The following is a 56,915-nucleotide window of genomic DNA, read 5'->3' on the forward strand; positions in this document are numbered from 1 at the left end:
AAACCCCCACCGCCGCCGACTTTACCCGGGGGCCCCCCCGTGGGCGGGGGTATCTCGGGCCCCCTACAGCCGGGGGGGGGGCCCGGGGCGGGGGGCGGGGGCCCCCCCGCCGCGGGGGGGCCCCGCCTGTGGGAACCCGTCCGGGCCCCTGCGGTGTCAGCGCCGGCCGGCCGGCTCCGGCACGCCGTGGGTGCCGGCGTGCGGGGACTGGCCGTGGCCGGGGCGGGCGTCGCCGCCGTGGCCGGGCCACCACGCCTTGTTGCCGATCAGCGCGGTGATCGCCGGGGTGAAGAACATCGCCATCACGAAGGAGGCCAGCACGATGCCGAAGGCCATGGCGAAGCCGAACTCCAGCATGAACGTGTTGCCCGCGGCCATGAAGGTCGCGAACGAGGCCGCCAGGATGAAGCCGGCCGCGGCGACGGTCGGGCCGCCGTGGCGCACCGCCTCGCGGGCCGCCTCGCGCGGGCTCTTGCCCTCGCGGGCCTCCTCGCGCAGACGGGCGATGATCAGGATGTTGTAGTCGGTCCCGATGGCCACCACGAAGAGGTAGATCAGGATCGGCATCATGAACATCAGACCGGGCTCGCCCTTGAGGTTCTGGAAGAGCAGCACGGTGGAGCCGAGGGTGGCGCCGAAGCCCAGGCCGACGGAGGCCATCAGGTACCAGGGCGCGACCACGCTGCGCAGCTGGAGCGCCAGGATGATCAGGATGAGCAGGCCGGCGAGCGGGAACACGAGCTGGTAGTCGTGGACCATCGCCAGGTTGATGTCCTTGTACACCGAGGAAACACCGGCGACCTTGGCCTCGGTGCCCGCCGGGGCGTTCTTGTGGGCGACCTCGCGCAGCTCGGTGACGGCGTCGACCGCCTCGTTGCTGGTCGGGTTGTCCTTGAGCATCACGGTGAACTGCGCCGTGGTGCCGTCCTCGCTGATGCTGTGGCTCTCCTTGTCGGCCACGGGCAGGTGGACCTCGGCGACGCCGGGGGCCCCCTTGAGCTTGTCCCCGTACGCCTTGAAGGTGGACTGGTCGAGCTTCTTGCCGTCCTTGCTGCTCAGGTAGACCTGGCTCGGGTCGGCCGCGCCCTTGGAGAAGGCGTTGGACATCTTGTCCTGGACGACCATCGACTCCTTCTCCTTCGGCATCGAGCTACCGGCCATGTCGAACAGGCCGTTGTAGTTCAGGGCGCCGAGGGTGAGGGCGACGAGCGCGCCGCCGGAGGCGAGGGCGATGATGCCCGGGCGCTTCTCGACCGAGCGGCCGAGGGCGGCGAAGCGGGCGTTGTTGGGCTCCCGCATCCACTTCTTGCCGGGCCAGAAGACGGCGCGGGCCGGGATGACGGCGAGCAGCGCCGGGGCCAGGGTGATGGAGGCCAGTGCGGTGACGACCACACCGATGGCCAGTGCCGGGCCGAGGGCCTGGAACATGCCGAGGCTGGAGAGGATCAGGACGGCGAAGGCGACGGCGACGGCGCCGGCGGCGGAGGCGATGGCCTCACCGACCCGGGCGACGCCGTTGGCGACGGCGGCCTTGCGGTCGTCCCCGGCCCGCAGCCTCTCGCGGTAGCGGAAGGCGAGGAAGAGGAAGTAGTCGGTGCCGACGCCGAGCACCACGACGATGAGGATGACGTCCGTCATGGGTGTGGTCTTGAGGTCGAACGCCTTGATGGCGTCGTTGATCAGACCCATCGAGGCGGGCAGGGCCACGAGCAGCGAGACCAGGATCGGCAGGAAGCCGGCCAGGACGCTGCGGAAGATGATGCCGACGATCAGGATGACCAGCACCAGCGTGAGCATGGTGATGAGGCCCTGCGTGTCGCCCGAGGACTCCTTCTGGTCCAGGGCCTGTCCGGCGGGGCCGCCGAGCTGGAACTTGACGCTGGTGCCGGAGGACAGCTGCTTGCCGTCGTCGCGCAGGGCCTTGGCGGTGTTGATGCCCTTGTCCGGGTCGCCCTCGTGGTCCTTGTCGAAGGCGACCATGGCCATGCCGAACTTGCTGTCCTGCGAGTAGCCCTGCTGCTCGTTCGGCGCGACGATCTTGTCGATGCCGTCGATCTTCTTGGCCGTCAGGTCGTCGACCAGCTTGCCGATCGCCTTCTTGTCGGCGTCGGTCAGCGCGCCGCCGTCGTTGCGCTCGAACAGCACGAGGGCGGCGGGGGTGAACGCGGCCGGGAACGCCTTGGCCTGGACCTGCGCGGCCTGGATGGACTCGTAGTGCTTGGGCAGGAACGAAGACTCGTCGGTCTCGGCGGTGATCTTCGGCGCGGTCGCGAAGATGGCGACCATGGCGACGATCCACGCCACGATCACCCACCAGGCGCGGCGGACGACGAAGTGTCCTAGTCGGTGGAACATGCTCGTGATGCCTCCTGGGCATGGTTCACCGCCAGCCCTTGGGGGACGGGACGCCGGGCGACGGCAGGACCGGCGGAGCGCACGCAGGCAGCTCCCTTACCGGTCGGCAGGTAAGTAGGTCTGGGCATCATCCTACGAGCACTGACTTGCCGCCCGGCAAGGAGCCCCCGTATTCCAATCCCCCGTTTCGGGGCCGCCCCGAAATCGGCCCCGACCCAGTTTGCCCTGGACACAACCCCGTTGACCTCGTACTCCGGGTGGAGATGACTCCCCCTCAGGGTGGAGTCCGCCCCCTACCCCGGGGAGGAGACCTCAGGGTCGGGGGGTGGGGATAACCCCACCCCCACCCCGATGCTCGCACCAGGGAGCACTCACCCGCCAGCCGGATTACCGCCCAACCGCCGCTTCCCTAGGGTCGTTTACGACGCCGGACGCACCCGGCGCACCCGCGGCGACCTGGGCGAACGGGCCGCCGACGAACCGTCAGGCGACGACCGCCGCTCTCCCAGGGGGACCTTCCGTGAAGACCAGACTCGGCATGGCTGCGGCCATGGGCGCGTGGAGCGCCCGCAACCGCAAGACGGCCGTCTTCGGCTGGCTGCTCTTCGTCATCCTCGCCGCCGTCCTCGGCGGCATGCACGGCAGCACCCAGGTGACCGAGTCCGAGGCGATGCCCGGACAGGTCTCCCGCGCCGCCAGGATCCTCGACGACGCCGGGCTCAAGAGCCCCGCGAGCGAGACCGTCCTGGTCCAGAGCACCTCCCGCAGCGCCGACGACCCGCAGTTCAAGGCCGCCGTCGGCCAGGTCGTCGCCGCCGTCGACGGCACCGGGCACGTCTCCGAGGCCCGCTCCCCGTACGACACCAAGGCCGTCTCCGCGGACGGGCACTCCGCGCTCGTCCTGCTCACCCTCAAGGGCGACCACGACGAGGCGCAGAAGAACGTCCAGTCCGTGATGGACGCGGTGGCCGGCGTGCAGAGGCAGCACCCCGACCTCACCGTCGTCGAACTCGGCGACGCCAGCTCCGGCAAGTGGATACAGGACCAGTTCAAGGACGACTTCGCCCGCGCCGAGTGGACGGCCGTGCCGCTGGCCCTGGGCATCCTGCTGATCGCCTTCGGCGCACTGGTCGCCGCCGTGCTGCCCGTCGTCCTCGCGCTGACCGCCTTCATCGCCGCCGGCGGGCTGGTCGCCCTCTCCAGCGGACTGCTGCACACCAGCAACGACGCCAGCTCCGTGATGCTGCTGGTCGGCCTCGCCGTCGGCGTCGACTACTGCCTCTTCTACCTGCGCCGCGAACGCGAGGAACGGGCCGCCGGGCGCGACGCCGCCACCGCGCTGAGCATCGCCGCCGCCACCAGCGGCCGGGCCGTCCTCGTCTCCGGCGTCACCGTCGTGGTCGCCATGGCGGGCATGTTCCTCACCGGGATCGCCGACTTCCAGGCCATGGCCTACGCCACCATCGTCGTCGTCGTCACCGCCGTGCTCGGCTCGCTCACCGTGCTGCCCGCGCTGCTGTCCATGCTCGGCGACCGCGTCGACAAGGGCCGGGTGCCGCTGATCTCCAAGCTGCGCCGCCCCGAGGCCGCGCAGAACGGCGGCCGCTTCTGGAACGCCGTACTGACGCCGGTGCTGCGCCGCCCGCTGGCCGCCACCGTCCTCGCCGGGGCCGTCCTGCTGGGCCTGGCCGCGCCGCTGCTCACCATGCACACCGCCAACCTGACCTTCCAGCAGCAACTGCCCGCCGGCAACCAGCTGGTGGCCGCCTCACAGAAGATCGAGGCCGCCTTCCCCGGCAGCCCCGCCCCCGCCACCGTGGTCATCAAGGCCACCGACGTCTCCTCCCCCGCGATGACCGCCGCCATCGCCGACCTCAAGGCCAAGGCCCTGGCCAGCGGCCGGATGCACGGCCCGATCGACGTCGTCGTCCACGCCGAGAAGAACATCGCCCTGGTCGAGATCCCGCTCAACGGCACCGGCAACGACTCCGTCAGCAACGAGGCGCTGCGCACCCTGCGCGAGGACCTGGTGCCCGCCACCGTCCTCAAGGTGCCCGGCACCGAGGCGCCCGTCACCGGACGCACCGCCGGCTCCCACGACTTCAACGAGCAGATGACCGGCTCGATGCCGCTGGTCTTCGCCTTCGTGGTCGCCTTCGCCTTCGTGCTGATGCTCACCTCCTTCCGCTCCCTGGCCGTCGCCGTCACCGCCGTCGCGCTCAACCTGCTCTCGGTGGGCGCCGCGTACGGGGTGCTGACCCTGGTCTTCCAGCACGGGGTGGGCGCCTCGCTGCTGGGCACCTCGGGGGTCGGCGCGATCGAGTCCTGGGTGCCGCTGTTCCTCTTCGTGATCCTCTTCGGCCTCTCGATGGACTACCACGTCTTCGTGGTCTCCCGGATCAAGGAGGGCCGCGACCGCGGGATGGCCACCGGCGCCGCCATCGCCCACGGCATCCGCTCCACGGCCGGCGTGGTCACCAGCGCCGCGGTGATCATGGTCGCGGTGTTCGCGGTCTTCGGCACCCTGTCCATGCAGGCGATGAAGCAGATGGGCGTCGGCCTGGCCGTCGCGGTGCTGATCGACGCCACCGTGATCCGCGCGGTGCTGCTGCCCTCGGTGATGAGCCTGCTGGGCGAGCGCAACTGGTACCTGCCGCGCTGGCTGAACTGGCTGCCGAACCTCGAGCACGGCGAGCCCGCCCCGGCCGCCGCCGCTCCCCTCGGGACCGTCCTCGGGACGGCCCTCGGGACGGCCGAGGCTCCCGAGGCCGGACGGCACCGCAAGGTCGGGGTCTGATCACCTTCGACGGTTCCGGACGCCGGGTCCCGCAGCGCGCGGGGCCCGGCGTCCGTGCGTCATGATGATCACCGTCCGGGGCCCTCCGGATGAACGCCCGCGGAACGGAGCCAGCCATGATCCCCTTCGACGAAGGGCGCGCCCGGCTGCTGCTCGCCCACGCCTGCGAGAGCGCGGGCCTGCCCGGCCCCGGCGACGCCCGGCTGCTCGCGCTCGGCGAGAACGCCGTCTTCGACCTCGGCGACCCGGCCGTGGTCGCCAAGGTCGGCCGCGGCCCCGAACTGTACGACCGGGCGCACCGCGAACTGACCGTCGCCCACTGGCTCGCCGCCCAGGGCGTCCCCGTCGTGCGCCCGTACGACGCCGTGGCGCCCGAACCCCAGCTCGCCCACGGGCACCCCGTCACCTTCTGGCACCGCCTGGCCCCCGCCGTCCGCCCGGCCCGGCCGGTGGACCTCGCGCCGCTGCTGCGCGCCCTGCACCGGCTGCCGCTGCCGCCCGTCCCGCTCGGCCGGCGCGACCTGCTCGCCCCCGTCGAACGCTGGCTGGCCTCCGCCGAGGGCCACGTCGACCCGGCGGACGTCGCCTTCCTGCGCCACCGCCGCGCCGCCTTCGAGGCCGCGCTGGAGGACCTCGCCCCCCGGCTGCACCCCGGCGTCATCCACGGGGACGCCCTGCCGCGCAACGTCCACGTCGGCCCGGAGGGGCCCGTCCTGCTCGACCTGGAGTTCGTCGCGGACGACCTGCGCGAGCACGACCTCGTCGTCCTCGCACTCGCCCACGACCGGTACGGGGTGCCCGGGGAGGAGTACGCGGAGTTCACCGCGGCGTACGGCTGGGACGTGCGGGAGTGGCCCGGCTTCACCGTGCTGCGCGGGGCCCGCGAGACGGCCAGCGCCTCCTGGGTCGCCCAGCAGGCGGCGAGCAACCCGGCCGCCCTCGCGGAGTTCCGGCGCCGGGTCGACTCGCTGCGGGACGGGGCCACCGGGGTGCGCTGGTACCCGTTCTGACGGGGAGGGGCGAGCCGGGCGGGTGTGAGAAGGCTCCTACGTCGCTTCGGTCCGGGAGGCAACCGGGGAACGTACGATCGGCGTCCTGTCACACAACCATCCTGACCAAGGGATCGGCACCCGCCCTCGCACCTCAGGAGCCGCCGCCATGTACAGGACCTCCTCCGCCTCTCCGTCTCCCGCGCGCGGCCGGGCCCGCCGCCGGCTGGTCGCCGGGTGCGTCGCGGTGGCGGCGACCCTGGGCCTGGCCGCCTGCGGCACCGCCAGCGGGGCCCTCCAGCCGACGGGCACCGGCGGAAGCACGGGTGCCGCACAGTCCCCGAGCGGCGGCCCGGTCGCGACCATCGCGCCCTCCCCGGGAGCGGACGGCGCGCCGCCGGCGGCCCCGTCCTCCGCCTCCGCCGCCGCGACCACCCCGGCTCCCCGGGCCTCCGCGACCCACAACACCCCGAGCGCCCCGGCCTCCTCCGCGACCGGCTCCGCGACCTCCTCCCCGGCCTCCTCCGCGACCGGCTCCCCCACCGGGGAGCACGCGCCGCCGCCCGGGCACGGCGGGGCCGCCACCGTGATCGGTTCCACCGCCTCCGGGGGCCGCACCGTCGCCCTCACCTTCGACGACGGCCCCGGACCGGCCACCGGCCAGATCCTCGACCTGCTCGCCCAGTACGGCGCCAAGGCCACCTTCTGCCAGATCGGGCAGAACGCCGCCGCCAACCCCGCCCTGGTCAAGCGCGTCCTGGCCGAGGGGCACCGGCTCTGCGACCACAGCGTCCACCACCCGCAGCCCTTCGCGAAGCTCCCCCACGACAAGGCCGCCTACGAGATCACCGCCGCCCGCGACATGATCGTCCAGGCGGGCGGGCCCGGCACCAGGGTCGGCTGGTTCCGCGCCCCCGGCGGCGGCTTCAACGCCGACAACGAGCAGATCACCGCGAGCCTGGGCATGTCCTCCCTCGGCTGGTCCGTCGACCCGCGCGACTGGTCCCGCCCCGGGGTCGCCGCGATCGTCTCCACCGTGCAGCACCAGCTCAAGCCCGGCGGCGTGATCCTCATGCACGACGGCGGCGGCGACCGCAGCCAGAGCGTGGCCGCGCTCAAGCAGCTGCTGCCCTGGCTCGTCGCCCAGGGGTACACCTTCGACTTCCCGGCGTCCTAGGCAGGTTGAGTGTTAACCCCCCGTTCCCGCGATGGACGGCCGCAGGACGCTGCGGCGTCCCCGACCGCCGAGGGGGTCACGGTTAGCATCCGAGGCATGACCGCAATGAGCCTGCCCGAGGACCAAGTCCCCTACGGCGGACCGCGATTGAGTGCTGGTCGTATCGTCGGCCTGGTGGGCTGCGCGGCCATGTGCCTGGGCGGCGGACTGCTGCTCGAGCCCATGACCAGCAGTTTCCTCGGACCCGCCACCTGCGAGCCCACCACCGGCTGCCAGGACTGGCTCGGCACCCTGGGCTACGGCGCGGGCTCCCTCCTCCTCTGGGTGCTCGGCCTGACCACGGCCGCGAACCTCGCCGCCGGCCTCGGCCGCAACACCCCGAACCGGCTGCCGACCACCGCGATCATCCTCGGCGCCGTGCTGCTCGGCTTCCTCGGCGCCTCCCTCGGCACCGGCATGCCGCCCGAGGTGCTCCCCGCCCTCGGCGTCCTCCTCGTGATCACCCTGCTCACCACCGCCCTCGGCGAACGCCGGCTGCGGCGGGAACGGCGGGAGTTCGTCGCCGCCCGCGCGCTCGGCCTGACGATCGCCGCGCGCGGGGCCAGCAGCACCGGCGTCGTCACCGTGGCCGAACCCACCGAGCGCACCCACCGCGGGGACCCGGAACTGCTGATCACCGTCCGCTACCCCGCCCTCGACGGCGCCGAACACCTCTGCTCCCAGATCCGCTTCTACCCCGCCCTCGCCCAGCCCCGCATCGGCGACCGGATGGCCGTCCGCTACGACCCCGCCGAACCCGGCGCCGCCCAGATCGGCGAACCCCTGCCCCCGGCGCCGGTCCCGGTACGGGACGCCGGCCCCTCGCTGGCGGTGCGGCTGGACAGGCTCAGCCAGCAGCACCGGGACGGGGAGCTGGACGCCACGGAGTTCGAGCAGGCCCGGCGTCGGCTGCTGTCCGGGGCTTAGACGGGTTGCACTACGGATGTAGTGTCACTACATCCGTAGTGCGCTCGGGGCGGCCGGTGACGGTCACCGGGCCGGCCAGCGCGCGTCGACCTCCGCCTCGGGGTCCTTGCCGCGGCGCAGCCACGCCTGCAGGCTCTCCGCCCACTCCCGGTACCAGCCGATCTGGCGCCGGTGCAGCTGCTCCAGGCTGAGCCCGCCCACCTCGGCCGGGTAGCGCTCGGCGAGCGCCACGGCGACGCGGACGGCGGCCAGCGCGTCGCTGCCCGCCTCGTGGGCGTCCGTCAGCTCGACGCCGTACACCTCGCAGACGCGCTGCAGGGTGCGGGAGCCCTTGCGGTACTTGTCCACGGCCCGGTCGATGACCAGCGCGTCGAGCACCGGCCCGACCGGCCCGCCGAGGCGCTGCGCGAGCGAGGGCAGCCCGTGGCGGCGCAGCTCGGCGTCGAGCAGCGACAGGTCGAACGGCGCGTTGAACGCCACCACCGGCCGCCCGGCCGCCACCCGCTCGCACAGCGCGGCGGCTATCTCCTCCACGGCCTCCTTGGCCGGCCGGCCCTTGCGGCGCGCGACGTCGTCCCCGATCCCGTGGATCGCCTCGGCCTCGGCGGGGATCGGCACGCCCGGGTCGAGCAGCCAGTTGGCGCCGCCCACCCGGACGGCCCCGACCGTGTCCACGAGCGCGGCCGAGACGATGCGGTCCACGGCCGGGTCGGTGCCCGTGGTCTCAAGGTCGAAGCCGACCAGTGGCTGCTGCCACCAGCTCATAAGGGTGTGTCCTTCCGTCCGGCTCCACGAAACAGCCCCTATCATCGCCCGCCCCACCGACAACCCGACCCCCGGGGCAGTCGGGTGGCCCTAGGCTGGTCCTCGGACCCGAGTCAAGGAGCCGAGCGTGGACGCCCGTTCTCCCCGCCGGTTGCGGACGATCCGGGAGATCCGTGGGTCGTTGCCCGAGAACCAGGTCGAGCACTTCGATGCCGAACTCGCCGACACCGACCTCGACGCGCTGCCGGCGATGCTGCACCGCTGGGCGGTCCTGGGGACCGACGGGTTCCTGATCTTCCTTCTGTCGACGCCCTTCGAGGGGGTCGAGTTCGGCGCCCGCTCGTACGACGAGCAGGCGCCGAACTGAGACGCCCCGGTGCCCGCTCGCACGCCGAGCGGGCACCAGGAGGTGAGGGCCTGCCAGGGCGTGGGGGCGAGGGTGGTGCGGGGTGGGAACCGCCAGGGGCGGGTGTGCGGCTCGTCCTCGATCCCCGGGGATTCTGAGGCTCCGCCACTTCGTCCGCCCGCCCCGGGCGGTGTGCGGGTCAGCGGGCGGGGGTGGGGCGGGTGAGGGTGAGGTGGGTGGGGAGGAGGGCGGCGAGGAGGGCGAGGGTGAGGCAGGTGGCGGCGGTGAGGGTGAGGGCGGGCCAGGGGAGGTGGAGGGGGATGGTGGCCTGGCCGGTGAGGATGCGGTGGTTGAGGAGGGTGGTGGTGGCCCACTGGGTGAGGGTGGTGACGGCCAGGGCGAGGACCGCGGCGGTGGCGACGACGAGGGCGGACTCGAGGGCGACGGTGGCGAGCACCTGGCGGCGGACCGTTCCGGCGAGGCGCAGGACGTCGAAGTCGCGGCGGCGGTCGGCGACGCTCATGACCATGGTGTTGACGATGGCGATGAGCGCGTACAGCAGGGCCGGGCCGAGGATGGTGCTGGTGGCGATCCAGGCGTAGTGGGCGCCGGGGTCGGGGCCGGGGGCGCGGGAGTCGGTGAGGGTGCCGCCGAGGAGGTCGGCGGGCCGGTCGCCGAGGTGGACGGCGGTGGGGCGGGCGCCGGCGAGGTGGGGGGTGAGGGTGTCGCCGCCGAGGAGGATCTCGTCGAGGCCGAGCTGGGTGCGGTAGACGAGGGCGAGGCGCAGGTGGGTGACGGTGCCGTCGGGGAGGCGGAGGCCGACCTGGTCGCCGAGGTGCCAGCCGTGGCCGCGGGCCTGGTCGGTGGAGGCGGCGAAGGCTGCGCCGTGCAGTTCGGCGGAGGAGCCCTGGTCGACGGGCAGGTGCCAGGCGCCGGCGAGGTCGCCGTCGACGACGGTGGCGGCGGTGGGGACGGTGGCGGGCGAGTCCTCGCCGTGGTCGTCGAAGGCGGCGGGTTCGGCGCCGAGGCCCGTGACGACGACGGGGGTGGTGGCGGTGGCGGCGAGGCCGGGCCGGGCGGCGGTGAGCCGGTGGAGGGCGTCGGCGGGCAGCGGCTGTTCGCCGGGGCGCAGCACGTACCGGGCGGCGGTGGTGGCGCGGTTCTGGGCGGTCATGGCGTCGGCGAAGGCGGCGGTGGAGCCGACGGCGGTGCCGGTGAGCGCGATGGCGAGGAAGGCGGGGGTGGCGGTGGAGACGGTGCGGCGGACGGCGGTGAGCGCGTTCTGCCGGGCGAGCAGGGGGGCGGCGGCTACGGCGCGGGTGAGGGGTGCGGTGAGCAGCCGCACGAGCGGGGGGACGAGGACGGGGGCGAGGAGGGCGAGGGCGGTGATGGTGAGCAGGTCGGCGCCCATGACCCACTGGGAGGCGAGTTGGGGGTCGCCGGCCTGGTCGCCGGGGGTGGGGGCCATGGTGGGCGCGGCGAGGTAGTAGCCGACGGCGCCGGCGAGGGCGATCAGGTGGCCGATGGCGGCGGCCCAGCGCAGCGGGGTCATGACGGTGCGGTCGACGGCCGCGTCGGCGAGGGCTTCGGCGGCGCGTACCCGTCCGGCCCGTACGGCGGCGGTGACGGCTCCGAGGAGGGCGACGGCGAGTCCGGTGGCGGCGGCGAGCAGCATCGGGCCGACGGCCGGGTGGGCGGTGAACCCTTCGGGGGCGGCGCCGCGGTCGACGAGCCAGGCGGCGAGGGCGGGGGCGCCGGGCAGGGAGAGCAGGCAGCCGGTGAGGGCGGCGGCGAGGGCGACGACGGACGCCTCGCCGGTGATCAGCCAGACGATCTGGCGCGGGGTGGCGCCGACGGCGCGCAGCATCGCGATCTCCTGGCGGCGCTGGGCGACGGCGAAGGCGAAGGTCCCGGCGACGACGAAGACGGCGACGAAGGCGGCCATCGCGGAGGTGAAGAGCAGCACCTTGTGGAGGGAGGGCGCGCCGAGCGGGGAGTCGTCGCCGGCGGTGTCGGCGAGGAGGCTGCCGGTGGTGGCGACGAGGGTGACGCCGAAGGTCAGGGCGACGTAGGAGCCGGCGAAGGCGGTCTTGCGGCGGCGCAGTCCGGCGGCGGCGACGGGCAGCAGGGTGGTGAAGGAGCTCATGCCGCGCTCTCCGCCGTCGCCGCGGTCCCGGAGGTCTCCAGGGCGGTCATCCGCTCGGCGACCTGCTGGGCGCTGGGGCGTTCGAGGTCGCCGACGACGGTGCCGTCGGCGAGGAAGAGGACGCGGTCGGCGTAGGAGGCGGCGACGGGGTCGTGGGTGACCATGACGGTGCTCTGGCCGTCCCGGTCGACGAGGTCGCGCAGCAGGGTGAGCACCTCGCGGCTGCTGGTGCTGTCGAGGGCGCCGGTGGGTTCGTCGGCGAAGAGCATCCTGGGGCGGGTGATGAGGGCGCGGGCGATGGCGACGCGCTGCTGCTGGCCGCCGGAGAGCTGGGAGGGCAGGTGGGCGGCGCGGGCCTCGAGGCCGACGGAGGCGAGGGCGCGGCGGACCTCGTCGCGGTCGGGCCGGCGTCCGGCCAGGCGCAGCGGCAGGCCGACGTTCTGTTCGGCGGTGAGCGAGCCGACGAGGTTGAACGCCTGGAAGACGAAGCCGAGTCTCTGCCGCCGCAGGACGGTGAGCGCGGTCTCGCCGAGCCCGGAGAGGTCGGTGCCGTCGAGGAGGACGCGCCCCCGGTCGGGCCGGTCGAGGCCGGCGGCGCACTGGAGCAGGGTGCTCTTGCCGGAGCCGGAGGGGCCCATGACGGCGGTGAAGGTCCCCCGGTCGAAGGTGACGTCCACCCCCCTGAGCGCCCGGACGGCCTCCGGGCCGGTGCCGTAGGTACGGTGCACGTCTTCGAGGCGCAGTGCGGCGCCGTCATCCCCCATGATCGTCACGGAGGGCATGTCTACCATCCGGACGTCATCGCTGGCCAGTTTCCTTGGGGGAATCGTTATCGCAGGTCAGCCGGGGTGGCGGCGGGCACGGGCCGCAGGAGGTGGACGTCGACCGGGTCCTGGTGTTCGACGGCGAAGCCGTGGCGCTCGTACAGCCGCTGGGCGGCGCTGCCCCGCAGGACGGTGAGGCGGACGGGCTCGGCGGCGGCGTCGGCCTCGGCGAGGAGGTGGCGCAGGACGGCGCCGCCCAGGCCCCGGCCCTGGAGGTGCGGGGAGAGGTAGAACATCTCCAGGTGGCGCCCGCCGTGGTCGTCGGGGCTGACGGTGACGGTGCCGGCGAAGGCGCCGTCGACCAGGATCACCGAGGTGTGGCCGACGGAGAAGGAGCCGCGGACGCGGCGGCGGGAGCGGTCCGGGTCCCAGCGGCCGAGGCGTTCCAGGTCGGCGCGCATGACCTGGTCCTTGAGGTCGGCGATGGGGTCGAGGTCCTTGGGGCCGGCGGGTTCCAGGCTCCAGGCGGGGTGGCTGTTCTCCCTGTTCACGGCCCGCAGTGTTCCAGGGGCGGGCCGGGGCCGGCCAGCGGGTTTCAGGAGACGGGACGGGAGTCGTCCCAGGCGCCCTCGAACTCCTCGCGGTAGACCTCCAGCAGGCCCGGTTCGGTGCCGCCGGTCTGCTGGCCCGCGCCGCCGCGCAGGACGAGCGCCGGGGACTCCATGCCCCGGGCGCGGCGCAGGTAGTGCTGGATGACGCCGAGGTCGCGGCTCTGGCGGCGCCCGGCGACGGGGCCGGTGGGGCGGGGGCCCTCGACGAGGTAGGCGGTGAAGCGCGGGGTCTCGTCGAAGACGCGGATCTCGAAGCCGCCCTGGTCGCGCAGCCGGGCCCGCACCCGGCGCACGTGCATGATGTTCATCTCGATGGAGCGCGACAACTCGCCCCGCCCGAGGCCGAGTTCGCGCTCGCGGCGGCGGACGGCGCTGCTGGCGGGGTTGAGGAAGAGCAGCCGGACGCGGCAGCCGTCCCCGGCCAGGCGGACGAGGCGCTTGCCGGTGTAGTTCTGGCAGAGCATGCCGAGGCCGATGCCGAGGGCGTCCAGGCGGCGGGCGCCGTCGAGGAGATCCTCGACGGGAAGGTCGCGCTGGAGCCGTACGCGGTCGGCGTGGACGGCGACGACGTCCGCGTAGCGCCCGGCGACGAGGGACTCCACGACGTCGGCGGGCACGCCCCCGGCGCCGCCGTCGAGGACGGCGAGCAGGCGGGCGGCGGCGCGTTCGGTCTGGGCGAGGACGGTGCCGGTCAGGACGCGGTTGCGGGAGACGACGTGGCGGGCCACCTCCAGTTCGTCCAGGGCGAGTTCGATCTCGCGCCGGTCGGCGAGGAACGGCTCGAAGCAGGGCCAGTGCTGGACCATCAGTTCGCGCAGCTGCGGCAGGGTGAGGAAGACCAGCGGGTCGTCGTCGGCCGGGTCGAGCAGGTAGCCCTTGCGGCGGCTGACCTCCCGTACGGCGCCGGCGCGGTGGGCCCACTCCTCGCCGGCGGGGCCGGCGGCGGCGGTGACCCAGTCCTCGCCGTGGGCGGGGGCGTAGATGGGGTGCAGCACCTCGTCGACGAGGGAGCGCAGCCGCTGTTCGACGAGGTTGAGCCAGACGTAGGCGCGGCCGGAGAGGCGTACGCGCTGGTAGGCGTCCTCCCATTCGGCGGCGGACCAGGCGAGGGCGGGTATCTCGACGGGCCCGCCCTGGGCGGGCACCAGCGGGCGGCCGGTCAGGGTGGGGCGCATGACCACCGTCGGGGCCTCGCTGCGGGCGCCGCCCCGGTCGGGGCCTCCCGGCCCGGAGCCACGGCCGCCGGCGGGGAACACCATGCGCCACCTCACTGGATTGCTGATTCGTCGCTGGACCCGGCGGCGGCGAGGGGCCGTTGGCGGATCGCTGACGGATCGCCACCAGCCGGCGCGGCCGGACGATCAAGGGTACTGCCCGGCGCGAGCGGCCCGCAGCCGGATGGGCGAGGGGGCTCGCGCGCATCACCTGGGCTTCTCTTCGGACGAATACCGGCCGGACACCCGTTCGGGCGAACCCGGGCCGTGTGTCCCGGCCGCCGGGGGGAGGCTCGGGGAGTATGCCGTCTGGTTCGCCGTCACGTCTGTCGTCTAGAGAAGTCGAGGACTCATGCAGGTCTGGCCGGGCAAGCCCTACCCCCTCGGCGCCACCTACGACGGGGCCGGCACCAACTTCGCGGTGTTCTCCGAGAGCGCCGACCGGATCGAGCTGTGCCTGCTCGAGGAGGACGGCTCCGAGACCGCCGTCGAACTGCGCGAGACGGACGCCTTCGTCCGCCACGCCTACCTGCCGGGCATCCAGCCGGGCCGGCGCTACGGCTTCCGCGTGCACGGCCCGTACAACCCGGGCCTGGGCCTGCGGCACAACGCCTCCAAGCTGCTGCTGGACCCGTACGCCAAGGCGATGAGCGGCACCGTCGACTGGGACGAGTCCGTCTACGGCTACCACTTCGGCGCGCCCGAGCGCCGCAACGACCTCGACTCGGCCCCGCACACCATGCACTCGGTGGTGATCAACCCGTACTTCGACTGGGGCACCGACCGCCCGCCGCGCACCGACTACCACCGCACCGTCATCTACGAGGCCCACGTGAAGGGCCTGACCCGGCTGCACCCGGGCATCCCCGAGGAGATCCGGGGCACGTACGCGGGCCTGGCGCACCCGGCGGTGATCGAGCACCTGGCGAAACTGGGCGTCACCGCGATCGAGCTGATGCCGGTGCACCAGTTCGTCCGGGACCACCGGCTGCGGGACCTGGGCCTGGCCAACTACTGGGGCTACAACACCGTCGGCTTCTTCGCCCCGCACTCCTCCTACTCCTCCACCGGCGACCGGGGCCAGCAGGTGCAGGAGTTCAAGTCGATGGTGAAGGCGCTGCACGCGGCCGGGATCGAGGTGATCCTCGACGTGGTCTACAACCACACCGCCGAGGGCAACCACCTGGGCCCGACGCTGTCCCTGCGCGGCCTGGACAACGTGTCCTACTACCGCCTCGCCCGCGACCAGCGCTTCTACGAGGACACCACCGGCACCGGCAACAGCCTGCTGATGCGCAGCCCGCACGTGCTCCAGCTGATCATGGACTCGCTGCGCTACTGGGTCACCGAGATGCACGTGGACGGCTTCCGCTTCGACCTCGCCGCCACCCTGGCCCGGCAGTTCCACGAGGTCGACCGGCTCTCCTCCTTCTTCGACCTCGTCCAGCAGGACCCGGTGGTCTCCCAGGCCAAGCTGATCGCCGAGCCCTGGGACCTCGGCGAGGGCGGCTACCAGGTCGGCAACTTCCCTCCGCTGTGGACGGAGTGGAACGGCATGTACCGGGACACCGTGCGCGACCTGTGGCGCGGCGAGAACGCCACGCTCGCCGAGTTCGGCTCCCGGCTCACCGGCTCCTCCGACCTCTACCAGGACGACGGCCGCCGGCCCATCGCCTCCATCAACTTCGTGACCTGCCACGACGGTTTCACCCTGCGCGACCTGGTCTCGTACAACGAGAAGCACAACGAGGCCAACGGCGAGGACAACCGGGACGGCGAGTCCTTCAACCGCTCCTGGAACTGCGGCGTCGAGGGCCCCAGCGAGGACCCGGCGGTGGAGGAGCTGCGGGCGCGCCAGCAGCGCAACTTCATCGCCACCCTGATGCTCTCCCAGGGCGTGCCGATGCTCTCCCACGGGGACGAGCTGGGCCGCACCCAGCTGGGCAACAACAACACCTACTGCCAGGACGGCGAGCTGAGCTGGGTGCACTGGCCGGAGACGGACGGGCCCGCGTCGCGGCTGCTGGAGTTCACCCAGGGGATGATCTGGCTGCGCCGCGACCACCCGGTGTTCCGGCGGCGGCGCTTCTTCCACGGGCGGCCGGTGTCGGGCCGGGCGGTGTCGGGCCAGGGGGTGTCGGGTCAGGGGGCGTCGGGTCAGGGGGCGTCGGGTCAGGCGGTCTCCGCTTCGGGTGGGTACGACGATCTGACCGACATCGCCTGGTTCACCCCGGCCGGGGAGGAGATGACCAAGCGCAACTGGGGCGTCGGCTACGCCAAGTCGCTGACGGTGTTCCTCAACGGGTACGCCATCTCGGAGCCGGACCGGCGGGGCGGGCGGATCGTCGACGACTCGTTCCTGCTGATGTTCAACGCGCACTTCGAGCCGCTGGAGTTCACCGTGCCGGCCGACCACGGGCAGGAGTGGCAGGTGGTGGTCGACACGGCGCAGCCCTCGCTGCCGGCGCCGGGCACGGGGGCGACGGTCAAGGCCGGGGACACGCTGTGGCTGACCGACCGGTCGCTGATGGTGCTGCAGCGCCCGGCGTAGCGGTCATGTGGGAATCCGGCGGTCACCTGTTCGGGCCATCAGCGGGTCTTGGCCGCGGGCCCGGACGGGTACCTATGGAGGCATGACCTCCGACGCCGAGCCCGCCCAGGCCCGCCCGGACGACGTCCCCATGGCTCCCGCCGCTGCTCCGGCCGCCTTTCCGACCGCCCATCCCACCGCCCTTCCGACCGACTTTCCGACCGACTTTCCGACCGCCAGCTACCGGCTCCAGCTCCAGCCCGGCTTCACCCTGCGCGACGCCACCGCCGCCGTCCCCTACCTGGCCGCCCTCGGCGTCTCCCACCTGCACCTGTCCCCGCTGCTGGAGGCCGCCCCCGGCTCCACCCACGGCTACGACACCGTCGACCACACCCGGATCAGCGAGCAGCTCGGCGGTGAGGCGGCCCTGCGCGCCCTCGCCGCCGAGGCGCACCGGCACGGCCTGCGGCTGATCGCCGACGTGGTGCCCAACCACATGGCCGTGCCCGTGCCCGAGCGGCTCAACCGGCCGCTGTGGGAGGTGCTGCGCGAGGGGCCCGACTCTCCGTACGCGCGCTGGTTCGACATCGACTGGACGGCGCAGAGCGGGCCCGCCGACGCCCCCGGGCGCGGTCGGGTGCTGCTGCCCGTGCTCGGCGACCGGCTCGGCGCCGTGCTCGACCAGCTGGTCGTCGACGGCGAGGTGCTGCGCTACCACGGGCACGAGCTGCCGCTGCGCCCCGGGACTTCGGGGCTTGCGCCGGCGGAGCTGCTCGCCCGGCAGTGGTACCGGCTCGCCCACTGGCGCCTGGCCCGCACCGAGCTCAACTACCGGCGGTTCTTCACCGTCAACGAGCTGATCGCGGTGCGCGTCGAGGACCCGGAGGTGTTCGCCGCCACCCACGCCGTGCTGCTGCGGCTGCACCGCGAGGGCGTCCTGGACGGCTTCCGGATCGACCACCCGGACGGCCTCGCCGACCCGCGCGGGTACCTGCGCCGGCTCGCGGAGGCCACCGGCGGGGCGTACGTGGTCGTCGAGAAGATCCTCACCGGCGAGGAGCACCTGCCCGCCGACTGGCCGGTGGCGGGCACCACCGGGTACGACGCGCTGCGGCGCATCGACGGGGTGCTGCTGGACGGGGCGGGCGCGCGGCGGCTGGCGGCGGCGTACCGGGAGTTCACCGGGCTGCCCCCGTCCTCGGAGGGGGTGGCCGGTGACGCGGCGGCGGCCGCGCGGCGCGGGCGGGCGGAGATGACCGCGCCGCAGGGCGAGCTGGCCGCCGAGGTCGACCGGCTGGTGCGGATCGCCCTGCGCATCGGCGCCGCCGACCCCGCGTACGCCGACCACGCGCCCTGGCAGCTGCACGCGGCGCTGCGGGCGCTGCTCACCGCGTACCCGGTGTACCGGCCGTACGTGCGGCCCGGGGAGGCGGGCGGGGACCGGCACCTGCAGTCCTGGCTGGACGCGGCCGGGGACCCGACCGAACGGCTGGTGGCGGCGCTGGCGCTCGGACTGCTGGGGCGCGGGCCGGACGAGGACGAGTTCTGCGTGCGCTTCGCGCAGACGGCCGCCGCCGTGGCCGCCAAGGGCGTGGAGGACACGGCCTTCTACCGGTGGAACGCGCTGCCGGGCCTGAACGAGGTCGGCGGCGAGCCCGGGCGGCCGGGGGTCACGCCGGAGGCGTTCCACGCCTGGTGCCGGTACCTGGAGGGGGCCTGGCCGGGCGGCATGACGGTGCTGTCCACGCACGACACCAAGCGCAGCGCCGACGCCCGGGCCCGGCTGGCGGTGCTGGCGGAGCTGCCGCAGGAGTGGGCCGCCTCGGTGTCGGAGTGGTCCGAGGCCGCAGGCCCGGACTTCTGGGACCGGGACGCCGACTGGGTGCTGTGGCACACCCTGGTGGCCGCCTGGCCGATCGGGCCGGAGCGGCTGGTCGCCGCGCTGCTCAAGGCGGCGCGCGAGGCCAAGGTGCACACCTCCTGGACTGCGCCCCGCGAGCCGTACGAGCGGGCGCTGGAGGAGCGGGCCCGCGCGGTGTACGACTCGCCCGCGCTGCTGGGCCGGATCGAGGAGCGGGTGCGCGCCCTCGCCCCGTACGCCCGGGCCAACACGCTCGGCGCCGCGCTGCTGCACCTGACCGTCCCGGGCGTGCCCGACCTCTACCAGGGCGGCGAGGAGCCGCTGTACACCCTCGTCGACCCGGACAACCGGGGCGTCGTCGACCTCGGCGCGCTCGCCGTGCGGCTCACCGACTCCGCCGCCGCGCGCCCCGGCGACCTCGCCCGGGAGAAGCTGCACCTGACCACCACCGCCCTGCACCTGCGGCGGTCCCGGGCGCTCGGGCCGTACCGGGCGCTGGCCGCGCCCGCGCACCTCCTGGCGTTCGCCCGGGGCGATGGCGTGGTCACCGCCGTCACCCGGCTCCCGTACGGGCTGGAGCGCTCCGGCGGCTGGGGCGACGCCGTCCTCGACCTGCCGGACGGCGGGCCGTGGACGGAGGAGTTGACGCAGCGCGGCTTCCCGGCGGGGCCGGTGCCCGTCGCGGACCTGCTGGCGGTGTACCCGGTGGCGCTGCTGACTCGCGAGGGACGAAGGGGCTGAGCATGGCGGTCTACGAGGTGTGGGCGCCCGCGGCTGCCGACCGGGTGACGGTCGAAGTCGAGGGCTTCGAGCACGAGTTGGCCCGCTGCACGGGCCGGGAGGGGTGGTGGTCGGGAGAGGCGCCCGAGGGCGACTACGCCTTCCGGCTCGACGGCGGCCCGCCCCTGCCCGACCCGCGCTCGCCCCGGCAGCCGCACGGGCCGGACGGGCCCAGCCGGGCCGTCGACCACGCCGCGCACCGCTGGACCGCCACCGGCTGGCGCGGTCGGGCGCTGCCCGGCTCGGTGGTGTACGAGCTGCACGTCGGCACCTTCACCGCGCGCGGCACCTTCGACGCCGCCGCCGAACACCTCGACCACCTGGTCGAGTTGGGCGTCGACTTCGTCGAGCTGATGCCCGTCTGCCCCTTCCCCGGCCAGCACGGCTGGGGCTACGACGGGGTGTCGCTGTGGGCCGTGCACGAGCCCTACGGCGGGCCCGCCGGGCTCAAGCGCTTCGTCGACGCGGCGCACGGCCGCGGGCTCGGCGTGATCCTCGACGTGGTCCACAACCACCTCGGCCCCTCCGGCAACCACCTTCCCGCGTACGGCCCGTACTTCACCGACCGGCACCACACCCCCTGGGGATCGGCCGTCAACCTCGACGCCCCCGGCTCCGACGAAGTCCGCGCCTACCTGATCGGCAGCGCGCTGGCCTGGCTGCGCGACTACCGCCTCGACGGGCTGCGCCTGGACGCCGTGCACGCCCTCGCCGACGACCGGGCCGTCCACTTCCTGGAGGAACTGGCCGCCGAGGTCGAGAAGTTGGCGGTGACCACCAACCGGCCGCTGTTCCTGATCGCCGAGTCCGACCTCAACACCCCGCGCACCACCGCCCCGCGCGAGGCCGGCGGGCAGGGCCTCACCGCCCAGTGGAGCGACGACTTCCACCACGCCCTGCACTGCGCGCTCACCGGCGAATCCCAGGGCTACTACGGCGACTTCGCGCGCGCGCCGCTCGCCGCCCTCGCCAAGACCCTGGGGCGCGGGTACTTCCACGACGGCACCTGGTCCACCTTCCGGGGCCGCGGCCACGGGCGGCCCTTCACCCCGCTCGGCGAAGGACACCGGCTGCTCGGCTACCTCCAGACCCACGACCAGATCGGCAACCGCGCCCTCGGCGACCGCCTCTCCACCACCCTCTCCGCCGGCCGGCTCGCCTGCGGCGCCGCGCTGGTGCTCACCTCGCCGTTCACCCCGATGCTGTTCATGGGCGAGGAGTGGGGCGCGGCCACGCCCTGGCAGTACTTCACCGACCACACCGACCCGGGCCTCGCCGAAGCCGTCCGGCAGGGGCGGCGGCGGGAGTTCGCCGAGCACGGCTGGGCCGCCGAGGCCGTGCCCGACCCGCAGGAGCCCGCCACCGTGCTGCGCTCCGTCCTCGACTGGACCGAGCCGCACCGCGCCCCGCACACCGAACTGCTCGACTGGTACCGGACGTTGATCCGGCTGCGGCGGGAGCGCCCGGAGCTGGGCGACCCGGACCTGGGGGCGGTGCGGGTCTCGTTCTCGGAGATCGGCCCGGGGGCGGGGTGGGTGGTGGTGCACCGGGGGCCGTACCGGGTGGCGGTCAACCTCGGGGCGGCGGAGGCGCCGCTGCCGCTGGGGAGTGCGGGGCGGGAGGTGGTGGCGGCCTTCGGGGCCTGTGAACCGGCGGGTTCCGCCGTGCGGCTGGGGGCGGAGGCGGTGGCGATCGTCCGCTGCGATCACCAGAGGTAGGTGCCGATCCGCTCGCGCAGGGAGGCCCTGTCCAGGCCGTACGCGGCCAGGTGCTCCGCCATCGAGCCGTAGTGGCGGTGCTCGGCGCGCGGCACGCCAAGGGCCAGCACCCGGTGCGCGCGGTCGGCCAGGGCCTCGTGCACGGCGTGCGCCGAGGTGCCCTCCAGGTACGGCTCCACCAGCACCACGTCCGGGCGCTCGCCGACCGCCGCGCGCAGGGCCGCCGTGTCGAAGGGGCGCACCGTCGCCGCGTACAGCACCGTCGCGTCCAGGCCCTCGGTGGCGGCGAGCACCGCGTCCAGCATCGGACCGACGGCGATCACCACGGCGCCGGCCTTCCGGGCGGTGCGGACGGTGGTGAAGCGGCCGGGCTCCACCGCGAGCGCGGTGGCGTTCTGCTGGTTGGAGAGGCGGACGTAGACGTTGCGGTCGCCGTCCGCGTAGGCGTGGCGCAGCAGGCGCTCGGCCTCGTCCGGATGCCCGGGGACGTGGACCGTCCAGTCCGGCAGGGTGTCCAGCAGCGCCACGTCCCCCGGGGACATGTGGGTGCGGCCGGCCGCCGGGTTGTCGTAGGAGCCGCCCGCGCTCACCAGCACGGCGCCGACGCCCTGGTGGACCAGGCTCAACTTGACCTGCTCGAAGGGGCGTTCCACCAGGAAGCTGGCGAAGGTGTGGGCGATCGGGCGCATCCCGGTCAGGGCCAGGCCGCCCGCCGCGCCGATCAGCAGCTGCTCACGGATGCCGACGTTGACCACCCGGTCGGGGTGACGCTCCCGGGCCGGCTCGAAGGAGGCCGCGGAGATGTCGGCCAGCACGAGGGCCAGGCGGGGGTCCTCGTCGAGCAGGTGGGTGGTGACGTCGATGAAGCGTTCGCGCATGGTGTCCACGGGTGGGGCCTTTCGGGGGTGTCCGGCTGCGGGTTGCTGCGGGTTGTTGTGGGTTGTTGTGGGCTTCTCGGGCTCAGGAGTTCTTGGGCTCAGGAGCTCTCAGGCTCAGGAGCTCTTGGGCTCGACGCGGGCGACCACGACGTGCGGGCGGCCCGGGTGTTCGACGGTGAAGGCGCGGTGCAGGGCCTCGTGGTCGCGGCCGTCCACCGTCTCGGCCGACCAGCCGGCGGCGGCGAAGCGCTGGGCGATGCCGCCCTGCCAGCCGTGCGTGGCCGAGGAGTTGTCGATCACCACCGCGTGCAGCCGCTCCAGGCCGTACGCACCGGCGAAGGCGACCGCCTCGTGGTTGGAGCCCTCGTCGAACTCGGCGTCGCCGATCAGCACCCACACCGCCGGGTCCGCCAGCCCCTGCGCCCGCAGGCCCAGCGCCGTGCCGACCGCCAGCGGCAGGCCCTGGCCGAGCGAACCGGAGGAGATCTCCACCCCGGGGAGCAGCATCCGGTCCGGGTGGTAGCCGAGCGGGGAGTCGTAGCCGCCGAAGCTCGGCAGCACCTCGGGGTCGAGGAAGCCCTTGGCCGCGAGCACCGCGTAGTAGGCCATCGGGCCGTGGCCCTTGGAGAGGAGGAACCGGTCGCGGCCCTGCGCCCCGGCCGTGGCCGGGGAGACCCGGAGCACCCGGTCGTACAGCACCCAGAGCGCGTCCAGGGTGGAGGTGGCGGCGGGGTCGTGCTTCTCGTCGCCGGTCATCAGGGACATCAGCTTCGGGATGTCCTCGAAACGGGCCTCCTTCGCTGCGTTCGTCGCCGTGTTCGTCGCCGTCTTCGTTGCCGTGTTCGTCGCCGTCTGCGTCGTCATGCCACTGATCGTGCAACCTCAAGCGAACTTGAGGTCAAGCGGCTACAGTGAGTACCCATGAGCGAGACCCCCGGCCCCCGGCACAGCGACCTGCTCACCATCGGGCAGCTCGGAAAACGCAGCGGCCTGGCCGCCTCCGCGCTGCGCTACTACGAGAGCCTCGGGCTCATCGAGGCCACCCGCACCACCGGCGGCCAGCGCCGCTACACCCGCGCCACCCTGCGCCGCATCGCCTTCGTCCGCGCCGCCCAGCGCGTGGGCCTCTCCCTCGACGAGGCCCGCACCGCCCTCGACCGCCTCCCCGAGCGGCCCGCCCCCAGCGGCGCCGAATGGGACGCGGTCGCCGCCTCCTGGCAGAACCGCATCGACGAGCAGATCGCCGAACTCGAACGCCTCAAGTCCAAGCTCACCGGCTGCATCGGCTGCGGCTGCCTCTCCCTCACCCGCTGCGCCCTCTACAACCTCGGCGACCGCGCCGCCGAGGCCGGTCCCGGTGCCCGCTACCTCCTCACCCGCGACCCGGCCACCGGCCCCGAACCCACCACCCCGGACGTCACCCCCTGCGGCGCCCGCTGACCGCGCCGCTCGTGCCTACAGCGCGGCGAGCTGCTCGGCCAGGTCGTCGAGCCCGAGCGAGCCCAGGGACAGCGCCTTCATGTGCCAGGTCTTGAGGTCGAACGCGGCGCCCTGCCGCCTGCGGGCGGCCTCACGGCCCTCCAGCCAGACGCGTTCGCCGAGCTTGTAGCCGATGGCCTGGCCGGGCCAGCCGAGGTAGCGGACGATCTCGCTCTCCCGCAGTGCGGCGGGGCTGCCGTTGTACGTGGCCATGAACTCCGTGGCGAGCCCGGGGGTCCAGCGCTCGCCGGGGTGGAAGCCGGCGTCGGCCGGGACGGACAGGCCCAGGTGCATGCCGATGTCGACGATCACCCGGATGGTGCGCAGCATCTGCTGGTCGAGGAAGCCGAGGCGGTGGGCGGGCTCGGTGAGGAAGCCCAGGTCGTCCATGAGGCGCTCGGCGTACAGGGCCCAGCCCTCGATGTTGGCGCTGACCGTGCCGAGCGTGCTCTGGTAGCGGCTGAGCCGGTCGGCGACGGCCACCCACTGGGCGAGCTGCAGGTGGTGGCCGGGGACGCCCTCGTGGTACCAGGTGGTGACGAGCTGCCAGGTCGGGAAGGACGTCCGGCCGAGGGTGGGCAGGAAGGTGCGGCCCGGGCGGCTGAAGTCCAGGCTGGGGCCGTTGTAGTACGGCGCCCCGGCGCTGCCGGCCGGCGCGATCCTGGACTCCACCCGGCGCAGGGGGCCGGCGATGTCGAAGTGGGTGCCGTCGAGGGCGGCGATCGCCTCGTCCATGAGCTGCTGCAGCCAGTCGCGGATCGCCTCCTCGCCCTGGACGGCGTGGCCGTGCCGTTCCAGGTGGTCCATGGCCTCCCGGGCCCCGGCCCCGGGCAGTACGCGTTCGGCCTCGGTGTGCAGGTCGGCGGCGAGGCGGTGGAACTCGCTCCAGGCCCAGGCGTACGCCTCGTCGAGGTCGAGGTCCGCTCCGCTGTTGTAGCGCGCGGCGAGCCGGTAGCGCTCCCGTCCGACGCCGTCCGGGGTGCCGACGGTGGCGGGCGCGTACGTGTCGCGCAGCCAGTCGCGGAACCCGGCGACGGCGGCGGTGGCCCGGAGGGCGGCGGCGTCCAGTTCCCCGCGCAGCGGCTCGGGGCCGGGGGCGACGAAGTCGGCGAACCATCCTGCGCCGCCCGTACCCGGGCTACCGGCGCCTTCGCCGGTCCAGGCGGTGAGCTGGTCGACGACCGTGGCCGCCTGGCGCGGCGCGGCGAACAGCCGGCGGGCCATCCCCTCGGTGAGCGTCGCGCGGTACCCGTCGAGCGCGGCGGGCAGGTTGCGCAGCCGCCCGGCCACCGCCGCCCAGTCGTCCTCGGTGGCGGTGGGCATGTAGGTGAAGATCTCCCGCACGTGGTGGACGTGGGCGCCGATGTTGCGCAGTTGGCGGAAGTTCTCGCCCGAGTCGTGCAGGGCCAGTTCGGCGGTGAGGCGCTCGCGGAGCAGCCGCGCGCAGGACCGGTCGGCGGGGTCTTCGCCGGCGGGAGCGGCGTCCAGCGCGGCCAGGGTGCCCCGGGCGATGTCGGCGAGCGCCTCCAACCCCTCCGGGGAGCGGTCCGGCTGCCGGTCGTCGCCTGGGTGCAGGCCCAGCCAGGCGGCCTCCAGCGGGTCGTGCGCGGCCACCTGGTCGAGGTGACGGTCGGCGATGGTGCGGGCAGTGATCGTTTCATCCGTCATACCGTCATCCTGGCGCAGCCGCCCCTCCGGACGGGAGTGGGGAAAACCCTTTTGCCGGGCGGGGGTTGCCGTGCTTACGGTGCTGGGATGTTGCCGGTGGTGGAGACGGAAGAGCAGTGGGACGCCCTCGCGGACGACGAGGCGGTGCTGCGGGCCGGGGCCGAGGACCTGTGCGCGCGGCTGGGGCTCGGCGGGGCGCCGCTGGAGCGGTTCGCCGAGGGCTCGGTGCCGGTGTACGCGGTCGGCGGGGCGCAGGTGCTGAAGCTGTTCCCGCCGACGAGTGCGCGGGACGGGGTCGTCGAGGAGCGGGTGCTCGGCCACCTGCGGGGCGCCCTGCCGGTCCCGACCCCCGAGGTGCACGCCGCCGGGGAGTACGTCAACGGGTGGCGCTACGTGCTGATGTCCCGCCTGGCCGGCGAGGGCCTGGCCACGGCGTGGCCGCGCGTCCCGCAGGGCGAGCGGGTGCGGATCGCCCGCGAGTGCGGGCAGGCGCTGGCCGTCCTGCACGGGCTCGACCCGCAGCCGCTCGCGGACGTGCTCGGGCCCGGTGACTGGTCCGCGTTCCTGGACCGCCAGCGCGCCGGCGCCGTGCGGCGGCAGCGCGAGCGCGGGCTGTCGGAGGCGTGGCTGGAGCAGATCCCGGACTTCCTGGCCGCCGTGCCCCTCCCCCGGGCCCCGGGCCGCGCCCTGCTGCACACCGAGTTCATGCGCGAGCACCTGCTGACCGACCCGGCCGACGGCTGGCGCCTGACCGGACTGTTCGACTTCGAGCCCGCCATGATCGGCGACCCGGCCTACGACCTGGTCGCCGTCGGCCTGTTCACCACCCGCGCCGACCCGGCGCTCCTCGGACACCTCCTCGACGGCTACGGGCGCGGAGTCGACCCACGGCTGGTGATGGCGTACACCCTGCTGCACGTGTACAGCCACCTGCCGTGGTACCTGCGGGAGTTGAAGCCCTCGGCGACCACCCTGAACGGCCTCGCGCAGGAGTGGTTCGGCACCACCTGAGCGGCACCGCGCCGAACACCGAGCCGAGCACGGCGCCGCCGCGCACCGTACGACGGACACGGCCGGGCCCCACCACGCCAGGAACCACTGCCGAAACGACCGGCGGAACGACCGACGGAACGGCCGGCGGAACGACCGGCGGAACGACCGAACGAGACGCTGCATGACGAAGACCCCCTCCCGCGAAGGCCCCGTCGGCCTCCGCTCAAGTGCCTCCAAGATTGACGGCTCGCGCCCATTCGCACATGTCCCGATCAGCACATCCTGAGCTGCGAAAACGCCCTTGGCCCCTGCCGATCGGCAGGGGCCAAGGGCAAGGGCGGCACGCTCAGAGCCCCGGCCGCGGATCGGTGCGCAGCAGCCCGTAGCGGACGACGTCGCGCCACTCGCCCGCCCGGAACACCGCGGCCCGCTGCACGCCCTCCCGGAGGAAGCCGCACTTCTCCAGGGCCCGCTGCTCGGCGAGGTTGCCCGTCTCGGTGTCCGCCTCCAGGCGCATCACCGGCGAGTGGGCGAACAGGTACTCCACGAGCAGCTGTTGGGCCCGCGTCCCGATCCCCCGCCCGCGCGCCGCGGGCAGCAGCTGCACCCCGATGTTCCAGTGGCGCGAGACCGCCCGCGCACCGGCGCGCCGGGCGGCGACGAACCCGATGAACTCCCCGGCCGTACCCGAGTCGACACCGGAGGCAGAACCGGCACCGGCACCGGCACGAACCGCCAGCATGAGCCGTTCCTCGCCGAGCAGCCCGTCCTCCGCCCACTCCCGCCGGAACCTCCCCGGGCTGCTCCAGCCGAACCACTGGAACTCCCCCAGCGCCTCCGGGTCGCCCGTCAGCACGACCAGCCGCGCGAGGTCGCCCTCGGCCATCGGGCCCAACCTGATCTCGTCCATGCCCGCGCCAACGTCGCCGGCGGCCCGACGGTTCCACGGCACCGAGCCGGAACCGGCGTTCAGAACGCGGGCGGGACGTACGGCGCCACCGCCAGCACGGCACTCGCCCGGACCTGCGCGAAGTAGGCGGCGCAGTTGCCCTCCCCGATCAGCGGCACGACGGTGTCGAGGTCGGCGATGCTCCGCCACAGGTAGGCCACGTGGTCGTCGTCGAGGCCGCCGTTCATCTCCCGGTGGACCAGCCCGGCGACGTTCATGTCCAGCATGATCAGATCCACGCCCGCGATCTCCACCCCGGCGAAGCCCGGCGGGAAGGGCACGCTGCGCAACTCGTCCCAGTGGGCTTCGAGTTGCTCCACGCGAGTCGCCTTCCTCGGCTCCTCGCGCGGCCCGGTCACCAGCGCGACGGCCTCGAAGACGGACCGGAGCAGGTTGAGCGCTCCGCCTGCGGGGAGGTCGGAGCCGGTGACCGCGCCGCTCGCGATCCGCTCGCGCACCCGCCGCCCGCGGTCGAGTTCACCGGCGAGCTCCGGCGCGACCAGCCCCGATGCGAGGGCCCGCGCGATCAGGCCGTCCAGCGGCTCCTCGACGCCCAGCGCCTCGGCGAAGGCACGCTCCAGGCCGTACAGGAAGTGCAGGACGGCGACGGTGGCGAACTCGTAGCGGTAGAAGGCGTGCACCATCAGCTCACGGGCGGTCTCCAGCGCGCTCCTCACCGACGCGGACACCTCCGCGGGCGGAACCAGGCCGGCGACCAGCGCCCGCATGCCCGAGTAGTCGAACGCGAGCGAGCCGGAGCGCGGATCCGGCGGCGGGGGCGGGGGCGGGACCAGGGGCGGAACAAGCGTCACCCGTGCAGTCTTCCCACCCGAACCCGTGGGCACCACCGGTTATTTCGCTCCCGAACCAGAGCCGCCCGGGCCTACCGCGCCGACCGACCGGGCGAGCCGGAACCCCACGTCGTCGATCCGCAGCGTCGGATGGCTGCGGCGACGGACGGAGGCGCGGCAGCTCCAGTGCTCGTCGAACCAGCCGCCGCCGCGCAGCACGCGGTAACTCCCGTACACCTGGGCGTCGTAGACGTCCCAGCACCACTCCCACACGTTGCCGAGCAGGTCGTGGAAGCCGAACGCGTTGGGCGCCAGCCCGCCGACCTCGTGCGGGCGTTCGCCGGAGTTCCCCCGGTGCCAGGCGATCTCGTCGAGCGGCCCGTAGCGCGGCCCGTCGGTGCCGGCGCGGCAGGCGTGCTCCCATTCGGCCTCGGTGGGCAGGCGGTAGCCGTCCGCCGAGCGCTCCCACTCCACGTCCTCGCCGTCCACGCGGTACGCGGGCACGAGGCCCTCCTGGAGGGAGAGTTGGTTGCAGTACCGCACCGCGTCGTGCCAGGAGACACTGTCGGCGGGCCGCCGGTCGCCCGCGAGGCCCTGGTACTGCTCCCGGGTGACGGGGCAGGACGCCAGCTCGTACGGCGCGACCTCGACCCTCCAACTGCGTTGCGTGCGGCGGTCCGACAGCGTCACACGGCCGGACGGCACGGCGATCAGGCGGCCGCTCACGTCCATGACCGCCGATCCCGGTCGGCCGGGTCCAGCTCCAGCGGTTCGTCCGCCACTTCCGCGATCCAGGTCAGGAACATCATCCGGGCAGTATCCCCCGGCTCCGGACGCCACCCTGCGCCTTCTGGCGCAGGGCCCGCATGCGCCCCAGGATGGACACCCACCTGATGGATCGTCAACACGGAGCCCCGCCATGGCAGGAACGAACGTCAGCACCGTCGTCCAGGCCCCGGCCGAGCAGGTCTGGGCGCTGATCGGGGACTTCCACGGCCTCGGCACGTGGCACCCCGGGCTGCCGCCCAGCCGGCCGGGCAACGAGCTGCGCGGCAACGCGATCGGCTCGGTCCGGGTGTTCGAGTTCAACGGGGTCGTGCTGCGCGAGACCCTGCTGGCCTACGACGCGGAGCGGCGCAGCCAGACGTACGGCTTCCCGGACGGCACCTTCGCGCTGGACGGGTACCGGGCGACCCTCAGCCTCACGCCGGTCACCGAGCTCGGGGCGAGCTTCGTCGAGTGGGGCGCCGTCTTCGACGTCGACGCCGCGCACCGCGAGGAGTCGACGGCCCTGGTGCACGGGGTGTTCACGGCCGGGCCGGCGGCCCTGCGGGAGCGTTTCGGATCCTGAGGAAGCCTGAGCGCCTCCCCCTCCATTTCCAAGCTATAGCGCACCCCCGGGCTTGCGGCAAGGCCCTCCCCCTGCCGCAAAATGGCCGACCTGAGCCGGAACTCGCCGAGTTGGGGTGATTCGAGAGCATGCGTGTGCTGTTGTCGACCTGGGGGTCGCGCGGGGACGTCGAACCGCTGGCGGGCCTCGCGGTGCGCCTGCGGGAGCTGGGGGCGGAGGCGCTGGTGGCGGCGCCGCCGGACGAGGAGTTCGCGGCGCTGCTGGCGCGGGTCGGCGTGCCGATGGTGCCCTGCGGCCCGTCGGTGCGTTCCGTGGTGACGGGGACGGGCCCGGGCGCGCCCGACCCGTTCCGGCTCGCGGCCGAGCTGGTGGCCGCGCGCTTCGGCGTGCTCGCCGAGGCGGCCGAGGGCTGCGACGCCGTCCTGGCGACGGGCCTGATGCCCGCCGGGGTGCGCTCGGTGGCAGAGAAGCTCGGCATCCCGTACGTGTTCGCCTGCTTCCACCCCTTCGGGCTGCCCTCGCCGCGTTTCCTCCCGCAGCGGCGGCCGGGAAGGCCCTCGCCGGCGGACGAGACGGACAACCGGGTGCTGTGGCGCCACGACGCCGAGCGCGTGGACGCCCTGTACGGGGAGGCGCTCAACACCCACCGGGCGGCGATCGGCCTGCCGCCCGTGCCGAACGTGCGCGACCACGTGTACACCGGGCGCCCGTGGCTGGCCGCCGACCCCGTCCTGGGCCCGTGGCAGGACGCGACGGACTTCGACCTCGTCCAGACGGGCGCCTGGTTCCTGCCCGACGACCGCCCGTTCCCGCCGGAGCTGGAGGCGTTCCTGACCGCCGGCGAGCCCCCGGTGTACGTCGGCTTCGGCAGCATGGCGATGCGCACCGCGCCCGACCTCGCCCGGGACGCCGTCGAGGCCGTGCGGGCCCGGGGCCGTCGCGTGCTCCTCGGCAGCGGCTGGGCGGGCCTGGCGGCGGTCGACGAGCGGGACGACTGCCTCGTCGTCGGCGAGGTCGACCACCGGGCCCTGTTCGCCCGGGTGGCCGCCGTCGTGCACCACGGCGGCGCGGGCACCACCGCGAAGGCCGCCCTCGCGGGCGCGCCGCAGGTGATCGTGCCGCAGATCGTCGACCAGCCCCACTGGGCCGCCCGCGTCGCCGAACTCGGCATCGGCGCCGCCCACCAGGGCCCGACACCGACCACCGCCTCGCTCTCCGCCGCCCTCGCCACGGCCCTCGCACCCGCCACGGCCCGCCGGGCCCGCGAGGTGGGGGCCACGATCCGCACGGACGGCACGACGGTGGCGGCGAAGCTGCTGACGGAGCTCGCCGAAGGGCGCTGAGCGGCGCGGAATCGGTTAATCCGCTTGAACACCCCGGCCCCCCGTCCCCTACGGTGTGCATGATCAGCGCGCTCGAACACCCGGCGCAGTGCGTCGGACCGGGGGATTGACCATGCACTTCAGCCTGCTCGGCCCGCTCCTCGTCCGCGTCGGCGACCAGGAGCGGACCGTCGGCGGCGCCAAGGTCCGCACCCTGCTCGCCGTCCTCCTGCTGGAGCCCGGCCGGCCCGTCCCGCCGGACCGGCTCAAGGCCGCGCTCTGGGGTGACGCCCCGCCCGCCTCGGCGAACGCCTCGCTGCACAACATGCTGGCCCGCCTGCGCACGCAGCTGGGCGACGAACTGGGAGACGAGCACGGCGAGCGCCTGCGCTCCACTCCGCTCGGCTACCGCCTGGAGGTCGCCGAGGGCGAACTGGACACCCAGGTCTTCGGCCTGGGCGTCCGGCGCGCCCGGGAGGCGCTGCTGCGCGGGGACTGGAACGCCGTACGGCACGAGTCGGCGGCGGCCCTCGCCCTGTGGCGCGGCGTCCCGCTGGCGGAGTTCCCCGATCTGCCGCCGGCGCAGACCCCGCGCCGGCAGTGGCAGGAGGCCCGCCTGCAGGCCCTGGAGTGGCGCATCGAGGCGGAGCTGCGCCTGGGACAGGTCCAGGGCCTGGTGCCCGAGTTGACCGCTCTGACGGCCGAGCATCCGCTGCACGAAGCCTTCCACGCCCAGCTGATGCTCGCCCTGCACCGCCTCGGGCAGCGCCCCGAGGCCCTCGCCGTCCACCAGCGGCTGCGCCGGGCGCTGGTGGAGGAGTTGGGCGTCGAGCCCGGGGCCGCCGTCCGGAACGCCCACGAGCTGGTCCTGCGGGAGGAGGCCGGTGCTCCCGAGGAGGACGGTGCCCCCGAGGAGCCCGCCGGAACCGGCCGACCCCAGGCCCAACTTCCCTCCGCCGTACCAGACTTCACCGGCCGCCAGGCCGAGCTGCGCACGCTCGTCGACCTCCTCACGGCCGAGCCGGCCGAGCCGGGCCAGCCCGCCGAGCCCGCCGAGCGCTCAGGGCCCTCAGGGCCCGCCGAGCCCGCCCTCCCCCGGATCGCCGTCATCTCCGGCATGGGCGGCATCGGCAAGACCGCCCTCGCCGTCCAGGCCGCCCACGCCGTCCGCCACCACTACCCCGACGGCCAGCTCCACGCCGACCTGCGCGGCTTCGGCGCCGCCCCCGCCCGCGACCCGCACGAACTGCTCGCCGTCCTCCTCGCCGCCCTGGACCGGCGACCGGCGGGCCCCGGCGCCCCGGCGCGGCCCCTGCCCGAGGACACCGACGACCGGGCCGCCCTGCTGCGCACCGCCCTCGCCGACCGCCGCGTCCTGCTGGTGCTCGACAACGCCCGCGACGCCGCCCAGGTGGAGCCCCTGCTGCCCGGCGGCTGCCGCAGCGCGGTGATCGTCACCTCGCGCAACACCCTCCCCGACCTCCCCGCGAGCGCCCGGATCTCCCTCGGCCCGCTCGACGTCGAGGAGCAGCGCGCCCTGCTGTCCCAGCTCTGCGGCCCCGAGCGCATCCGGCAGGACCCGGACGGCGCGATGCGGCTGCTGGCCGCCTGCGCGGGCCTGCCGCTCGCCCTGCGGATCACCGGCGCCCGGCTCTCCTCCCGACCGGCCTGGAGCCCGGGCACCCTGGCCGAGCGCCTGGACGACAGCCGCGGGCGGCTGCGCGCCCTGTCAGTCGGACGGCTGGCCGTCGACACCACCTTCGCCACCAGCTACCTCGCCATCCGCGACAGCGAGGACGAGGTGGAGCGCGAGGCCGCCCGGGCCTTCCGGCTGCTGGGCCTGTGGGCGGGCCACACCCTGGGGGTCGACGCCTGCGCCGCCCTGCTGGACCGCCCCCGGGAGCAGACCGCCGACCTGCTCGAACTCCTCGCCGACGTCCACCTGCTGGAGACGCCCGAGCAGTGGCGCTACCGCTTCCACGACCTGCTCGGGGAGTTCGCCGCCGGGCGCGCCCTCGAGGAGGAGTCCGCCGGGGCCCGCGAGGCGGCCGCGCTGCGGCTGGGCGTCTGGTACGCGCTCGCCCTGGAGGCGGCCGGGACGGCCATCGACCCCGGCGGGGCACCGCGCCTGGCCGACTCCCCCGCCGCACCGGTGCCCGCCTTCAGCGACCCGCAGCACGCCCTGGACTGGTGCCGGCAGGAGCTGCCCGTCCTCAAGGAGGTCATCCGCAGGTCCGTGGACTCCTCCCGCCCCGACCTCACCTGGCGGCTGGCGATCTGGCTCATGGGGTACGCGAGCACCTTCTGGTGGACGGGCGAATGGGACGCCTGCCTGAACCTCGCCCTGGAGTCCGCCCGGAAGCACCGCGACCTGCTCGGCCAGGCGTGGACGCTGCGCCGCCTCGGCACCTCCCACGGCATGGCCTACCGCAACGACGAGGCGATCGAGGCACTCGAAGCCGCACTCGCCGTCTTCGAGGAGCACGACGACGACCCCTGCAGGGCCACGCTCCTCGCATACCTCTCCATGGCCCTCGGCCAGCAGGGTCGGTACGAGCAGGCCCTGACGTACGCGCAAAGCGCCTGGAAGCTCCACCAGGAGTCTGGTGAGGAGCAGGAGGACGGCCTGAGCGTGCGCTCCGCCCTGGCCCAGGCGCACCTGCACCACGAGGACTTCGAAGCCGCCCACACGCACTTCCGCGCCGTCCTCGAAGTCTGCCGGGCCCGGGGCAACATGACACACATCGCCATCACGCTGGGCAACCTCGGCGACTGCCTGCGCGGCCTGGGCCGGCAGGAGGACGCCTTCGCCGCCCTCGACGAGTCCCTGGCGCTGCGCCGCCGTCTGGGGGACGTGAGCGGCATCGCCGACTCCCTGATCATCACCGGCCGGGCGCACGCCCACTTCGGCCGGCCGGCCCGCGCCCGCGCCTGCTTCGAGCAGGCGGCCGAGATCAGCCGGGAGCACGACATCCCGGCCCTGCTCCAGCAGTGCCTCGACGGCCTCGATGGCCTTGAACGGCTCCGCGACGTCCGGTGCTGAACGCGCCGCCGCCCGGGGGTTGAGAACCCGGGCGGCGCGGGCGCGCCCGGTCAGCCGGTGCGGATTCCGCTGGCCACCTGGCCGAGGTCGTTCCAGCTCCCGTGGCCGTCGCCGCCGTTCCAGACGTACACGCGGGCGGCGTTGGACGGCGTGTCGGTCAGGATGTAGTCCGCGTTGCCGCCGCCGTCGAAGTCGGCGAACTGGACCAGGTCCTGGTCCGACGTCATCCCCGAGGCGACCTGGCCGAGGGTCAGCCAGCCGCCACCGGTGTCGCCGCCGCGGTTGAGCCAGACGTTGACAGCGCCGTTGGCGCCGACGACGGCGTAGTCGGCCCTGCCGTCGCCGTCGAAGTCGGCGAGGCGGACGCGGCCCGCATCGGTGGTGGTCCCCGCGGCGACCTGGCCCAGGAACTGCCAGCCGCCGTGCCCGTCACCGCCCCTGTTGAGGTAGACCTGCACCGAACCGTTCGCGTTGACGACCGCGTAGTCGGCCCTGCCGTCGCCGTCGAAGTCCGCGAGCTTCACCCGGGTGGCGTCGGCGGTGGGGCCGAGGGCGACCTGGCCGTAGTCCTGCCAGCCGCCGTGCCCGTCACCGCCCCTGTTCAGCCAGACGTGCACCGAGCCGTCGGGGCCGATCGTCTCGTAGTCGGCCCTGCCGTCGCCGTCGAAGTCGGCGAGGCGGACGCGGGTGGCGTCGGTGGTGGTCCCCGCGGCGACCTGGCCCAGGGTCTGCCAGCCGCCGTGCCCGTCACCGCCGCGGTTGAGGTAGACCTGCACCGAGCCGTCGGGGCCGATCGTCTCGTAGTCGGCCCTGCCGTCGCCGTCGAAGTCCGCGTACCGGACGGGGCCCAGCCCGCCCGAGTCGCCGGCGGTGTTCGACGCCACGGAGGCCCGCGCCGCACCGGCGGAGTACGCCTGGTCGAGGCCCGCGTAGAACGCCTGCGCCATCCGCTGGTAGCCGGCGTCGTTGGGGTGGAGGCGGTCGGCCATCTCGGCGGGGTGGGAGCGGTCGGCCGTCTCGACGGGTATCAGGGCCGGCGGGTCCACGTACCGGAAGCTGTTCCCGGCCTGGGCCTCGACCGCCTGCAACTGCCGGGCCCGGTCGTTGAAGGCGGACGGCGAGAGCTGCAGGCCCCGGGTGGTCGGGATCACGCCCTGCATGACGACCGCGACGCCGGGCCGGTCCGCGAAGATCCGGTCGACGAGGGTCTTGAGGCGGTCGGGCGCGTGGGCCGGGTCGGTGCTGCGGTCGAGGTCGTTGACCCCGATGTGCAGCAGGACGACGTCCGGGTGGGCCTCGGCGAGCCACTGGTCGATCCCGGCGCGGATGTCGTCGATCATGAAGCCGGAGTGGCCCTCGTGGGCGAGGTCGGGCAGTTGCCCGCCGGCCTGGGAGCCGACGTAGCGCACGGTGTAACGGGACTGGCTGGCGACCAGGTTCCACAGCGGGGCCCGGTACGACGACCAGGTCGAGCTGCCGGCGCCCGCGGTGATGGAGTCGCCGAGCGGCATGACGCGCAGTGAGGGCGCGGCGGGCGTGGTGGCGGTGGCAGCGGAGGTGGCAGCAGTCGTCGTGGCGTGTGCGAACGGTGCGGTGGCCGCACCGGCAAGGCCCAGCGCGGCGCTCAGGCCGAGCAGCAGGACGCGTTTCAAGGTTCCCCCAGGGGCGTACGAGAGGTGGCGGTCGGTACAGGTACAGGTACGGGTGCGAGTGCGGGTTCGGGTCCAGGGCAGGGGGCTTCGGCTGACGGACCGAAGCCCCCCGCTCACCGTGGTGGCGCGGCTCAGGCGCCGGCGGCCACCTGGCCGAGGCTGGTCCAGCCGCCGCGGCCGTCGCCGCCGTCGTTGCGGTAGGCGCTGACCGAGTTGTTCGGGTTGGTGGTGAGGTAGTCGGCCTTGAAGTCACCGGTGAAGTCGGCGAGGACGACGGCGTTCGGGTCGATGGTGGTCCCGGTCCCCGCGGCGATCTGCCCGTAGTTGGCCCAGCCGCCGCCGGTGTCGCCGCCGAGGTTGCGGTAGGCGACGATCGAGCCGTTCGCACCCACGGCGCTGTAGTCGGCCTTGCCGTCGCCGTCGATGTCGGCGAGGCGGACCCGGTTCGGGTCGGTGGTCAGGCCGCCCGCGGCGATCTGGCCGTAGTTGGCCCAGCCGCCGCCGGTGTCGCCGCCGCGGTTGAGGTAGGTGCTGATCGAGCCGTTGGCGCCGATCACGTTGTAGTCGGCCCGCCCGTCGCCGTCGATGTCGGCGAAGCGCACGCGGCTCAGGTCGGTGGTCATCCCCGAGGCCACCTGCCCGAGGGGCTGCCAGCCGCCGTGCCCGTCACCGCCGCGGTTCAGGTAGACCTGCACGGAGCCGTCCGGGTTGATGCAGATGTAGTCGGCCACCCCGTCACCGTCGAAGTCCGCGAAGCGCACGCGGTTCGGGTCGGCGGTCAGGCCCGCTGCGACCTGCCCGAGGGGCTGCCAGCCGCCACCGGTGTCGCCGCCGCGGTTCAGCCAGACGTTGATCGCGCCGTTGGAGCCGACGGTGATGTAGTCGGCCTTGCCGTCACCGTCGAAGTCCGCCCACTTCACCCGGCCGTTGCCCGCCTCGGTGCCGTTGTGGTGGCTGATGTGCCGCTTGATCATGCGCCACTGGGCGTTGTCGCCCTGAAAGCCCGGCATGCAGGCGGGGGTCGTGTTGCTGACGAGCTTGAGGTAGCAGCCGACGGGGCTGCTGATGGTCGTCCAGTCGCCCGTGGCGGAGCCGTACTTCCAGGGGAACTGGTAGCCGTCGGCGCCGCAGGCGACGGACAGCACGTTGGCGTGCGTGTCCGTCGCCAGGCAGGAACCGCCGTTGGGGACGGCGCCGGTGTCGAGCCAGTCGTGGTTCAGGGTGACGAAGTACTGGTCGTCGCTGGTGCCACAGGGGACGACGTCGACCTGTTCCGGCGCCCAGCTGACCGCCGCCCGGAGGCACAGGCCCGTCGCCTTGTTCTGGATCTGGAACGCCAAGGGGTTCACGTCGGCCGACGCCTGCCCCACGGAGAACGTCAGGCCGGTCAGCATCATGGCGACCACGGTCAGGGCCGCTCTGACGCGGCGGAGTCGAAGGATTGCGGTGTTCACGTGTCCTGCCTCAGGCGTTGGGTGCGCGCCGGGCCCCGGACTTTCGCTGCTGGGGCCGGTCACGCGGGAACGGCCACGAGGCTGGCAGGGCGCTCCAACAGCGCCCCAACAATCCGCCAACGGTTCCCCGTTGGCGGGCGGGCGGTGATACTGGACCGCATGGGGATGGTCGTCTTCGTCACGCTGCCCGGGCTGGTCCTGCTGCTCACCGCGCTCGCGGTGGTGGACCAGGTGCTGCTACGCGCCGGCCGGGCCGGGCTGCTGCCGTGGCGGACGGGCGCGCGGCAGGGGCAGGTCTCGGCGACGGGGTTCGAGCAGTTGCACGCGAACTTCTCGGCGGGCAAGCAGCACGAGCTCAAGGAGCGGCAGGCGGTGCTGATGCTGCGCGACGAGGAGGGGGACGGCGCCCCGCCGCGTCACTCCGAGGTGGACCTGGCGCGCGGCAGGGCGGTCATCCGGCTGCCGAAGGCGCCCTGAGCGGGCGGCCTCACGGCTTCGACGGGATGGTCACCGTCAGTCGAGGCAGAACTCGTTGCCCTCGAGGTCCTGCATGTTCTGGCAGGACTCGTTGACGCCGTCGGCGAGCAGCAGCTGCCCGCGCACCGCGCCCAGGGCGATCAGCCGGACGGCCTCCGCCTCGAGCGCGGCCAGGCGCTCCTCGCCGACCAGCCCGGTGCCGGCGCGCACGTCGAGGTGCACCCGGTTCTTGACGACCTTGCCCTCGGGAACGCGCTGGAAGTACAGCCGCGGGCCCTCCCCCGTCGGGTCCGCGCACGCGCCCCACGCCGGGCCGCGGAAGTCGGCGGGGCGGGCCCCGTCGAACTCCTCCCAGCTGGCGAACCCCTCCGGCGGCTCCGGGATGACGTAACCCAGCGCCTCGGCCCAGAAACGGGCGACCAGCAGGGGCTCTTCGCAGTCGAAGGTGATCTGGACCTTCTTGATCGAGGACATGCGGGCCACCGTAGCGGGCCCGTTGATCGCCGTCACTCCGATTTGCTCACCGCCGTTCACTCGTCGGCGCACCACTCCTCGACGGCCTGCCAGTCGAGGCCCAGGCCAGGGAGAGACGGCCCGGGCGACCTCGCGCGGCCGGAGCCGGGCTACAGCTTCGCCGCCAGGGCCTCGTGCACCCGCTTCCAGGCGTCGGCGGCAGCGGCGGGGTGGTGGTCGGCGGGGCGGTCCGAGCAGGCGAAGCCGTGCCGGGCGTCGGGGTACGTGACCAGCTCGTGTGCCACCTTCGCCTGGGTGAGGCGTTCCTCGGCCGCCCGCCACTCGGCCGGCGGCAGGATGTGGTCCAGCTCGCCGGTGAACCCGAGCAGGTGCACCCCGTTCGCGGCGATCCGTTCCGCGTTCTCCAGCGGCGGCACCGGACCGGCCAGTGGCATCCCGGAGTTGAGCAGCCAGCCCGGGTAGAAGACCGCCGCCAGCTCGAAGGACAGCTCGGTGGCGGCGCGCACCGCGATGTGCCCGCCCATGCTCTGCCCGAGGAAGGCCACCCCGCGCCCGCCGGCCTCGGCCCGGGCGAACGCGAGCGCCTCGGCGGCGTCGGCCAGCAACTGGTCGCGGTCCAGCGCCTTCATCAGCACCAGGCCCGCCTCGCGCTCCTCGGCGGAGTAGCCGAGTTCGGTTCGGCGGGCGTCGCGCCAGTAGAAGTCGGGCGCGATCGCGACGTAGCCGAGCGCGGCCAGCTCGGCGCAGTTGCCGCGGATGTACGCGTTGACGCCGTAGAGCTCGGCGCAGACGACGACGGCTCCGCGCGCGGCGCCCTCGGGCCGCTGGACGTACGCCTCGATGCCGCCGGGAGTGCCGATCTCCTGCCACCGCCCGTGTGATTGACTCATCATCAGTCCCCCGTGTGTCGAATGATCGCCATCGTAGGCGACCGGCCGGGCCGGACAGGGCCTACCGGGCGGCCAGCACGTCCGACAGCTGGATCAGCACACCGTGGTGGAGGTCGACGGGGCAGTCACCCGTCGTGGTGTCCGGCTGCCCCGACCGGTGCACGGTGGCGCCGAGGTGCAGCAGGCCGGTCGATGCCTGCCGGTCCGCGACCAGGGGTTGGACCAGGTCGAACTGGTAGAGCGGGACGCCCGGTCCGATGGTGAACGTGAAGGACTGCGGGTCTCCGTCCAGACGGGCCGTCACGTCGACGCCGGTGATCCCGCCGGTGGCCAGGGCGGTGCCGGTGACGATGCTGACCGTGGTGTGCAGGTCTTCGAGGTAGACCCGCTGTTGGGCCACGACGGCCGCGGTGGAGCCGGCCAGCGTGTGGTCGGGGACGAGCGTCGCGCCGCTCGGGGTCACGGCCGCGACGTCGGCGCTCGCCCCGCTGCGCACGACGAGGGCGAGGCCCTGCGCCGGCGTCTGGACGGAGCCGTCCGGCAGGACGGCGTAGAGGCGGGTGACGGTGGCGTCGTTCTCCGCGTGGTTCGTGACCGTGACGTTCGTGCCGTCCGCCGGCGTGGCCAGGACCGGTCCGCCGGGCCACGGCCCGGTCAGGCGGGACACGTCGATGTGCAGTTCGACCGGACCGAGGCTGCTGCCGTCGCTCAGGGGGAACGCCCCGTTGCCGACCAGCATGCCCTCGGACGCGCCGGCGCCGAGCATGCCGTTGAGGACGACGGCGTCCGCGTAGTCGACTTCGATGTCGACCATGATGCTGTCGCCCTTGACGACGGTCCTCGCGCTCTGGGAGACGTTCCAGCTCTGGGCGGCGAACCCGGTGGTGCCGGTGCCGAACCCGGTCGGCAGCAGCACCGTCGGGTGGGCGGTGCGGGCGGAGAGCGCGGCGGTGAGGGCGATCACCTGGGCCTGGGTCAGGTCGGGGTGGAGTTCCGCCTGGAGCTTGCAGGGGAGGGCGGTGTCGCGGGTGGCGTCGAAGACCTGGACCCACTGCACCAGGGGGCTCCAGTCGACCACCCCGGGCTGCCCGGGCACCGACCGTCCGACCCGGTACCGGCGCGGCAGCACCACGTACAGGCCGGGGCGGCCGAGCGCGTCGTACACGGCGTAGTCGGGTGTGGTCAGGTCGGTGACCAGGTCGTAGAGCGCCTTCGGCAGTTGCCCCAGGGCCATCGCGTCCCGGCAGCCGACCGCGACCGGGTGGTCGGGGTCCGTGGCGTCCACGTAGAGCGTGCCGAAGTCGGCGCAGGGCACGAAGACGTCGAGGTCCTGCTCCTTGCTGGTCTCGACGGGGGCCCACCAGCCCTCCAGCCCCGGCTCGCCCCCTTCGACCGGCGGGGTGAACACCCACCCCGTGGTGTCGGTGGGTGGGAGTACCCCCTCGTTGACGGAGCCCGGCGGAGTGTCGGGCCGGCTGTACTCGAGGTGGTTGAGGGTGAGTTGCAGCTGGGTCCGCGTCGGCTGGTACTGCGGAAGGGCGAGGCTGCCGTAGGCCGCCTTGGCCTGGTCCCCACCGACGGTGAAGACCAGGGTGTACGTGTCGTCGACGGGGTCGGCCGGCGCGGCGGCGAGGGTGACGGACGACGGCCCTCCGCTGTCGGCGTCCGCGTACGGGATGACCAGCAGGGCCTGCAGGGACGTCAGTTGCACCGGTCCGCACTGGTCGGGGTCGGGGATGTCCGCGCGCTGGTCGTCGGTCAGGGCCGTTCGGACGGTCACGGTGATCGTGGCCTCGATCACCGGCTGCTGGTTCGCGTCGTGGCCCGTCGCGGTGTAGGTGAAGCCGTACGGGTCCGGTGGCGTGCTGGCGGGTGTCGGTGCCACCACCTCGAAGACCGGGAGGTACCAGCGGTAGTCGCCGCGCGTGATGTCCTGGAGGACGTTCGGGGGCTGGCCGTCGTCCCCCGTCTGCTGCATCGGGCCACCGGGCTGCAGGTCCGACGGCTGCACGGGGGCCGGGGGTACGTCGGCCGGGGGAACATCGGGGGCGGCGGCCGGGTCCGGCGCCGGCTGTGACGTGTTGGCGAGTTCGGCGAGGCCCAGGTTCAGGGCCGCTTCTCTGATCGGTTCCACCGTCCGGCCCCCTTCGCTCACTTGGCGGGGTTGATGACCGTCACGCCGGGCTCGCCGGGATGCGGGGGGATCGCGACCAGCGGGCCGTTGCCGGAGGTCGCGGTGATCCACGGGCCGGTCCAGCCGTCGTTGGGGGGTGCCGTGTCGCCGATGTCGGCGTTACGGAGGATGGTCACCTGGTAGCTGAACTTCGGCTGGTAGTCCGGCTGTCCGGTGTAGATCGTCCAGTACCGGGGCTGGGCCTGGTCGGTGGCGCTGAAGGTGAAGCTCACGACGTCCGACTCGCGCGAGGTGCCGTCCAGCCGGGCGCCCTCGGGCTTGAGTGCGAGCTCGGCGGTCCAGTTGCCGCCGAGGTGCCCGCCCAGCGAGATCGGACCGACCGTGAGGACGCCGGTGTGATCGCACTTGACCGGCTGGGACAGTTCGTTGGTGAGCGTCCCGTTGTCGCCCGGGTCGAGGTCGACCTTGCCGACCTCCACGCGCTGGCGCACGTACGGGCTGTCGGTGTCGGACGCGGCCGGGTTGAAGACGATCGAACGTCTGACGAACATCTTGTCGGGCGTCCAGCCGTCCGGCGGGTTGGTGACGTCCATGGCCTGCTTCTGGGTCATCCGGGCGAACCAGGCGGTGGAGGTGGTGCCGTCGGCGAAGGTGATGAAGGCGCTCGGCGTGCCCGAGGGCGAGGAGGCTCCGGGCTCCCCCGCCGGCAGGCCCGCGGCCGGATGCTCCGGGACGACGGCGGACGGGTCCGCCGGCTTGCCGAACGTGGTGCCGCTCCACTCCAGCGCGCCGCTGGTGTTCGGGTACCCCACCTGCACGCTGACGTAGTCGACCGGGTCGCCCACCCACTGCTTGGCCGGGTCGGGCCAGTTGACGCCGGGCTTGCAGGCGACGGTGATCATGCGGTCGTAGTCGTCCAGGTACAGCTCGCCGAAGTACTGGCGCAGCTTGCTCGGGTCGTTGGCCAGGACACCCGCCAGCCCGTCGAGCGTGCCGCCGATGGTGTGCGGCTGCAGGTACCGGCGGTCGGACTGGTACTGGAAGCTGTTGGCGATCTCGACCTGGTCGCTGCGGTAGTCGAGGGAGACGCCGAGGCCGAGGCCCCAGCCGGTGCCGAAGCAGTCGCTGCTGCCGGCGGCGGGCGCCTGGGCGTCGGGGATGGTCGGCATCGGCTGGAAGATCACCTGCTTCGCCTGCTCCATCCACAGCGGGATGAGCATCTCGACGTACTTGTCGGCCACCTTCTCCTGGTCGTCCGCCCCCGGGAGCGTGCTGTCGATCTCCAGGTCGATCTTGATCGCGCCCTGCATCCGGAGGTCGTTCCAGGTCGCCTTCACGTCGGCTTCCGCCCAGAAGTACTTGGCCTGGACGGCCGTCGACAGGTGCTCGAAGACGCGCTTCCAGTCGGAGGTCATGGTCAGGCTGGTGATCGGGGCCCAGAGCGGCACCTGGAGGTTCTCGACGACGGAGATGATGCTCTGGTTGGCCTTCAGGCCGGCCGCGACGATCTCCGCCGCCACGGAGCCCATCATGCAGGTGAAGCTGTTCTCCGCCACCGGGTCGGTCGCGCCCGGCCCCTGCCCCTGCATCTTCCAGAAGAACGGGTCGGTCCCGCCGCCCGTCGTCAGCGAACCGTCCGGGTTCATGCTGGCGTTGGTGACGCTCACGTTGTTGGAGACGACCGTCATCGGCCGCAGGTACGCGGGGTCACCGAGGGTCGGCTTCGGGGCGCTGGAGCGGTACATCGTGTAGCGGTCGCCCTTGTCCTGCCACTGGCCGAGGATCTGGTCGTGCGCCTGCTGGAGGACGCCGTCGGGCGGGGCGGAGGTGACGGTGAACGACAGCGCGCCGCCGGTGATCTCCCTGGTCATGCCCGGGATGACCCCGACCGTGGTGCTGCCGGTCTGCACCCCGGCGAAGTGCAGGAAGTAGAACTTGAGGTCGCCGTTGGGCTTCTCGGCCAGCCGGACGCCGTCCGGGACCCAGTAGTAGACCGGCGGCTGTCCGGCCTGCTGGAGGAGGTCGTTGTGCTTGTCGGGCAGGTAGAGCAGGGTGTAGTCGACCCCGGCATGGCTGACCACCGTGCTTTCGAAGCCTCCGGTCCAGATCGGGCCGACCGGTTCAGGGGTGTCGATGTTCGGGAAATCGGTCATCGTGATCACTCGCTCAGTAGCCGCACGGCGGCCTGCTCCGACCCCGTACCGGTCCCGCACGTCGTTGGGTGGCATCTCGCCCGTGGACCGTGCGGACGTCGTCGCCGGTACTGCCGTACCGGACATCGGCGAGAGAAACCACGAGGGCCGCACCCCCTGACGGAAGTCCGTCACGGGCGTATCGGGGGCCCGCACGCAGTGCCGTTCGGCGCGGCCTCACTTCCATCCTCGCCCTCCCGTGGTGGGTGTCAAGCCCAGGTCAGGCGGGCGGGGCGCGGTGTGCGGGCGCATGCGACCACGCCGCCGGCCCGTGGGCGCAGGGGCCGAACACCCATGACGGATCGGCGCGTTGTGACGGTTACCGGTGGCTCGCGGACGCGAGCCGAATCCGGGCGCTACCCGAGGGCGACGTACGCCCAGTCGGTGAGCGCGAGCGCGGCGGCGGACCATCCGACGACGACGGCCGGGCGGCCGCACTCGGCGCCCTTGGCGCGTTGGAAGGCCGCGATGAGTACGGCGATGGCTGCGGCGACCATGGCGAAGCAGGCGATCGCCCATCGGAAGTCGGTGAACAGGAGGATCAGGCCACCGACGATCAGCACCGGCGTCCACAGGCTCGCGACAATGGCTCCGGCGGCGGCGCAGGCGACGCGGAAGTGGTCACGGCGCCGGAAGCAGATCGGCGCGGCGCACCCGGCGGCGCTCAGCAGCTGGACGGCCGGGACGAGGTAGGGCCACGCGACTCCGAACCTCGCGAGGGCGAGGAGCAGCGGCAGCACGAAGACCGCGGTGGCTGCGGCGGCCAGCAGCCGGGCGCTTGCGGGTACGGCCGGCATGATCCCCCCTGCGCGCGCGAGTCTGAACACGTTCAAACCTAGCACGCAGGGGCGGGAGGTCAGCGCTGCGCCTCTGAGGCACCGTCGCGGAGGTTCGCCCAGGTGATGCACAGCTCGTGGTCGCCGATGGGGAGGGCGAGGAGGGGGTGGCCGGAGAGGTGGCGGAGGACGTCGCGAGGGGCGCAGGGGCCAGTGAGGGCGTGCTCGAGGCGGAAGCGCTGGGGGCGGGTCATGGGGAGGAACTGGACGCGGTTCCAGAGGTGTTCGAGGGTCTCGGCGTTGAGGGTGTGGGTGGCGGCGGGTCTGAGGCCGGGGATCTCGACGAGGATCTCGCGGTCGGGCCTCACGCGGTGACCTCGCACCAGACGATCTTGCCGATGGGGAGACGCGGACGGCAACCCCACGCGGAGGAGAGGGACTTGACGAGGTGCAAGCCGCGCCCGGCCTCGCCGTCGAGGCCGGGCGCGGAGGGGTCGGATTCGGGTTCGCGGTCGCTGCGGGCGTCGTGGACCTCGATGCGGAGCCGGTCGGGAGTGAGGTCGAGGGAGAGGTAGATCAAGTAGCCGGCGGGCGTGCCGTGGAGGACGGCGTTGGTAACGAGCTCGGAGACGAGGAGGAGCCCGGAGTCGCGGTAGCACTCGCCCTCGGGGATGGACGAGAGGAGGGAGGAGAGGCGGCTACGGGCCTCGCCGGGCGAGCGACGGCTACGCGGGAGCCAGATGGTGGAGGTGGAGGGGGTTTCGGACATGGCGAAGTCACCTTCCAAGCACATGAGTGGAGAAGGCCGAACGGCCAATCGGCGGCTCGAAATTCAAGACGAAGCATCAGAGAGCGTGGCGCGACGGCACGCCGCGCATGTCACGCATAGACATCGCTTCGCTACTCACAGCATGGAGCACTGCCATCACTGATCGCAAGGCATGAACTCGAAAGATGAAAGTTTTCAGATTTCTGAGCAAGGTACGCCCCCTGCATGCCTGCTGGTGGTGGCGAACCGTCACCACTCGCATGCACACTGATCCCCAAGCACTCCGGAGGGGTTACGTACATGGCAGTCGCAGTGCCAGCCGTGCGGTATCGGCGCATCGCTGCTGAGTTGAAGCGGCTTCGCGAGGTGAAGGGCCTGTCGGCAGAAGAGGTCGCCGCCCAGGTCGAGGGCGTGAACCTGGTGAAGCTCAGCAGGTACGAGAACGCCCGCGTCCAGCTGAAGCCCGATGTGGTCCGCTCGTTGCTCGACTTCTACGAGTGCGACGAGGAGCTCAAGGAGGTCCTCGTCGAGATCCTGCGGGACAAGCGACGTCCCGGCTGGATGGCGGGCTACGAACAGTTGAACCCGCTCTACACGGACCTGATCCGCCTCGAAGAGACGGCTGTCAGCAACAAGTCGTACGAGTCTGCGTACATCCCGGGCCTGCTACAGACCCGCCAATACGCCCACGCCATCATCTCCAGCGGCGTGATAAACAAGCCCAGCGTCGAAGAGCGCGTTGAAGTCCGGATCAACCGGCAATCGGTCCTGACCCGATCAGACAACCCGCTCAAGCTATGGGCCGTGATCCACGAAGCCGCCCTCAGCATGACTGCCGCTCCAGGCGTGATGGCCGATCAGTTGGACAAACTGCTGCAGTTCAGTCGGCTTCCCAACATCAAAATCCAGATCATGCCAGCCATGGCTCCACCGCACCCCGGAATGACAGGGCCCTTTGCCCTCTTGGAATTTCGGCAACGCGATCTCGACCTGGTCCTCCTCAGCGGGATGCTCAGCAGCGACTGGGTTGAGGACCCGGATCAGGTCGACATCTATCGAGCGGCGTTCGACGAAGTCATGGCCACGGCCCTGTCTCTCGACGAGTCGCGCAACCTCATCACACAGAAGAGAGACGCGTACAAGTGACCCACTTCCCTGTCGCCTCCGCCCTCCCCGTGCAGTGGAAGAAGGCAACCGCCAGTAACCCGAACGACAACTGCATCGAGATGGCCACCACGACCACCGGCGCCGTCCCCGTCCGAGACAGCAAGGACCCCCATGGGCCAGCCCTCGGGTTCACTCCCGAGGGCTGGCGGTCCTTCGTCTCCGGCATCCGTGCGGGCGATTTCCCGACCGACCTCTGAACCAGCTCTCCCGGGCGTCCCCGTGTGGCACACGGGGACGCCCGGTTGCCTCCCGGACCGACCGGCCAGGGATGGCCGGTGCCGTGTTCTGTCGCCCTCCCCTTCCCCTGGTCATGCTGGCGGCGGCAGACCATCGACGAAGGGTGAGGGAGCTCCCCGTTGGACGCGCACGCGCACACAACCCCCATGCGGGTCATAGGTGGCCGGTACCGGCTGGTCGAATTCCTTGCGGCCGGCGGGATGGGGCGCGTGTGGAAAGCCCATGACCAGAACCTCGGCGTCGATGTCGCCGTCAAAGAAGTACTCCGCCGTCCCGGTCTCTCGGACGAATACTGGAGTGAACTCCTCATCCGGGCCCGGCGCGAGGCCCGGCACGGCGCGAAACTGCGCAATCACCCGAACATCGTCGCCGTCTTCGACGTCGTCGTCGAAGACTCCCTCCCGTGGACCGTCATGCGACTGGTCAAGGGCAGGTCCCTGGAAACGCGTCTGAAGACGGGCCCGCTCTCCCTCACGGAAACACAGAAAGTCGCCGAGGCCATCATCAATGCCCTCGGTGCCGCCCACGACGCGGGAATCATCCACCGTGACGTGAAACCCGCGAACATCATGCTCGCCGACGACGGCAACATCCTCCTCACCGACTTCGGCATCGCCGTCAACGACGCCGACACCAAGCTCACCCAGGACGGCGGCATCATCGGCTCGATGGCCTACATCGCCCCCGAACGTGCCGACGGTCACCAGGGCAATGAGGCCAGCGACCTCTTCTCCCTGGGCGCCACGCTCTACGAGACGGCCGAGGGCACCTCGCCCTTCCAGCGGGACACCGTCACCGGCACGCTCCGCGCCGTCGCCTTCCACGAGCCCCCGGCCCCGGCCAGGGCCGGCCACCTGGCACCGCTGATCACAGCGCTGCTCAACAAGGAGCCCGGTAACCGGCCCTCGGTGACCGAGGCGCTGGTCATGGCCAAGACACACACCGCCACTGCCACCACCACCGAGGGACAGCCTTCCTACGACGTCCTCCTCCAGGACGTCGGCGAGCGGAGGTACGAGGTCGTTCAAGCCATCAGGCAGGTCACCGGCGGCAACGCCATGGAGGCCGCGGACCTCGTCGACGCCGTACCCCGAGCAGTGTTGAGCAAGGTGAACTTCCTGACCGCCAACACGACCCGGCGTGCCCTGTTGAAGGTCGGTGCCACCGCGATCCTCGAGGAGCATGACCCGCAGGCCACCCCCGAGGAGAGGGAGCGCGGGAGGAAGCGTGCCCGGGCAAAGATCGAGCGGGCGGAGAGCAGCAGCATTGGAACCGGCTGGTTCTGGACCTTGGCCGTCCTCGCCGTCGTGATCTGGCATGGCTCGACCCACCAGTGGCTGCCGAACCTGTGGCGCTCCGCTATCCACGCCGCTTCCTCGTCCGCTCCCGCCGTACACTTCGTCAACTCCGGAAGTCGGCTCACCGGGACGTGCAAGACGGACACCGGGTGCCCGGTGACGGGCTGGTTCACCAACACAGGCCGCCAGACCGGTGCGGCGGGCGTAACGTTCTCCCTCACCAACGACAAGGGATTGATCGACGGCCTCTGCACTGCTCCTATCCCCGTGGCAGCCCCGCACGAGATCGGGTTCGGTCTCGACGAGCGCGGCCAGGACCTCGCGCTCGTCGACCTTCGGGCTGGCCAGGGCCCAGGTGACGGGCAGCCCGGCCGGCGTGCAGATCAGGTGCAGTTTCAGGCCCCAGAACCAGCGAGAGTGCGAGCGGCTGTAACCGTGGCCGGCCCAGCCGGTCAACGCCGAGCGGCGCGCGGTGTCACGCGAACGCCCGCATTCCACGGGCGTGGAGTCAGTGATCCAGACCGGGTCGGCCCACAGGTCGGTCGCGCGGGCCAGGTTTCGGACGGCCTGCTGGAGCAGCGGCCGGGCGGCGCGCAGGCGCTTGTTGTAGCCGGACCGGTCGGGCAGCCCCGGTCACATGCCGCGCAGGTGGGCGCGGGCAAAACGGATCCAGCGGGCCTCGGAGTGGAAGCCGAGCAGGGCCTGGGCCACGGCCAGACAGACCAGCTCGGAGTCCGTCAGTCGCGGCGGGCGGCCCAGCCACCGCGTTCGGGGCAGATGGTCATCGATCTGCACGTAGAGTGCGGTCAGGAGGGTGTCCAGCTCTTCGGTCGTCACAACCCGAATGCTGGACGCCCTCCCTGCATGTCCGGAGCGAAACAGGCAAGCCCAGCCGACTAGGGAACTGCTCGACCAGGTCGCCGCCACCGGCCTACTGAACGCCGAGGAGGGGAACACGTGCGAGCCGCTGTTCGTGCCTGCGGATCGCCGTTGCGCGCGCGTGGGCGCTCCACCGCCCGGGACGGGCACGGACGGTGGGTTAGGTCGTGGCGGGTCAATTCGCTCGGGTTCTGATGTGCTCCCTGATCGCGTCCCCCACCGCCCTGAAGGCCAGGCTGTGGCGTGAGGGGAGCTCGGGGTGGCACAGTTGCTGGACGCACTCCGGCAGGCCGTACTCGTCGTGCACGTTGCTCAGCCAGGGCACCGGGGTGAGGAGGGCCGTGAGCTCGTCGGTGACCAGAGTGGCGAAGAGCTCGTGAAGCTCGTCCGGAACGTCGTCCTCGACGAGGCAGAGCCAGGCGAGGCCAGCACTCACCCGCACCTCGTCGGGCCGGGTCGTGTCCCGCCACCATGCCCGCAACTGCTCAGCGGCGGCCGGGGCGTGCTGCTCCCGGGCGAGTTGGCCGATGGCGAGAACGAGGCAGGCCCGCACGGCCTGGTCGTCCTCGACGGCCAGGCGTGCGTGCAGCCCGTCCGGTATCCGGCCGGCAGGGTGGGCGATCGCCAGCGCGAAGGCGGCGGCGCGGCGGACGGCGGGCTCAGGGTCGTCGAGCAGGTGGAGCAGGATGTCCGCGTCCGCCGCTGCGGCAGCCCGGCCGGCCTGGAGGGTCCACGTCAGCGGGCCGCCGCTCGGCTCGTAGTAGCCGGCCTCGCGGGGACCGTCCGCGCACAGCAGGGCATCGCGCGAGGTGTCACCGAAGTTGGACCCGCGCGCCACCGAACCGACCAGCCCCAGGAGGCCGGCGCGGTGACGGGAATGTGCGAGGGCGAGGCGGATCAGGAACGGCACCGTCAGGGCGCCCACGGCGGACGTAGTGCCCTGGTGGCAGACCCGGTTCCACAGCGTGCCGAGTGCCGTGTCGGAATCCACGTCGGAGCCCAACCGGATCGTCTCCAGCAGGCCCGGCACGTCGCTGCCGGTCCCGTACCAGTGGGAGAACCGCTCCCAGGGCACCGCGTCATAGCGCAACCCGTCCTTGGCCTCCTCGGACAAGGCGGCCAGCACCACCCGTACGTCCTCGGGTTCCCGTCCGACGCCCACCCCTGACCACGACATCCTTGCTCCTCGTCACTTCGCGTACGTGTCGCCCAAGGTCTACTAGGTGCCTCTGACATCTCCGTCGGTACGGCGGGCCCCAGGGCGGCGGGCAAGAATTTCAGTGACGGCGGGGTGGACCCGACTCGAACCCCTACGATCACTGACCGACATCGGAACTACTCGTCTAGCTCATGCCTTGGCAAAACCCCTTTCCCCACAGCCCAGTTGAGCTAGAAACGTACGCGTGGCGACCGACGAGAGCACGACGCGGCTGGGCAGCATCGTCCTCCCTCCCACCCCGCCCGTCGTCCTGACCTCACTGCCGCCGGACCCCTCCCCCTTCGTCGGCCGGTCCGCCGTCTTCGAGACCGTCCTCAGCGGCCTCACCCCCCGCAAGGCCCCCGCCAAGCCCGTCCGGCCGACCCGCGAGGCCGTCCGTGCCTGGCGGCGGTCCGTCGCGGAGTGGGAGCGCGGCAGCTTCCACACGTCGATCACCGGCCCGCCCGGCAGCGGCAGGACGGCCCTCGCCTTCCGCGTCGCGCGCGAGGCGCTCGCCCGGCGCTGGTACAGCCACGTCCTCTACCTGGATCTCCAGTACTCCCCGGCGCTGCCCCTCGCCGACTCCCTCGCCGCGCTCCTGCGCGCCCTGGGCGTCCGTCCCGAGGACGTGCCCGCCGCCGGCCCCGGGCTCGCGGCCCTCAACCGCTACCTCGACGTCCTGACGGGCCTGGCCCGGCGCGGGCAGCCGGTCCTCGTCATCCTCGACGGCGCCGACGCCCACCAGTTGGACCGCCTGTCGGCCCGGCATCCGCGCAACCACACCCTCGCCGTCAGCACCGCCGGCCGTCCCGTCCCCCTCCTCCGGCTCCAGGAGGACGACGCCCTCGCCCTTCTCCGGCCCGCGCTCCCCACCGCCGACCCCGATTCCCTCCGCGCCGTCGCCCGGGCCTGCGACCGGCAGCCGTCGGCCCTCCATCTCGCCGCCGCCCAGTTGGCCGCCGATCCCGCCCTCCTCGGGCGCCTCGGCAGGACGGCCGACGTCACCCGATTCGTCTACCGCCATCTGCCGCCCGCCCACGCCCGGCTGTTCCGTCTCGCCTCCCTCCACCTCGGCCCGTACCTGCGTGTCGGCGAGGCCGCCGCCCTCGCCCGCCTCACCGTCGCCGAGGCCGCCACCGCGCTGGAGGCCCTCACCGCCGCCCGCCTGCTCACCAAGTCCCGGGGCTCGTACCGCTACCAGCCCCACAGCCGCGACTACGCCCGCAAGCTCGCCCTGGACAAGGAAACCGACGACGCCCGCCGCGAGGCCGTCCAGCGCCTCCTCGACCACTACACCGGCTACACCGGCGCCGGCACCCGCGCCGAGGACGCCCGCACCCTCGCGGCGGCCGCCCGCCTCGCCTACGAGTCCGGCTTTCCCGACGACGCTTCCACCCTCACCCTCAGCGTCGCCACCCTGCTCGACGCCGACGCCCGCACCGCCCCCTCCGTCTGGTACGCCGTCCACCAGTTCGCCGCCCACTGCGCCGACATCGCCCGGGAGCACGCCCGTGCCGGCCGCCTGTGGCAGCGCCTCGGCCACCGGCGCAGCCGCGAGGGGAAGAAGGACACCGGGGCCGTCCTCGACTGCTACGGCCGAGCCGTCACCGCCTTCCGCGCCGCCGGTGAGAGCGCCGCCGCCCGTGCCGTCCTCGCCGACGTCCTGCGGGTCCTGCCGCAGTCCGAGGGCGCGCCGCCCATGGACGCCCGGTCGATGAGGGACTACGAACAGGCGGCGGACCTCCTCCGCAGGAGCGGGGAACCGGCCGCCCTGGCCGCCGTCCTCAGCAATCTGGGCAACAGCCGTCTCGGCCACAACCAGCCCGAGGAGGCGGAGAGTTGCCACACCGAGGCCCTGAGCATCCGCCGGAGCCTCGACGACGCAGCGGGCCTCGCCCGCTCGACGGCCAACCTCGGCAACGTGGCGTTCGGGCGTCACGAACCCGAGCAGGCCCTCTTCCTGTACCGGCGCGCCCTCGCCCTCTTCGAGGGCCTCGGCGACGCGTACGGGCAGGCCCGGACGCTGAGCAACATCGGCAGGGCCGAGGTCGAGGCGGAGCGCGGCCACCGGGCCCGCAAGGCGTGGCGGGCCGCCCGTGCCCTCTTCCGGGCCCACGGCCACGACCGGGAGGCCGAGAACCTCGGGCAGGCCCTCGGTGCGCCGGGCTGGCTGCGCCACGTCTCCGCCCGGCCGTGGACGCACCACCCGGACCTGTACGTGTTCCCCGACTCGCTGACCGACCTGGCCGCCTCGCTCGACGGTTCCCCTACCACCGAGCCGCCGAGCGCCCCTCGGGGCGCCACCTCCGGCCCGGCGCCGTACGGGGGCGCCCCCGAGCTCCCGGAGTTCGAGCGGATCGACCTGTCCCTCACCGACACCGTGCCGGACCTGGGCCACGACTACTCCACCGGGGACGACGACTTCTCCTACGCGGACGACTTCGACGACGACGGCCCCGACTACGACTGGGACGACTGACCGCCGGGAACCGGCGCCCCTCAGCGTTCTCCCAGGAACTCATCAGCTTCCGCCCGGCCCTTCACCGCCCTCTCATCTCCCGCCCCTACCGTCCCACCGCATGAACGTCTCCCTGCTCGACGGCTGGTTCCCCTGGACCGTCCAGGCCGCCGCCCTGGCCCTCCTCCTGGCCACCGTCGCCCGCCGGGACCGCCGCTGGCGCCTCAGGTGGGGGCCGATCGCCCTGGGTACGGCCGTGGCGCTCACCGCCGCGCTCGCCCTCGGGGTGCTCGCCTTCGCCGGGATCACCGACCCGATCCCCTTCGGCGTCTGGCTCTGGACCGGCGCGGCGCTCGCCGCGTTCACCGTGCTCGGTTTCGGCTGGCGCGGCGCCCGCTGGTGGCGCCGCGCCCTGGCCCCGCCCGCCGCGCTGCTGGCGCTGTTCTGCGCGGCGAACAGCGTGAACCTGGCCACCGGCTACTACCCGACCCTGGACGACGCCGTCGGCGAGCTGACCGGTCAGCCGCTGCCCGACCAGGTGACCGTGGCGCAGGTCGCCTCGATCCACGGCCGGACGAAGACCGGCCGCATCGTCCAGGTCGACATCCCCGACACGGCCAGCGGCTTCGCCCACCGCCAGGAGCTGGTCTACCTCCCCCCGGCCTGGTTCCGCAGCCTGACCAGGCCCAAGCTGCCCGTCCTGGAGATGATCGGCGGCGAGTTCGCGGCGCCCGACAACTGGGTCCGCTCCGGGGACGCCGTCCGGACGGCCGACGCGTACGCCGCCACGCACAACGGGTTCGCCCCGATCCTGGTGTTCGTCGACGCGACGGGCGGCTTCAAGGTGGACACCGAGTGCGTGGACGGCCCGCACGGCAACTCCGAGAGCCATCTCGTCAAGGACGTGCCGCCGTACATCGAGAAGACGTTCAACGCCGCCACCGACCCGCACAAGTGGGGCGTGGCCGGCTGGTCCATGGGCGGCACCTGCGCCTTCGACCTCGCCGTCGAACACCCCACCGTCTTCGCGCACTTCGGCGACTTCTCCGGCGACAAGGGCCCGTACATCGGCGACAGGGAGCGCACCGTCCAGGAGCTGTACGGGGGCGACGAGAGTGCCTGGGCGGCGCACGACCCGCTCACCGTCCTGGCCCACCACCCCAAGTACCAGGGCGTGTCGGGCTACTTCGGGCAGGGCGACCAGGAGCACGGCCAGATCGAGGCCGCGAAGGCGCTGGACACGGCCGCGCGCCGGGACGGCATCCGCACCACCACCGGCAGCGTCGCGGGCGGCAGGCACACCTGGCAGACGGGCTCGGCGCTGTTCGCCCAGGCCCTGCCCTGGCTCGCGCAGCAGCTCGGGGTGCCGGGCGCCCGTGCGTAACGACTCGGGTCTGGCGAATCCTTGGTGTCGGGCACGGTCCACGCCCGACCGGTGACCGTGCCCGCGCGCCCGCACCGGGCATGAACGGCCGCCAGCCTCCGCGCCCTTGACCGTGGTGCACCGTCACCGGCAGCACCACCGGTCACTCCCGCCCCTGACGTCTCACACACATCTTCGACACCATGCCCCTGCAACTGCATATGCCGATCCGTCGACCAGTGGAAATCCCGCTTTGCTCCCAGCCTCCGGGTGACATAGGTTTTCGACCGCCGTCGAACTGGACGTCCCCGGCCGGCCCGCACCACAGGCCCCGGACGCCCCGTCGACACGCACACCCGGGGGAAGGAACAGCCATGCCCAGCTTGAGGCGCCGTCAGCCGACGGCCGGCCTCGCCGAGGCCATGGCCCAGGACTCCCCCGCACAGACGGCCGGTCGGCCCGTCCGGCACAGGGGACCGGACGGACCGACCGGCTCAGCACGCAGCGGCGCCCAGAAGGCTGCCTACAGGCCCAGGCGGCTGAGCGCCGTGGTCCAGTCGCTCGCGATGGCGCTGCGCGCCGAGTTCAGGCTGACCTGGCCGCTGCACACGGCCTTCTTGAGCTTGTTCTCCACGGAGTCCTTGCTCTGCGCCGGCTCGTTGCCGTAACGCGGCTCGGGCCACAGGTTGCGCGGGTCGCGCGGGGCGCCGCCGAGCTCCAGCGGGACGAGGTGGTCCTCCTCGTAGTCCGAGGGGTTGGTGTCGGCGTAGCCGTACTCGGCGATCTGCTGCGCCTTCAGCTTGTTGGTGTAGCTCACCGGCGGGCGCACGGTGGCCGTCCAGCCGGAGACGCAGATGGTCTTGCCGATCGTCGCCTGGGTGACGTCCGGGTTGTACGCACCGGGGGTGCAGCGCGCGTCGGGCAGCGGGAGGCGCGCACGCGAACAACTCGCCGCGACCGTCGAGCCCTTGGTGGGCTTGCTCTTCGCGGGGGCGGCCTGCGCGGTGCCGCCGGCGAGCCCGGCGAGGGCCAGGCCCAGGACGGTCGCCGAGGCGACGACGGTGAAGCGCTGACGGTTCATCATGGTGGCGGCTCTCCCGGACCGGCCCGGCCGTGGCGCCGGGCGACTGCACCCCATCACAGCACCGGGCGAGCGACGGATGTCAGGCCCCGGACGTGAACGCCTCATGTCCACGTGTACACAACAGCAGGCTTCGCCCGTCCGTCAGTTCGGCCCTCGGTCGGGTCGCCAGCCGCCCGTCAGCCGTCCGTCAGCCGCCCGCCGGCTGGGCCGCCAGGTGGACCGCCAGCACCGCCGCCGGGCCCTCCGGGAGGCTGCCGTGCACGAGTTCCGTACGGTGCACCAGGCGCGGCGCCGTCACCGGCACGCCGACCACGCCGGGCGCCTCCTCCAGGACGGGCCGGGGCAGCAGTGCCAGGCCGTGCCCGGCGGCGACGAGGGCGAGCAGCCCGCGCACGTCGGTGCCCCGGTAGCGGGTGGCGGCGCGGAAGCCGTCCACGCCGGTGACGGCCCGCAGCCGGGTGCCCGTGGGGGCCAGGTCGGGGGCGTCCAGCCAGCGGGCGGTGGACAGGTCGGCGAGGGCGAGGCCCGGGCGCCCGGCCAGCGGGTGCCCGGCGGGCAGGGCGACGGCGACCGGCCGCTCGTCGACGGCGACGGTGGTGAGCGGGCCGACCTCGGGCAACGGCAGCGGGTCGCTGGGCGCGGCGAGGCCGTCGATCAGTGCGAGGTCGACCTCCCCTGTGGCGACCTGGGCGGGCAGCACGTCCTGGCCGAGCACCCGTACGTCCGGTTCCGTCCTCGGATACGCGCGGCGCACCTCGCCGAGCGCGCGCCCCAGGGACGCCCCGACCGCCAGCGGGGTCGCACCGACCACCAGGCGGGCGCCCGAGGCGCCCGCCAGGCGTGCGATGTCGGCGCGCGCCGCCGCCAGCCGTACGAGCAGCGGCGCGGCGTGTTCCAGCAGCCGCTGCCCCGCGGGGGTCGGGCCGACGGGGCGGCGCACCAGCAGGGGCGCGCCGAGGTCCGCCTCCAGGGAGGCGATCTGCTGGGAGACGGCGGACTGGGTGTAGCCGAGCTCCCGGGCGGCCTCGGAGAACGAGGCGAGGCGGACGACGGTGACGAAGGTGCGCAGCTGCTGCGGGTCCACGGCGGTCATCAACCGATCTGATCGAAGCGTAAGAAATCATCGTTGGCGCTGATCCCTGGTGCGGGGTCAGGATAGCCGCATGACCTACACCACCCCTCGCCTCGCCCTGGTCGGCGACCGCTCCCCGGCCGTCCGCTCCCACGCCCGCATCCCCGGGCTGCTCGGCGCCCTCGCCGAACAGGACCAGCTCGTCCTGGACGCCTACTGGATCCCCACCCCGGACGCCGAGGCACCCGGCGCGCTCGACGGCTTCGACGCGATCTGGCTGCTGCCCGGCAGCCCGTACGCCAGCGAGGCCGGCGCCCTGGCCGCCATCCGCACGGCCCGCGAGCACGGCATCCCCTTCCTCGGCACCTGCGCCGGGTTCCAGCACGCGCTGCTGGAGTACGCCCGCAACGTGTGCGGCCTGACCGACGCCGTCCACGCCGAGCAGGAGCCCGACCGCGAGGAGCGGCTGATCGCCCCACTGGCCTGCTCGCTGGTCGGCCACGAGGGCGCCGTCGAGATCACCCCCGACAGCCTCGCCTCGCGGGCCTTCGGCGCCACCCGCTCCCAGGAGCGCTACCACTGCGCGTACGGGCTCAACGCCGCGTACCTGGACGTGCTGCGCGCGGGCGGGCTGCGGATCACCGGCACGGACGAGGCGGGCGAGGTCCGCATCGTGGAGCTGCCGGAGCACCCGTTCTTCCTCGCGACGCTGTTCCAGCCGGAGCTGGCGGGGGACGGGACGCGGGCGCACTCGGCGATCCGCGCGCTGGCGGGAGCCGCGGTGGCCCGGGCGGCGGCGAAGGCCACCGTCTGAAGGCCACCGGCTCCCCCCGGCCTGTCCCGGCTCCCCTTGGCTCCCCTTGGCTCCTCTGGGCTCCTCAGCCGGTCAGAACGGCAGCGACCGAAGCCGCACCGGCCCCTCCGGCCAGGTGGCTCCCTGGGCCAGCGGCGCCCACATGGTGCGCAGCGGCATCTCCACCAGCCGCCCCTCGGGCTGCTCGACGGTGACGGCCTCCACCACCTCGCGGAAACCCAGGCTCCGGTAGAGGGCGACCTTCTGCGGGCGGCAGAACAGCAGCGCGTAGCGGACGCCGAGGCCGCGCGCGTGGTCGAGCGCGGCGGTGACGACCGTTCCGGCGAGGCCCTGGCCGCGCCTCGCCGGGGCCACGCACACCCCGCCGACACCCATCGCCTCCAGGTCGGTGCCGCCCACGGTCAGCGTCACCGGGCGCAGTCCGGTGTGGGCGACGAGTCGGCCGCCTTCGGCGCGGACGCCGAAGTGGATCTCCTTGGGCAGGAACGTCATCCCGAGGTGGGCGACGCCGTACGCGTCCGGGTCCGGGCCGAGGATCTCCTCCTGCTCGGGCTTGCCGTACTGCGCCAGCAGCTCGGCTCCGGGGCCCGCTCCGGTTCCGGGGGCAGAAGCAGCTCCGGTTCCGGCCTCGGCTCCGGCTCCGGCTCCGGCGATGGCAAAGTCATGATCGTTCATGCCGCCATGCTCCCCTCTCCCCCGGCCCGGTGACCACCCCTTTCCCGGCCACCGGATCCCCCGCCGAAGGCTTGTGCAAGCATGCCCCCATGCGCCGGCCCCTCGCTCCGTCCACCGACGATCTCACCCTCCCGCCCCCGCTACCGCGCCAACTGCCGCCCCTGATCACCGTCCTGGCGCCCACCGCGATGGTGCTGCTGATGCTCGTCCCGCTCGCCACGCACGATCCGGACATAGGGCCGACCACCTCGCGCTCGCTCAACGCCGCCCTGATGACGGCCGGCGCGCTCGCGCTCGTCCTGCGGCGCCGGTGGCCGGAGGCCGTCGCCGTGTTCACCCTGGCCGGTGGCCAACTCCCG

46 protein-coding genes (1 of these 46 running past the window's edge) are annotated in these 56,915 nt (G+C 73.2%); 21 read left to right on the plus strand and 25 right to left on the minus strand.

Annotation, left to right across the window (positions count from 1 at the left end; translation table 11 throughout):
• Positions 1-156: 156 nt before the first annotated feature.
• The gene (locus tag ACIBCA_RS22585) at positions 157-2,355 is read right to left on the minus strand and encodes an MMPL family transporter (RefSeq protein WP_396284748.1); all 2,199 of its coding nucleotides are present in this window, start codon (positions 2,353-2,355) and stop codon (positions 157-159) included.
• Positions 2,356-2,893: 538 nt separating this feature from the next.
• On the opposite strand from ACIBCA_RS22585, the gene ACIBCA_RS22590 reads away from it, so the two are divergent.
• From ACIBCA_RS22590 to ACIBCA_RS22605, 4 genes are all read left to right on the plus strand, one after another.
• Positions 2,894-5,152, plus strand: coding sequence for an MMPL family transporter (locus ACIBCA_RS22590; RefSeq protein ID WP_396285006.1), 2,259 nt, complete (start codon positions 2,894-2,896; stop codon positions 5,150-5,152).
• Between the two features lie 116 nt (positions 5,153-5,268).
• Complete coding sequence (locus tag ACIBCA_RS22595; RefSeq protein ID WP_396284749.1) at positions 5,269-6,162, plus strand: phosphotransferase enzyme family protein; 894 nt, start codon at positions 5,269-5,271, stop codon at positions 6,160-6,162.
• Positions 6,163-6,310: 148 nt separating this feature from the next.
• Complete coding sequence (locus ACIBCA_RS22600; RefSeq protein WP_396284750.1) at positions 6,311-7,318, plus strand: polysaccharide deacetylase family protein; 1,008 nt, start codon at positions 6,311-6,313, stop codon at positions 7,316-7,318.
• Between the two features lie 96 nt (positions 7,319-7,414).
• On the plus strand, positions 7,415-8,284 hold the full coding sequence (locus ACIBCA_RS22605; protein ID WP_396284751.1) for a hypothetical protein: 870 nt from the start codon (positions 7,415-7,417) through the stop codon (positions 8,282-8,284).
• A gap of 63 nt (positions 8,285-8,347) precedes the next feature.
• On the opposite strand, the gene ACIBCA_RS22610 is transcribed toward ACIBCA_RS22605, so the two are convergent.
• Entirely contained in the window at positions 8,348-9,049 is a 702-nt protein-coding gene (locus tag ACIBCA_RS22610) for an exonuclease domain-containing protein (RefSeq protein WP_396284752.1), read from the minus strand.
• A 127-nt stretch (positions 9,050-9,176) separates the two neighbouring features.
• Between ACIBCA_RS22610 and ACIBCA_RS22615 the strand changes: the two genes are divergently transcribed.
• Positions 9,177-9,416 (plus strand): hypothetical protein, encoded by a 240-nt coding sequence (locus ACIBCA_RS22615; protein ID WP_396284753.1) that lies wholly within the window; start codon positions 9,177-9,179, stop codon positions 9,414-9,416.
• Positions 9,417-9,594: 178 nt separating this feature from the next.
• Here the strand turns inward: ACIBCA_RS22615 and ACIBCA_RS22620 are convergent, their stop codons facing one another.
• From ACIBCA_RS22620 to ACIBCA_RS22635, 4 genes are read right to left on the minus strand one after another with little or no spacing between them, the layout of a single operon-like run.
• Positions 9,595-11,541: an FtsX-like permease family protein gene (locus ACIBCA_RS22620; protein ID WP_396284754.1), complete on the minus strand. Its 1,947-nt coding sequence runs from the start codon at positions 11,539-11,541 to the stop codon at positions 9,595-9,597.
• Positions 11,538-12,323, minus strand: a complete 786-nt coding sequence (locus ACIBCA_RS22625) for an ABC transporter ATP-binding protein (RefSeq protein ID WP_396284755.1) — start codon at positions 12,321-12,323, stop codon at positions 11,538-11,540. Before ACIBCA_RS22625 ends, ACIBCA_RS22620 begins: the two co-directional genes overlap by 4 nt.
• Positions 12,324-12,370: 47 nt before the next feature.
• Positions 12,371-12,856: a GNAT family N-acetyltransferase gene (locus ACIBCA_RS22630; protein WP_396284756.1), complete on the minus strand. Its 486-nt coding sequence runs from the start codon at positions 12,854-12,856 to the stop codon at positions 12,371-12,373.
• 44 nt (positions 12,857-12,900) lie between these two features.
• A complete protein-coding gene (locus ACIBCA_RS22635; protein WP_396284757.1) occupies positions 12,901-14,175 on the minus strand; it encodes an SAV2148 family HEPN domain-containing protein in 1,275 nt (424 codons plus the stop codon).
• Between the two features lie 307 nt (positions 14,176-14,482).
• On the opposite strand from ACIBCA_RS22635, the gene glgX reads away from it, so the two are divergent.
• From glgX to treZ, 3 genes are all read left to right on the plus strand, one after another.
• The gene (gene glgX, locus ACIBCA_RS22640; RefSeq protein ID WP_396284758.1) at positions 14,483-16,681 is read left to right on the plus strand and encodes a glycogen debranching protein GlgX; all 2,199 of its coding nucleotides are present in this window, start codon (positions 14,483-14,485) and stop codon (positions 16,679-16,681) included.
• Positions 16,682-16,763: 82 nt separating this feature from the next.
• On the plus strand, positions 16,764-19,262 hold the full coding sequence (treY, locus tag ACIBCA_RS22645; RefSeq protein ID WP_396284759.1) for a malto-oligosyltrehalose synthase: 2,499 nt from the start codon (positions 16,764-16,766) through the stop codon (positions 19,260-19,262).
• A gap of 2 nt (positions 19,263-19,264) precedes the next feature.
• Positions 19,265-21,019, plus strand: a complete 1,755-nt coding sequence (gene treZ, locus ACIBCA_RS22650; RefSeq protein WP_396284760.1) for a malto-oligosyltrehalose trehalohydrolase — start codon at positions 19,265-19,267, stop codon at positions 21,017-21,019.
• On the opposite strand, the gene ACIBCA_RS22655 is transcribed toward treZ, so the two are convergent.
• Both ACIBCA_RS22655 and ACIBCA_RS22660 read right to left on the minus strand, forming a co-directional pair.
• On the minus strand, positions 21,007-21,906 hold the full coding sequence (locus tag ACIBCA_RS22655) for a transketolase family protein (protein ID WP_396284761.1): 900 nt from the start codon (positions 21,904-21,906) through the stop codon (positions 21,007-21,009). The two genes, treZ and ACIBCA_RS22655, sit on opposite strands and share 13 nt — an antisense overlap.
• 105 nt (positions 21,907-22,011) lie before the next feature.
• Entirely contained in the window at positions 22,012-22,662 is a 651-nt protein-coding gene (locus ACIBCA_RS22660; RefSeq protein WP_396285007.1) for a transketolase, read from the minus strand.
• A gap of 156 nt (positions 22,663-22,818) precedes the next feature.
• On the opposite strand from ACIBCA_RS22660, the gene soxR reads away from it, so the two are divergent.
• On the plus strand, positions 22,819-23,337 hold the full coding sequence (soxR, locus tag ACIBCA_RS22665) for a redox-sensitive transcriptional activator SoxR (RefSeq protein WP_396284762.1): 519 nt from the start codon (positions 22,819-22,821) through the stop codon (positions 23,335-23,337).
• A 15-nt stretch (positions 23,338-23,352) separates the two neighbouring features.
• On the opposite strand, the gene ACIBCA_RS22670 is transcribed toward soxR, so the two are convergent.
• Complete coding sequence (locus tag ACIBCA_RS22670; protein WP_396284763.1) at positions 23,353-25,044, minus strand: DUF885 domain-containing protein; 1,692 nt, start codon at positions 25,042-25,044, stop codon at positions 23,353-23,355.
• 87 nt (positions 25,045-25,131) lie between these two features.
• Between ACIBCA_RS22670 and ACIBCA_RS22675 the strand changes: the two genes are divergently transcribed.
• Positions 25,132-26,055 (plus strand): phosphotransferase family protein, encoded by a 924-nt coding sequence (locus ACIBCA_RS22675; protein WP_396284764.1) that lies wholly within the window; start codon positions 25,132-25,134, stop codon positions 26,053-26,055.
• 328 nt (positions 26,056-26,383) lie between these two features.
• Here the strand turns inward: ACIBCA_RS22675 and ACIBCA_RS22680 are convergent, their stop codons facing one another.
• Genes ACIBCA_RS22680 through ACIBCA_RS22690 form a run of 3 tightly spaced genes read right to left on the minus strand, consistent with a single transcriptional unit; the run spans position 26,384 to position 28,509 of the window.
• Positions 26,384-26,947 (minus strand): GNAT family N-acetyltransferase, encoded by a 564-nt coding sequence (locus ACIBCA_RS22680; protein WP_396284765.1) that lies wholly within the window; start codon positions 26,945-26,947, stop codon positions 26,384-26,386.
• 59 nt (positions 26,948-27,006) lie between these two features.
• Entirely contained in the window at positions 27,007-27,798 is a 792-nt protein-coding gene (locus tag ACIBCA_RS22685) for a hypothetical protein (protein WP_396284766.1), read from the minus strand.
• 39 nt (positions 27,799-27,837) lie between these two features.
• A complete protein-coding gene (locus ACIBCA_RS22690) occupies positions 27,838-28,509 on the minus strand; it encodes a formylglycine-generating enzyme family protein (RefSeq protein WP_396284767.1) in 672 nt (223 codons plus the stop codon).
• Between the two features lie 187 nt (positions 28,510-28,696).
• Here ACIBCA_RS22690 and ACIBCA_RS22695 point away from each other — a divergent pair, with 187 nt between their 5' ends.
• The 3 genes from ACIBCA_RS22695 (at position 28,697) to ACIBCA_RS22705 (ending at position 33,493) form a co-directional block, all read left to right on the plus strand.
• On the plus strand, positions 28,697-29,128 hold the full coding sequence (locus ACIBCA_RS22695) for an SRPBCC family protein (protein ID WP_396284768.1): 432 nt from the start codon (positions 28,697-28,699) through the stop codon (positions 29,126-29,128).
• Between the two features lie 128 nt (positions 29,129-29,256).
• A complete protein-coding gene (locus ACIBCA_RS22700) occupies positions 29,257-30,471 on the plus strand; it encodes a glycosyltransferase (protein WP_396284769.1) in 1,215 nt (404 codons plus the stop codon).
• A 112-nt stretch (positions 30,472-30,583) separates the two neighbouring features.
• The gene (locus ACIBCA_RS22705; protein WP_396284770.1) at positions 30,584-33,493 is read left to right on the plus strand and encodes an AfsR/SARP family transcriptional regulator; all 2,910 of its coding nucleotides are present in this window, start codon (positions 30,584-30,586) and stop codon (positions 33,491-33,493) included.
• 50 nt (positions 33,494-33,543) lie between these two features.
• Here the strand turns inward: ACIBCA_RS22705 and ACIBCA_RS22710 are convergent, their stop codons facing one another.
• Both ACIBCA_RS22710 and ACIBCA_RS22715 read right to left on the minus strand, forming a co-directional pair.
• Positions 33,544-35,145: an FG-GAP-like repeat-containing protein gene (locus tag ACIBCA_RS22710; protein WP_396284771.1), complete on the minus strand. Its 1,602-nt coding sequence runs from the start codon at positions 35,143-35,145 to the stop codon at positions 33,544-33,546.
• Between the two features lie 131 nt (positions 35,146-35,276).
• Positions 35,277-36,599 carry an FG-GAP-like repeat-containing protein gene (locus ACIBCA_RS22715; protein ID WP_396284772.1) on the minus strand — a complete coding sequence of 441 codons (1,323 nt, stop codon included), beginning with the start codon at positions 36,597-36,599 and terminating at the stop codon, positions 35,277-35,279.
• Positions 36,600-36,758: 159 nt separating this feature from the next.
• On the opposite strand from ACIBCA_RS22715, the gene ACIBCA_RS22720 reads away from it, so the two are divergent.
• Positions 36,759-37,076 (plus strand): DUF6191 domain-containing protein, encoded by a 318-nt coding sequence (locus tag ACIBCA_RS22720; RefSeq protein WP_031068924.1) that lies wholly within the window; start codon positions 36,759-36,761, stop codon positions 37,074-37,076.
• 36 nt (positions 37,077-37,112) lie between these two features.
• Here the strand turns inward: ACIBCA_RS22720 and ACIBCA_RS22725 are convergent, their stop codons facing one another.
• The 7 genes from ACIBCA_RS22725 to ACIBCA_RS22755 form a co-directional block, all read right to left on the minus strand.
• The gene (locus ACIBCA_RS22725) at positions 37,113-37,550 is read right to left on the minus strand and encodes a VOC family protein (protein WP_396284773.1); all 438 of its coding nucleotides are present in this window, start codon (positions 37,548-37,550) and stop codon (positions 37,113-37,115) included.
• Between the two features lie 149 nt (positions 37,551-37,699).
• Complete coding sequence (locus ACIBCA_RS22730) at positions 37,700-38,443, minus strand: dienelactone hydrolase family protein (protein ID WP_396284774.1); 744 nt, start codon at positions 38,441-38,443, stop codon at positions 37,700-37,702.
• Positions 38,444-38,501: 58 nt separating this feature from the next.
• Positions 38,502-40,574, minus strand: a complete 2,073-nt coding sequence (locus ACIBCA_RS22735; RefSeq protein WP_396284775.1) for a hypothetical protein — start codon at positions 40,572-40,574, stop codon at positions 38,502-38,504.
• Between the two features lie 17 nt (positions 40,575-40,591).
• The gene (locus ACIBCA_RS22740) at positions 40,592-42,727 is read right to left on the minus strand and encodes a hypothetical protein (RefSeq protein ID WP_396284776.1); all 2,136 of its coding nucleotides are present in this window, start codon (positions 42,725-42,727) and stop codon (positions 40,592-40,594) included.
• A 395-nt stretch (positions 42,728-43,122) separates the two neighbouring features.
• Positions 43,123-43,563, minus strand: a complete 441-nt coding sequence (locus tag ACIBCA_RS22745) for a hypothetical protein (protein WP_396284777.1) — start codon at positions 43,561-43,563, stop codon at positions 43,123-43,125.
• A 59-nt stretch (positions 43,564-43,622) separates the two neighbouring features.
• Positions 43,623-43,910: a hypothetical protein gene (locus ACIBCA_RS22750; RefSeq protein WP_396284778.1), complete on the minus strand. Its 288-nt coding sequence runs from the start codon at positions 43,908-43,910 to the stop codon at positions 43,623-43,625.
• On the minus strand, positions 43,907-44,311 hold the full coding sequence (locus ACIBCA_RS22755; RefSeq protein WP_396284779.1) for an ATP-binding protein: 405 nt from the start codon (positions 44,309-44,311) through the stop codon (positions 43,907-43,909). The genes ACIBCA_RS22750 and ACIBCA_RS22755 overlap by 4 nt, the downstream gene beginning before the upstream one ends.
• Positions 44,312-44,611: 300 nt before the next feature.
• Here ACIBCA_RS22755 and ACIBCA_RS22760 point away from each other — a divergent pair, with 300 nt between their 5' ends.
• From ACIBCA_RS22760 to ACIBCA_RS22770, 3 genes are all read left to right on the plus strand, one after another.
• Entirely contained in the window at positions 44,612-45,457 is an 846-nt protein-coding gene (locus ACIBCA_RS22760) for a helix-turn-helix domain-containing protein (protein ID WP_396284780.1), read from the plus strand.
• The gene (locus ACIBCA_RS22765; RefSeq protein WP_396284781.1) at positions 45,454-45,675 is read left to right on the plus strand and encodes a DUF397 domain-containing protein; all 222 of its coding nucleotides are present in this window, start codon (positions 45,454-45,456) and stop codon (positions 45,673-45,675) included. Before ACIBCA_RS22760 ends, ACIBCA_RS22765 begins: the two co-directional genes overlap by 4 nt.
• Before the next feature lie 159 nt (positions 45,676-45,834).
• Entirely contained in the window at positions 45,835-47,913 is a 2,079-nt protein-coding gene (locus tag ACIBCA_RS22770) for a ribosomal protein L7/L12 (RefSeq protein ID WP_396284782.1), read from the plus strand.
• A 154-nt stretch (positions 47,914-48,067) separates the two neighbouring features.
• Here the strand turns inward: ACIBCA_RS22770 and ACIBCA_RS22775 are convergent, their stop codons facing one another.
• Positions 48,068-49,069 (minus strand): hypothetical protein, encoded by a 1,002-nt coding sequence (locus ACIBCA_RS22775; RefSeq protein ID WP_396284783.1) that lies wholly within the window; start codon positions 49,067-49,069, stop codon positions 48,068-48,070.
• 226 nt (positions 49,070-49,295) lie between these two features.
• Here ACIBCA_RS22775 and ACIBCA_RS22780 point away from each other — a divergent pair, with 226 nt between their 5' ends.
• Together ACIBCA_RS22780 and ACIBCA_RS22785 are read left to right on the plus strand one after the other, a co-directional pair.
• Entirely contained in the window at positions 49,296-51,569 is a 2,274-nt protein-coding gene (locus ACIBCA_RS22780; RefSeq protein WP_396284784.1) for a tetratricopeptide repeat protein, read from the plus strand.
• Between the two features lie 100 nt (positions 51,570-51,669).
• The gene (locus tag ACIBCA_RS22785) at positions 51,670-52,932 is read left to right on the plus strand and encodes an alpha/beta hydrolase (protein WP_396284785.1); all 1,263 of its coding nucleotides are present in this window, start codon (positions 51,670-51,672) and stop codon (positions 52,930-52,932) included.
• A 502-nt stretch (positions 52,933-53,434) separates the two neighbouring features.
• On the opposite strand, the gene ACIBCA_RS22790 is transcribed toward ACIBCA_RS22785, so the two are convergent.
• Together ACIBCA_RS22790 and ACIBCA_RS22795 are read right to left on the minus strand one after the other, a co-directional pair.
• The gene (locus ACIBCA_RS22790; RefSeq protein ID WP_396284786.1) at positions 53,435-53,995 is read right to left on the minus strand and encodes a hypothetical protein; all 561 of its coding nucleotides are present in this window, start codon (positions 53,993-53,995) and stop codon (positions 53,435-53,437) included.
• A gap of 187 nt (positions 53,996-54,182) precedes the next feature.
• Positions 54,183-55,079, minus strand: coding sequence for a LysR family transcriptional regulator (locus ACIBCA_RS22795; protein WP_396285008.1), 897 nt, complete (start codon positions 55,077-55,079; stop codon positions 54,183-54,185).
• A gap of 79 nt (positions 55,080-55,158) precedes the next feature.
• Between ACIBCA_RS22795 and ACIBCA_RS22800 the strand changes: the two genes are divergently transcribed.
• Complete coding sequence (locus tag ACIBCA_RS22800; protein ID WP_396284787.1) at positions 55,159-55,881, plus strand: hypothetical protein; 723 nt, start codon at positions 55,159-55,161, stop codon at positions 55,879-55,881.
• A gap of 72 nt (positions 55,882-55,953) precedes the next feature.
• Here ACIBCA_RS22800 and ACIBCA_RS22805 read toward each other — a convergent pair whose 3' ends face one another.
• Entirely contained in the window at positions 55,954-56,556 is a 603-nt protein-coding gene (locus tag ACIBCA_RS22805; protein WP_396284788.1) for a GNAT family N-acetyltransferase, read from the minus strand.
• 89 nt (positions 56,557-56,645) lie between these two features.
• Here ACIBCA_RS22805 and ACIBCA_RS22810 point away from each other — a divergent pair, with 89 nt between their 5' ends.
• Positions 56,646-56,915, plus strand: the 5' portion of a protein-coding gene (locus ACIBCA_RS22810; protein ID WP_396284789.1) for a sensor histidine kinase. 927 nt of this gene lie beyond the right edge of the window; 270 of the gene's 1,197 nt are visible here — the first part of the coding sequence; its start codon is at positions 56,646-56,648; the stop codon falls past the right edge of the window.

The sequence above is a fragment of the Kitasatospora sp. NPDC051170 genome, from assembly GCF_044455705.1.
In the GTDB taxonomy this organism is placed as follows: domain Bacteria; phylum Actinomycetota; class Actinomycetes; order Streptomycetales; family Streptomycetaceae; genus Kitasatospora.

Bases quoted from the DNA above. Each gene is read 5' to 3' on its own strand.
- ACIBCA_RS22700 (WP_396284769.1), top strand. From the start codon at position 29,257: ATGCGTGTGCTGTTGTCGACCTGGGGGTCGCGCGGGGACGTCGAACCG.
- ACIBCA_RS22625 (WP_396284755.1), bottom strand. From the start codon at position 12,323: ATGCCCTCCGTGACGATCATGGGGGATGACGGCGCCGCACTGCGCCTC.
- ACIBCA_RS22695 (WP_396284768.1), top strand. From the start codon at position 28,697: ATGGCAGGAACGAACGTCAGCACCGTCGTCCAGGCCCCGGCCGAGCAG.
- ACIBCA_RS22740 (WP_396284776.1), bottom strand. From the start codon at position 42,727: ATGACCGATTTCCCGAACATCGACACCCCTGAACCGGTCGGCCCGATC.
- ACIBCA_RS22605 (WP_396284751.1), top strand. From the start codon at position 7,415: ATGACCGCAATGAGCCTGCCCGAGGACCAAGTCCCCTACGGCGGACCG.
- ACIBCA_RS22730 (WP_396284774.1), bottom strand. From the start codon at position 38,443: ATGATGAGTCAATCACACGGGCGGTGGCAGGAGATCGGCACTCCCGGC.
- ACIBCA_RS22720 (WP_031068924.1), top strand. From the start codon at position 36,759: ATGGGGATGGTCGTCTTCGTCACGCTGCCCGGGCTGGTCCTGCTGCTC.
- ACIBCA_RS22745 (WP_396284777.1), bottom strand. From the start codon at position 43,563: ATGCCGGCCGTACCCGCAAGCGCCCGGCTGCTGGCCGCCGCAGCCACC.
- glgX (WP_396284758.1), top strand. From the start codon at position 14,483: ATGCAGGTCTGGCCGGGCAAGCCCTACCCCCTCGGCGCCACCTACGAC.
- soxR (WP_396284762.1), top strand. From the start codon at position 22,819: ATGAGCGAGACCCCCGGCCCCCGGCACAGCGACCTGCTCACCATCGGG.
- ACIBCA_RS22790 (WP_396284786.1), bottom strand. From the start codon at position 53,995: ATGATGAACCGTCAGCGCTTCACCGTCGTCGCCTCGGCGACCGTCCTG.
- ACIBCA_RS22620 (WP_396284754.1), bottom strand. From the start codon at position 11,541: ATGAGCTCCTTCACCACCCTGCTGCCCGTCGCCGCCGCCGGACTGCGC.
- ACIBCA_RS22760 (WP_396284780.1), top strand. From the start codon at position 44,612: ATGGCAGTCGCAGTGCCAGCCGTGCGGTATCGGCGCATCGCTGCTGAG.
- ACIBCA_RS22705 (WP_396284770.1), top strand. From the start codon at position 30,584: ATGCACTTCAGCCTGCTCGGCCCGCTCCTCGTCCGCGTCGGCGACCAG.
- ACIBCA_RS22755 (WP_396284779.1), bottom strand. From the start codon at position 44,311: ATGTCCGAAACCCCCTCCACCTCCACCATCTGGCTCCCGCGTAGCCGT.
- ACIBCA_RS22800 (WP_396284787.1), top strand. From the start codon at position 55,159: ATGACCTACACCACCCCTCGCCTCGCCCTGGTCGGCGACCGCTCCCCG.
- ACIBCA_RS22595 (WP_396284749.1), top strand. From the start codon at position 5,269: ATGATCCCCTTCGACGAAGGGCGCGCCCGGCTGCTGCTCGCCCACGCC.
- ACIBCA_RS22805 (WP_396284788.1), bottom strand. From the start codon at position 56,556: ATGAACGATCATGACTTTGCCATCGCCGGAGCCGGAGCCGGAGCCGAG.
- ACIBCA_RS22725 (WP_396284773.1), bottom strand. From the start codon at position 37,550: ATGTCCTCGATCAAGAAGGTCCAGATCACCTTCGACTGCGAAGAGCCC.
- ACIBCA_RS22585 (WP_396284748.1), bottom strand. From the start codon at position 2,355: ATGTTCCACCGACTAGGACACTTCGTCGTCCGCCGCGCCTGGTGGGTG.
- ACIBCA_RS22675 (WP_396284764.1), top strand. From the start codon at position 25,132: ATGTTGCCGGTGGTGGAGACGGAAGAGCAGTGGGACGCCCTCGCGGAC.
- ACIBCA_RS22690 (WP_396284767.1), bottom strand. From the start codon at position 28,509: ATGGACGTGAGCGGCCGCCTGATCGCCGTGCCGTCCGGCCGTGTGACG.
- ACIBCA_RS22670 (WP_396284763.1), bottom strand. From the start codon at position 25,044: ATGACGGATGAAACGATCACTGCCCGCACCATCGCCGACCGTCACCTC.
- ACIBCA_RS22775 (WP_396284783.1), bottom strand. From the start codon at position 49,069: ATGTCGTGGTCAGGGGTGGGCGTCGGACGGGAACCCGAGGACGTACGG.
- treZ (WP_396284760.1), top strand. From the start codon at position 19,265: ATGGCGGTCTACGAGGTGTGGGCGCCCGCGGCTGCCGACCGGGTGACG.
- ACIBCA_RS22660 (WP_396285007.1), bottom strand. From the start codon at position 22,662: ATGTCCCTGATGACCGGCGACGAGAAGCACGACCCCGCCGCCACCTCC.
- ACIBCA_RS22635 (WP_396284757.1), bottom strand. From the start codon at position 14,175: ATGGTGTTCCCCGCCGGCGGCCGTGGCTCCGGGCCGGGAGGCCCCGAC.
- ACIBCA_RS22610 (WP_396284752.1), bottom strand. From the start codon at position 9,049: ATGAGCTGGTGGCAGCAGCCACTGGTCGGCTTCGACCTTGAGACCACG.
- ACIBCA_RS22590 (WP_396285006.1), top strand. From the start codon at position 2,894: ATGGCTGCGGCCATGGGCGCGTGGAGCGCCCGCAACCGCAAGACGGCC.
- ACIBCA_RS22680 (WP_396284765.1), bottom strand. From the start codon at position 26,947: ATGGACGAGATCAGGTTGGGCCCGATGGCCGAGGGCGACCTCGCGCGG.
- treY (WP_396284759.1), top strand. From the start codon at position 16,764: ATGACCTCCGACGCCGAGCCCGCCCAGGCCCGCCCGGACGACGTCCCC.
- ACIBCA_RS22785 (WP_396284785.1), top strand. From the start codon at position 51,670: ATGAACGTCTCCCTGCTCGACGGCTGGTTCCCCTGGACCGTCCAGGCC.
- ACIBCA_RS22600 (WP_396284750.1), top strand. From the start codon at position 6,311: ATGTACAGGACCTCCTCCGCCTCTCCGTCTCCCGCGCGCGGCCGGGCC.